At 60.8% G+C, this 57,193-nt stretch carries 53 protein-coding genes (2 of these 53 running past the window's edge); 12 read left to right on the forward strand and 41 right to left on the reverse strand.

Annotation, left to right across the window (positions count from 1 at the left end; genetic code table 11):
• Positions 1-354, reverse strand: the 5' portion of a protein-coding gene (locus ACZ0AI_RS09150; RefSeq protein WP_463565467.1) for a hypothetical protein. The gene continues 150 nt to the left of window position 1, outside the view; 354 of the gene's 504 nt are visible here — the first part of the coding sequence; the start codon lies at positions 352-354; the stop codon falls past the left edge of the window.
• A 126-nt stretch (positions 355-480) separates the two neighbouring features.
• On the opposite strand from ACZ0AI_RS09150, the gene fnr reads away from it, so the two are divergent.
• Positions 481-1,215, forward strand: a complete 735-nt coding sequence (fnr, locus tag ACZ0AI_RS09155; RefSeq protein ID WP_463565468.1) for a fumarate/nitrate reduction transcriptional regulator Fnr — start codon at positions 481-483, stop codon at positions 1,213-1,215.
• A 39-nt stretch (positions 1,216-1,254) separates the two neighbouring features.
• Positions 1,255-1,803, forward strand: coding sequence for an adenine phosphoribosyltransferase (locus tag ACZ0AI_RS09160; protein WP_463565469.1), 549 nt, complete (start codon positions 1,255-1,257; stop codon positions 1,801-1,803).
• A gap of 70 nt (positions 1,804-1,873) precedes the next feature.
• On the opposite strand, the gene sppA is transcribed toward ACZ0AI_RS09160, so the two are convergent.
• From sppA to rluC, 3 genes are read right to left on the reverse strand one after another with little or no spacing between them, the layout of a single operon-like run.
• Complete coding sequence (gene sppA / locus ACZ0AI_RS09165) at positions 1,874-2,851, reverse strand: signal peptide peptidase SppA (RefSeq protein ID WP_463565470.1); 978 nt, start codon at positions 2,849-2,851, stop codon at positions 1,874-1,876.
• Positions 2,841-3,536 carry an HAD-IA family hydrolase gene (locus ACZ0AI_RS09170; RefSeq protein ID WP_463565471.1) on the reverse strand — a complete coding sequence of 232 codons (696 nt, stop codon included), beginning with the start codon at positions 3,534-3,536 and terminating at the stop codon, positions 2,841-2,843. The genes sppA and ACZ0AI_RS09170 overlap by 11 nt, the downstream gene beginning before the upstream one ends.
• Entirely contained in the window at positions 3,529-4,482 is a 954-nt protein-coding gene (rluC, locus tag ACZ0AI_RS09175; RefSeq protein ID WP_463565472.1) for a 23S rRNA pseudouridine(955/2504/2580) synthase RluC, read from the reverse strand. Before rluC ends, ACZ0AI_RS09170 begins: the two co-directional genes overlap by 8 nt.
• Positions 4,483-5,203: 721 nt before the next feature.
• Here rluC and rne point away from each other — a divergent pair.
• Positions 5,204-8,416: a ribonuclease E gene (rne, locus tag ACZ0AI_RS09180; protein ID WP_463565473.1), complete on the forward strand. Its 3,213-nt coding sequence runs from the start codon at positions 5,204-5,206 to the stop codon at positions 8,414-8,416.
• A 146-nt stretch (positions 8,417-8,562) separates the two neighbouring features.
• On the opposite strand, the gene murB is transcribed toward rne, so the two are convergent.
• The 11 genes from murB to ACZ0AI_RS09235 form a co-directional block, all read right to left on the reverse strand.
• On the reverse strand, positions 8,563-9,582 hold the full coding sequence (gene murB, locus ACZ0AI_RS09185; RefSeq protein ID WP_463565474.1) for a UDP-N-acetylmuramate dehydrogenase: 1,020 nt from the start codon (positions 9,580-9,582) through the stop codon (positions 8,563-8,565).
• Positions 9,579-10,043, reverse strand: coding sequence for a low molecular weight protein-tyrosine-phosphatase (locus tag ACZ0AI_RS09190; RefSeq protein WP_463565475.1), 465 nt, complete (start codon positions 10,041-10,043; stop codon positions 9,579-9,581). Before ACZ0AI_RS09190 ends, murB begins: the two co-directional genes overlap by 4 nt.
• Positions 10,043-10,807: a 3-deoxy-manno-octulosonate cytidylyltransferase gene (gene kdsB / locus ACZ0AI_RS09195; protein ID WP_463565476.1), complete on the reverse strand. Its 765-nt coding sequence runs from the start codon at positions 10,805-10,807 to the stop codon at positions 10,043-10,045. The genes ACZ0AI_RS09190 and kdsB overlap by 1 nt, the downstream gene beginning before the upstream one ends.
• Position 10,808: 1 nt before the next feature.
• On the reverse strand, positions 10,809-10,994 hold the full coding sequence (locus ACZ0AI_RS09200; RefSeq protein ID WP_131178347.1) for a Trm112 family protein: 186 nt from the start codon (positions 10,992-10,994) through the stop codon (positions 10,809-10,811).
• A 41-nt stretch (positions 10,995-11,035) separates the two neighbouring features.
• Positions 11,036-12,043, reverse strand: a complete 1,008-nt coding sequence (lpxK, locus tag ACZ0AI_RS09205) for a tetraacyldisaccharide 4'-kinase (RefSeq protein WP_463565477.1) — start codon at positions 12,041-12,043, stop codon at positions 11,036-11,038.
• Complete coding sequence (locus ACZ0AI_RS09210) at positions 12,043-12,471, reverse strand: ExbD/TolR family protein (protein ID WP_463565478.1); 429 nt, start codon at positions 12,469-12,471, stop codon at positions 12,043-12,045. Before ACZ0AI_RS09210 ends, lpxK begins: the two co-directional genes overlap by 1 nt.
• Positions 12,468-13,124, reverse strand: a complete 657-nt coding sequence (locus ACZ0AI_RS09215; protein WP_463565479.1) for a MotA/TolQ/ExbB proton channel family protein — start codon at positions 13,122-13,124, stop codon at positions 12,468-12,470. Before ACZ0AI_RS09215 ends, ACZ0AI_RS09210 begins: the two co-directional genes overlap by 4 nt.
• 72 nt (positions 13,125-13,196) lie before the next feature.
• Complete coding sequence (locus tag ACZ0AI_RS09220) at positions 13,197-15,419, reverse strand: DNA internalization-related competence protein ComEC/Rec2 (protein WP_463566084.1); 2,223 nt, start codon at positions 15,417-15,419, stop codon at positions 13,197-13,199.
• Positions 15,420-15,509: 90 nt separating this feature from the next.
• The gene (locus tag ACZ0AI_RS09225) at positions 15,510-16,754 is read right to left on the reverse strand and encodes a lipoprotein-releasing ABC transporter permease subunit (protein WP_463565480.1); all 1,245 of its coding nucleotides are present in this window, start codon (positions 16,752-16,754) and stop codon (positions 15,510-15,512) included.
• Positions 16,754-17,458 (reverse strand): lipoprotein-releasing ABC transporter ATP-binding protein LolD, encoded by a 705-nt coding sequence (gene lolD / locus ACZ0AI_RS09230; protein ID WP_463565481.1) that lies wholly within the window; start codon positions 17,456-17,458, stop codon positions 16,754-16,756. Before lolD ends, ACZ0AI_RS09225 begins: the two co-directional genes overlap by 1 nt.
• On the reverse strand, positions 17,451-18,701 hold the full coding sequence (locus tag ACZ0AI_RS09235) for a lipoprotein-releasing ABC transporter permease subunit (RefSeq protein ID WP_463565482.1): 1,251 nt from the start codon (positions 18,699-18,701) through the stop codon (positions 17,451-17,453). Before ACZ0AI_RS09235 ends, lolD begins: the two co-directional genes overlap by 8 nt.
• Positions 18,702-18,796: 95 nt before the next feature.
• Here ACZ0AI_RS09235 and ACZ0AI_RS09240 point away from each other — a divergent pair, with 95 nt between their 5' ends.
• The 3 genes from ACZ0AI_RS09240 to ACZ0AI_RS09250 are packed head-to-tail and all read left to right on the forward strand — an operon-like array spanning position 18,797 to position 20,391.
• Entirely contained in the window at positions 18,797-19,369 is a 573-nt protein-coding gene (locus tag ACZ0AI_RS09240; RefSeq protein WP_463565483.1) for a PilZ domain-containing protein, read from the forward strand.
• The gene (locus tag ACZ0AI_RS09245; RefSeq protein WP_463565484.1) at positions 19,366-19,662 is read left to right on the forward strand and encodes a phosphodiesterase; all 297 of its coding nucleotides are present in this window, start codon (positions 19,366-19,368) and stop codon (positions 19,660-19,662) included. The genes ACZ0AI_RS09240 and ACZ0AI_RS09245 overlap by 4 nt, the downstream gene beginning before the upstream one ends.
• Positions 19,663-19,671: 9 nt before the next feature.
• Positions 19,672-20,391, forward strand: coding sequence for a glycerophosphodiester phosphodiesterase (locus ACZ0AI_RS09250; RefSeq protein WP_463565485.1), 720 nt, complete (start codon positions 19,672-19,674; stop codon positions 20,389-20,391).
• A gap of 428 nt (positions 20,392-20,819) precedes the next feature.
• Here the strand turns inward: ACZ0AI_RS09250 and sthA are convergent, their stop codons facing one another.
• The 10 genes from sthA to ACZ0AI_RS09300 all read right to left on the reverse strand — a co-directional run bounded on the left by sthA (position 20,820) and on the right by ACZ0AI_RS09300 (position 31,294).
• A complete protein-coding gene (sthA, locus tag ACZ0AI_RS09255; protein WP_463565486.1) occupies positions 20,820-22,214 on the reverse strand; it encodes a Si-specific NAD(P)(+) transhydrogenase in 1,395 nt (464 codons plus the stop codon).
• 122 nt (positions 22,215-22,336) lie between these two features.
• Positions 22,337-22,570 (reverse strand): (Na+)-NQR maturation NqrM, encoded by a 234-nt coding sequence (nqrM, locus tag ACZ0AI_RS09260; protein ID WP_463565487.1) that lies wholly within the window; start codon positions 22,568-22,570, stop codon positions 22,337-22,339.
• Complete coding sequence (locus ACZ0AI_RS09265; RefSeq protein WP_463565488.1) at positions 22,567-23,490, reverse strand: FAD:protein FMN transferase; 924 nt, start codon at positions 23,488-23,490, stop codon at positions 22,567-22,569. Before ACZ0AI_RS09265 ends, nqrM begins: the two co-directional genes overlap by 4 nt.
• 103 nt (positions 23,491-23,593) lie before the next feature.
• Positions 23,594-24,817 (reverse strand): NADH:ubiquinone reductase (Na(+)-transporting) subunit F, encoded by a 1,224-nt coding sequence (gene nqrF / locus ACZ0AI_RS09270; protein ID WP_463569987.1) that lies wholly within the window; start codon positions 24,815-24,817, stop codon positions 23,594-23,596.
• A 15-nt stretch (positions 24,818-24,832) separates the two neighbouring features.
• Positions 24,833-25,441, reverse strand: coding sequence for an NADH:ubiquinone reductase (Na(+)-transporting) subunit E (nqrE, locus tag ACZ0AI_RS09275; protein ID WP_463565490.1), 609 nt, complete (start codon positions 25,439-25,441; stop codon positions 24,833-24,835).
• Positions 25,441-26,109 (reverse strand): NADH:ubiquinone reductase (Na(+)-transporting) subunit D, encoded by a 669-nt coding sequence (locus ACZ0AI_RS09280; RefSeq protein ID WP_463565491.1) that lies wholly within the window; start codon positions 26,107-26,109, stop codon positions 25,441-25,443. Before ACZ0AI_RS09280 ends, nqrE begins: the two co-directional genes overlap by 1 nt.
• 2 nt (positions 26,110-26,111) lie before the next feature.
• On the reverse strand, positions 26,112-26,900 hold the full coding sequence (locus tag ACZ0AI_RS09285) for a Na(+)-translocating NADH-quinone reductase subunit C (protein WP_463565492.1): 789 nt from the start codon (positions 26,898-26,900) through the stop codon (positions 26,112-26,114).
• Positions 26,893-28,104: an NADH:ubiquinone reductase (Na(+)-transporting) subunit B gene (locus tag ACZ0AI_RS09290; RefSeq protein ID WP_463565493.1), complete on the reverse strand. Its 1,212-nt coding sequence runs from the start codon at positions 28,102-28,104 to the stop codon at positions 26,893-26,895. Before ACZ0AI_RS09290 ends, ACZ0AI_RS09285 begins: the two co-directional genes overlap by 8 nt.
• A gap of 3 nt (positions 28,105-28,107) precedes the next feature.
• Positions 28,108-29,445 carry a Na(+)-translocating NADH-quinone reductase subunit A gene (locus ACZ0AI_RS09295; protein ID WP_463565494.1) on the reverse strand — a complete coding sequence of 446 codons (1,338 nt, stop codon included), beginning with the start codon at positions 29,443-29,445 and terminating at the stop codon, positions 28,108-28,110.
• A 400-nt stretch (positions 29,446-29,845) separates the two neighbouring features.
• A complete protein-coding gene (locus tag ACZ0AI_RS09300; protein ID WP_463565495.1) occupies positions 29,846-31,294 on the reverse strand; it encodes a glyceraldehyde-3-phosphate dehydrogenase in 1,449 nt (482 codons plus the stop codon).
• 151 nt (positions 31,295-31,445) lie between these two features.
• Between ACZ0AI_RS09300 and mfd the strand changes: the two genes are divergently transcribed.
• Entirely contained in the window at positions 31,446-34,889 is a 3,444-nt protein-coding gene (mfd, locus tag ACZ0AI_RS09305) for a transcription-repair coupling factor (RefSeq protein ID WP_463565496.1), read from the forward strand.
• 74 nt (positions 34,890-34,963) lie between these two features.
• On the opposite strand, the gene nagZ is transcribed toward mfd, so the two are convergent.
• Positions 34,964-35,962: a beta-N-acetylhexosaminidase gene (gene nagZ / locus ACZ0AI_RS09310; protein ID WP_463566267.1), complete on the reverse strand. Its 999-nt coding sequence runs from the start codon at positions 35,960-35,962 to the stop codon at positions 34,964-34,966.
• Between the two features lie 343 nt (positions 35,963-36,305).
• Complete coding sequence (locus ACZ0AI_RS09315) at positions 36,306-37,010, reverse strand: TetR/AcrR family transcriptional regulator (protein WP_225833612.1); 705 nt, start codon at positions 37,008-37,010, stop codon at positions 36,306-36,308.
• A gap of 264 nt (positions 37,011-37,274) precedes the next feature.
• Here ACZ0AI_RS09315 and lexA point away from each other — a divergent pair, with 264 nt between their 5' ends.
• Complete coding sequence (lexA, locus tag ACZ0AI_RS09320) at positions 37,275-37,886, forward strand: transcriptional repressor LexA (RefSeq protein ID WP_463565497.1); 612 nt, start codon at positions 37,275-37,277, stop codon at positions 37,884-37,886.
• 11 nt (positions 37,887-37,897) lie between these two features.
• Complete coding sequence (sulA, locus tag ACZ0AI_RS09325) at positions 37,898-38,356, forward strand: SOS-induced cell division inhibitor SulA (protein WP_463565498.1); 459 nt, start codon at positions 37,898-37,900, stop codon at positions 38,354-38,356.
• A gap of 84 nt (positions 38,357-38,440) precedes the next feature.
• Here the strand turns inward: sulA and ACZ0AI_RS09330 are convergent, their stop codons facing one another.
• From ACZ0AI_RS09330 to ACZ0AI_RS09360, 7 genes are all read right to left on the reverse strand, one after another.
• On the reverse strand, positions 38,441-38,674 hold the full coding sequence (locus tag ACZ0AI_RS09330) for a hypothetical protein (protein ID WP_463565499.1): 234 nt from the start codon (positions 38,672-38,674) through the stop codon (positions 38,441-38,443).
• 112 nt (positions 38,675-38,786) lie between these two features.
• Entirely contained in the window at positions 38,787-39,308 is a 522-nt protein-coding gene (locus ACZ0AI_RS09335; RefSeq protein WP_463566085.1) for a DUF6586 family protein, read from the reverse strand.
• A 54-nt stretch (positions 39,309-39,362) separates the two neighbouring features.
• A complete protein-coding gene (gene topA / locus ACZ0AI_RS09340) occupies positions 39,363-41,969 on the reverse strand; it encodes a type I DNA topoisomerase (RefSeq protein WP_463565500.1) in 2,607 nt (868 codons plus the stop codon).
• A 265-nt stretch (positions 41,970-42,234) separates the two neighbouring features.
• Entirely contained in the window at positions 42,235-42,471 is a 237-nt protein-coding gene (locus tag ACZ0AI_RS09345; protein WP_463566086.1) for a DUF1653 domain-containing protein, read from the reverse strand.
• A 149-nt stretch (positions 42,472-42,620) separates the two neighbouring features.
• The gene (gene fadA / locus ACZ0AI_RS09350; protein WP_463569989.1) at positions 42,621-43,796 is read right to left on the reverse strand and encodes an acetyl-CoA C-acyltransferase FadA; all 1,176 of its coding nucleotides are present in this window, start codon (positions 43,794-43,796) and stop codon (positions 42,621-42,623) included.
• 30 nt (positions 43,797-43,826) lie between these two features.
• On the reverse strand, positions 43,827-45,974 hold the full coding sequence (gene fadB / locus ACZ0AI_RS09355; RefSeq protein ID WP_463565501.1) for a fatty acid oxidation complex subunit alpha FadB: 2,148 nt from the start codon (positions 45,972-45,974) through the stop codon (positions 43,827-43,829).
• On the reverse strand, positions 45,974-46,291 hold the full coding sequence (locus ACZ0AI_RS09360) for a hypothetical protein (RefSeq protein WP_463565502.1): 318 nt from the start codon (positions 46,289-46,291) through the stop codon (positions 45,974-45,976). Before ACZ0AI_RS09360 ends, fadB begins: the two co-directional genes overlap by 1 nt.
• Positions 46,292-46,408: 117 nt before the next feature.
• Between ACZ0AI_RS09360 and ACZ0AI_RS09365 the strand changes: the two genes are divergently transcribed.
• Positions 46,409-47,236 carry a hypothetical protein gene (locus ACZ0AI_RS09365; RefSeq protein ID WP_463565503.1) on the forward strand — a complete coding sequence of 276 codons (828 nt, stop codon included), beginning with the start codon at positions 46,409-46,411 and terminating at the stop codon, positions 47,234-47,236.
• A gap of 35 nt (positions 47,237-47,271) precedes the next feature.
• On the opposite strand, the gene ACZ0AI_RS09370 is transcribed toward ACZ0AI_RS09365, so the two are convergent.
• On the reverse strand, positions 47,272-47,709 hold the full coding sequence (locus tag ACZ0AI_RS09370; protein ID WP_463565504.1) for a hypothetical protein: 438 nt from the start codon (positions 47,707-47,709) through the stop codon (positions 47,272-47,274).
• An 87-nt stretch (positions 47,710-47,796) separates the two neighbouring features.
• Between ACZ0AI_RS09370 and ACZ0AI_RS09375 the strand changes: the two genes are divergently transcribed.
• Positions 47,797-48,240, forward strand: a complete 444-nt coding sequence (locus ACZ0AI_RS09375; protein ID WP_463565505.1) for a universal stress protein — start codon at positions 47,797-47,799, stop codon at positions 48,238-48,240.
• 74 nt (positions 48,241-48,314) lie between these two features.
• Here the strand turns inward: ACZ0AI_RS09375 and ACZ0AI_RS09380 are convergent, their stop codons facing one another.
• Positions 48,315-50,240: an ATP-binding cassette domain-containing protein gene (locus ACZ0AI_RS09380; RefSeq protein ID WP_463565506.1), complete on the reverse strand. Its 1,926-nt coding sequence runs from the start codon at positions 50,238-50,240 to the stop codon at positions 48,315-48,317.
• Between the two features lie 378 nt (positions 50,241-50,618).
• Here ACZ0AI_RS09380 and ACZ0AI_RS09385 point away from each other — a divergent pair, with 378 nt between their 5' ends.
• Complete coding sequence (locus ACZ0AI_RS09385) at positions 50,619-52,544, forward strand: transglycosylase SLT domain-containing protein (RefSeq protein ID WP_463565507.1); 1,926 nt, start codon at positions 50,619-50,621, stop codon at positions 52,542-52,544.
• Positions 52,545-52,685: 141 nt separating this feature from the next.
• Here the strand turns inward: ACZ0AI_RS09385 and ACZ0AI_RS09390 are convergent, their stop codons facing one another.
• The 5 genes from ACZ0AI_RS09390 to moaB all read right to left on the reverse strand — a co-directional run.
• Positions 52,686-53,486 (reverse strand): MOSC domain-containing protein, encoded by an 801-nt coding sequence (locus ACZ0AI_RS09390; RefSeq protein WP_463565508.1) that lies wholly within the window; start codon positions 53,484-53,486, stop codon positions 52,686-52,688.
• 83 nt (positions 53,487-53,569) lie between these two features.
• Positions 53,570-54,499: a chemotaxis protein CheV gene (locus ACZ0AI_RS09395; RefSeq protein WP_463565509.1), complete on the reverse strand. Its 930-nt coding sequence runs from the start codon at positions 54,497-54,499 to the stop codon at positions 53,570-53,572.
• A 119-nt stretch (positions 54,500-54,618) separates the two neighbouring features.
• Positions 54,619-55,515 carry a lipid kinase YegS gene (gene yegS, locus ACZ0AI_RS09400; protein ID WP_463565510.1) on the reverse strand — a complete coding sequence of 299 codons (897 nt, stop codon included), beginning with the start codon at positions 55,513-55,515 and terminating at the stop codon, positions 54,619-54,621.
• Positions 55,516-55,618: 103 nt separating this feature from the next.
• Positions 55,619-56,830 (reverse strand): molybdopterin molybdotransferase MoeA, encoded by a 1,212-nt coding sequence (locus tag ACZ0AI_RS09405; RefSeq protein ID WP_463565511.1) that lies wholly within the window; start codon positions 56,828-56,830, stop codon positions 55,619-55,621.
• On the reverse strand, positions 56,827-57,193 hold the 3' portion of the coding sequence (gene moaB, locus ACZ0AI_RS09410; protein ID WP_225833648.1) for a molybdenum cofactor biosynthesis protein B. Its footprint extends 173 nt past the window's final position; only the last 367 of its 540 coding nucleotides appear in the window; its start codon lies beyond the right edge, outside the window; its stop codon occupies positions 56,827-56,829. Before moaB ends, ACZ0AI_RS09405 begins: the two co-directional genes overlap by 4 nt.

Here is a 57,193-nt window from a genome sequence, read left to right on the forward strand (position 1 = left end):
GGTTTCGTCGTCCATATCGCTCTGGGCCATGATCGCCTGCAACTCGGCCATCTTCTGGGCAAGCTGCGCCTTCAGCTCGCGGATCATCTTGAGCAACTGCTTGACGTTGTCGGGCAGGCCGCTCTCGTCGATATCGCTGTTCTTGTCGCTGGACTTCGACTTCATCAGGCCTTCGGCCGACAGAGTGACCTTTACGCCCGGCTCAGCACTGGCTCCGGCAGTTGGCGCAGCAGTCGAGGCGTCCTCGCTCGTTTCGGCAGGCGCCGCTGTGGCAGTTGCAGCCGAACTGGTCGGCACGAAACTGCGCTCGACCGAAACGGGACTATCCACACGCATCACAAAGCTCCAGTTCATCAAATCATTCGTTCAAGGCTATCGGCACGGGGGAGCGACACTTGAGCGCGCCTCATTGTCTGGCCGCGCACTCCTCTGGTGCGGTACCCTTACGACTTCTGTGTCTATACCTCAGGGATAAGGGCGATGTCCGAAAGCATCAAGCTGCGTACAACTCATCAGGCACACTGCAAGGATTGCAGCCTATCCAGCCTCTGCCTGCCCCTCTCGCTGGATCTCGAGGACATGGATGCGCTCGACGACATCGTCAAGCGCGGCCGCCCCATGAAAAAGGGTGAATTTCTGTTCCGCCAGGGCGACACCTTCAATTCGGTTTTTGCGGTGCGTTCCGGCGCACTGAAAACCTTCAGCATCAGCGATGCGGGCGAAGAGCAGATCACCGGCTTCCACTTGCCGAGCGAACTGGTCGGCCTGTCCGGCATGGATACCGAGGCATACCCGGTATCTGCCCAGGCACTGGAAACCACCTCGGTCTGCGAGATTCCCTTCGAGCGCCTCGATGAACTGTCGGTGAACCTGCCACAGTTGCGCCGCCAACTGATGCGCATCATGAGCCGCGAGATTCGCGACGATCAGCAGATGATGCTACTGCTCTCGAAGAAAACCGCCGACGAGCGCATCGCCACCTTCCTGGTCAACCTGTCCGCGCGCTTCCGTGCCCGCGGCTTCTCTGCCAACCAGTTCCGCCTGGCAATGTCGCGCAACGAAATCGGCAATCACCTGGGCCTGGCGGTGGAAACCGTGTCACGGGTGTTCACCCGTTTCCAGCAGAGCAAACTGCTCGAGGCCGAAGGCAAGGAAGTGCATATTCTTGACCCGATCGAGCTGTGCGCCCTGGCCGGTGGTAACCTTAATGGCTGATGGGGCCGAAGGCCCAATTGACCGTTACAAGGATTACCGATGATTTTCGACGAATTCAGTATCAAGACCCTCATCCGCCCGGTTAACGATTTCCCGAAACCGGGCGTGGTGTTTCGCGACATTACGCCGCTGTTCCAATCGCCGCGCGCCCTGCGCATGGTGATCGATAGCCTGATCCAGCGTTATGTCGAGGCTGACTTCAGCCACGTTGGTGCCATGGATGCCCGTGGTTTTCTGATTGGTTCGATCATCGCCTATGAGCTGAACAAGCCGCTGGTGCTGTTCCGCAAGCAGGGCAAACTGCCGGCCGACGTTCTCAGCCAGGGCTACCAGACCGAGTACGGCGAGGCCTTCCTGGAAGTGCACGCCGACAGCCTGTGTGAAGGCGACAATATATTGATCGTCGACGACCTGATCGCCACGGGCGGCACCTTGCTCGCTGCCGTACAGCTGGTGAAGCGCATGGGGGCCAGCCTGCATGAAGCGGCCGCGATCATCGACCTGCCGGAGCTCGGTGGTTCGCGCAAACTGCAGGACATGGGCATCCCCACGTTTACGCTGACAGCCTTCGCCCTCGACGAGCGTTGATACCTGCGAAGTGATCGCCCAATAAAAAGCCCCGGCACTTGGCCGGGGCTTTTTATTGCGTCTCAGGCAATCAGCGCAGTGCCGGGCCCTGGAAGCCCATCCACATCGCCAGTTGCTCGGCGACGCTGGCACCCAGTTTCTTGGTAAAGCGATCCAGCGGGCTTTCCTGCACGGTGAAGTCCACCAGCTCTTGCTGACCAATCACTTCGCGCGCCACGTAGCTGGTATTACCCAGGGCATCAATCAGGCCCAGGCTCAGCGCCTGCTCACCGGACCAGATCAGGCCAGAGAACAACTCTGGATGCTCGGCATCCTTGAGGCGATCGCCACGGCCTTTTTTCACGCTGTCGATAAACTGCTTATGGGTGGTTTCCAGCACGGTCTTCCAGAACGCAGCCTCTTCAGGCTTCTGCGGCTGGAACGGGTCAAGAAACGCCTTGTGCTCGCCCGAGGTATAAACGCGGCGGTCGACACCCAGCTTGTCCATCAAACCGGTGAAACCGAAGCTGGCCGCAGTGACGCCGATAGAGCCCACCAGACTGGCCTTGTCAGCGTAGATCTGGTCGGCGGCACTGGCGATGTAATAAGCGCCCGAAGCCCCCAGATCAGAAATCACCGCATACACCTTGGTGGCCGGATACTCGCCACGCAAACGACGGATCTCATCATAGATATAACCCGACTGTACCGGGCTGCCGCCTGGGCTATTGATGCGCAGGATCACACCCTTGGTATAGGGATCTTTGAACGCTGCACGCAGGCTGCCAACGATGTTGTCGGCGCTGGCCGCCTCCTTATCCGCAATTATGCCGCGAACTTCAATCACCGCTGTATGCGGTGTGCTACTGGAGCCGCCCTGCAAGTTGAGCAGCGGCGAGAACAGCGCCAGTGCACCGAACAGATAAATGAAGGTCAGCAACTTGAAGAAAATCCCCCAGCGCCGCGAACGTCGCTGTTCATGCACGCTGGCCAGCAGCGTCTTCTCGAGAAGCTTCCAGCTCTTCGGATCGCTCTCGGAGACCACCGGCGTCTTTCTATCACCCCACATGCTCAATCTCCTCGGTTAGGGGCTCGGCTACCGTCTGGTTCAGCCAGGCACTCAATTCCATGAAATGGTTGATCGACAACTTCGGCTCGTAGGCACTCAACGCCGTCAGCGTCTGCGCTCCGTAACCGACCGCCACCGAATCCATAGCCGCGCGTTGCGCCATCAACAGATCGAACGAGGCATCACCGACCATCAGCGCCTGGCTGGCAGGAACCCCACAATACTCGAGGATCTCGTGGAGCATTTTGGGGTCGGGCTTGCTTGCCGTTTCATCGGCGCACCGCGTGATATCGAAATAGTCCTGCCAACCCAACGCATCGAGAATCCGTTGCAGGCCGCGGCGGCTCTTGCCAGTGGCAACGGCCAACTGATAGCCCTGCTCACGAAAGCTCGCCAGGCTCTGCTCGACGCCCGGGAAAAACCCCGACGGTATCCGATCTATGGCCAGGTAACAGTCGCTGTACGCAGCATGGAAGCGTTCGACGTGCTCGGCTGTGGTGAGTTCCGGATAAAGCGTCCTGATCGCCTCAGGCATCGCCAGGCCAATAATGCCCTTGACCGCCTCGTCGCTGCGTCGCGGCATGGCGCGTTGGTCGGCAGCCTGGTGCATGGCTGCGACGATGCGGCCAATGGAGTCGACCAGCGTGCCGTCCCAGTCGAAAATCAGCAGTTTGTAGTCACGCACTGAGTCGCTCCACGGTACGCGCCCAGATATCGTCAACCGGCGCTTCGAGCTTCAGCACACCACCCTCGGGCAACGGAATGTTCAGCTCGTAGGCATGCAGGAACAGGCGCTTGCCGCCCAGTTCGCGAATCTCGCGGGTGAAGTCATCATCGCCGTACTTGCTGTCACCGGCGATGCAATGCCCGCCGTACTGGGCATGCACGCGAATCTGGTGGGTACGGCCCGTCACCGGTTTGGCTTCGACCAGGGTGGCGAACTCGCCGAAACGGCGCAGCACACGGAAGATCGTCAGCGCTTCCTTACCCTCCTGATTGACCTCGACCATGCGCTCGCCGGAACGCAGATTGCTCTTGAGTAGCGGCGCGTTGATCTGTTTCTTGGCCGTCGCCCAATGGCCACGCACCAACGCCATGTAGCGTTTGTCGACGCCGTCACCACGCAGTTGCTCGTGCAGGTGACGAAGCATGCTGCGCTTCTTGGCGATCATCAACAGCCCGGAGGTATCACGGTCTAGGCGGTGTACCAGCTCCAGATCCTTGGTATCCGGACGCAACTGGCGAAACGCCTCGATCACCCCGTAGTTGAGGCCGCTGCCGCCATGCACGGCGATGCCGGCCGGCTTGTTCAGCACGATCAGCGCCTTGTCCTCATAAACGATGGCCGCTTCCAGGCGCTGCAGTAGCCCCTGAGCCAGCGGCTCGGGCTCGTCGCGCTCGGCCAGGCGCAGCGGCGGAACACGCACGATATCGCCAGGCTGCAGCTTGTATTCGGGCTTGATCCGCCCTTTGTTAACCCGCACCTCACCCTTGCGCAGGATGCGGTAGATCAAGGTCTTGGGCACGCCCTTGAGTTGGGTACGTAGGAAGTTGTCGATGCGCTGACCCGCGAGTTCAGGCGCGACCTCAATCAGCTGAACGCCGGAGGTTGGAGTAGTGGGTGTCGTCATGGCCGCGATCATACAATTTTTATGCAATTGAAGCACTTAATCATTGCTGCTATAGTCGCGAATGCCGCCAAAAGCGGCCTGATTCGCGGAAGTTGCCAAATCGCCATCGTGAATCAAGCAACCCTTTCAGGACGTAAGGCCGTCCGACGGGATTCTCAGAGAGCAATAGGCCACCAAGGCTGCTCGAGAAACTCGGAAATAAGGCCTGACACACAGATGCGCGACCTGCCCACTATGGACGGTTGCGGTAATGCCAACCCGCTGCGGATTTTTCGCGAGCGGCACCCGATTTTCAGCGATACGTGTAGGGTGGAGATGCACAACGGTCGGCCTGCGTAGCAAACAGCTTTATCCAAGACGCTTTATCTCGTCCGCTACCGACCCTTGATTCCTCCTCCTGACTGAGAACGTGTATACGGTCTCGCGAGCTAGCGCCATGCAAGGCAATAAAAGGCTAGGAAGCAGAATTTACTGGTGTAAATGAACCTTCCAAGTCAGCTTTTAATGCAGCAAGGCGCGATGCGCAGCAGATCGTTAGCAGGTTCTGAGTGCTTTCTGTCAAAACAGCAAGCAGGAGACGTCCGTCGCGGCCCAGCACAACTGGCTGCTGCCGCTCGACAATGAAACGATTTACGCCCGTTTCTGACGCGCCTGACACCGACCCTGATCGTCGTGTGTGCCTAACGCGGCTTCCAGCAGCACCGGAAACCATTGGTACCACATGAAAAGAATGCTGATTAACGCAACTCAACCCGAAGAGTTGCGTGTAGCGCTGGTAGATGGCCAGCGCCTGTACGACCTGGACATCGAGTCCGGCGCCCGCGTACAGAAGAAATCCAACATCTACAAAGGGCGTATTACCCGTGTAGAACCCAGCCTCGAAGCCGCCTTCGTCGACTTCGGCTCCGACCGCCACGGTTTTCTCCCGCTTAAAGAAATCTCCCGCGAATACTTCAGCAAGGCCCCCGAAGGCCGCGTCAACATCAAGGACGTGCTCAAGGAAGGCCAGGAAGTCATCGTTCAGGTCGAGAAAGAAGAACGTGGCAACAAGGGCGCAGCCCTGACCACTTTCATCAGCCTCGCCGGCCGCTACCTGGTGCTGATGCCCAATAACCCGCGTGCCGGTGGTATCAGCCGCCGCATCGAAGGTGAAGAGCGCAACGAACTGCGTGAAGCCCTCAACGGCCTCGACATTCCCAACGACATGGGTCTGATCGTGCGCACCGCCGGCATGGGTCGTTCCAGCGAAGAAATGCAGTGGGATCTCGACTATCTGCTGCAGCTGTGGACCGCCATCAAAGAAGCGTCCCTGGATCGCCCTGCCCCATTCCTGATCTATCAGGAAAGCAACGTCATCATCCGCGCCATCCGCGACTACCTGCGCCAGGACATTGGCGAAGTACTGGTCGACAGCGTCGAAGCCCAGGAAGAAGCCCTGACCTTCATTCGCCAGGTGATGCCGCAGTACGCCAGCAAGATCAAGCTGTACGAAGACAGCGTGCCGCTGTTCAACCGTTTCCAGATCGAAAGCCAGATCGAAACCGCCTTCCAGCGTGAAGTGAAGCTGCCGTCCGGTGGTTCGATCTACATCGACCCGACCGAAGCCCTGGTGTCCATCGACATCAACTCGGCGCGCGCCACCAAAGGCAGCGACATCGAAGAAACGGCCCTGCAGACCAACCTGGAAGCCGCCGAAGAAATCGCCCGTCAGTTGCGCCTGCGCGACATCGGCGGCCTGATCGTCATCGACTTCATCGACATGACGCCGGCCAAGAACCAGCGCGCAGTCGAAGAAAAAGTGCGTGAAGCTCTGGAAGCCGACCGCGCGCGCATTCAGGTCGGGCGCATCTCGCGCTTCGGCCTGCTGGAAATGTCCCGTCAGCGTCTGCGCCCATCGCTGGGCGAAAGCAGCGGCATCGTCTGCCCGCGCTGCAACGGTCAAGGCATCATCCGTGACGTCGAATCCTTGTCGCTGGCGATTCTGCGCCTGATCGAAGAAGAAGCCCTGAAAGACCGTACCGCCGAGGTTCGTGCCCAGGTACCAATCCCGGTCGCCGCTTTCCTGCTCAACGAGAAGCGCAACTCGATCACCAAGATCGAACTGCGTACCCGTGCGCGCATCGTCATTCTGCCGAACGATCACCTGGAAACGCCGCACTTCGAAGTGCAGCGCATCCGTGACGACAGCCCGGAAGCCCAGAGCACCCAGACCAGCTACGAAATGGCCACGGTCGAAGTCGAGGAAGAAAAGCCGGCAGCCGCGACCCGCACTCTGGTTCGCCAGGAAGCCGCGCTCAAGGCCGCCCCACAACGCAGCGCGCCTGCGCCAGAAGTTGCCGCAGCTGCACCTGCAGCGCCTGTTGCCGCCACCGCGCAAACCGGTTTGTTCAAAGGCTTGGTGAAGTCCCTGGTGGGCCTGTTCGCCGGTGCCGAAGAGCAGAAACCAACCGTGGTCGAAAAGAAGCCAGGCGAGCGTCAGCCGCGTGGCGACGAGCGTCGCAACGGTCGCCAGCAGAATCGTAGCCGTGGCAACCGCCGCGACGAAGAGCGCAAGCCGCGTGAAGAACGTGCCCCACGTGAAGATCGCGCAGCGCGCGAGGAACGTGCGCCTCGTGAAGAGCGTGCACCGCGTGAAGAACGTCAGCCTCGCGCCCCACGTGAAGATCGCCAGCCGCGTGAGAACGTGGAAGTTCGCGAGCCTCAGGAAGTGCGTCAGTCCCGTCCGCCGCGCGAACCGCGTGAAGGTCAGGAAAACCGCCGTGAGCGTCGTCCGCGCGAAGAGCGTCAGCCGCGCGAACTGCGCGCCCCGCTGGATGCCGAGCCGCAGAACGAAACCGCAGCCGTAGCCGGTGAAGAAGCTCGCGCCGAGCGCCCGCAACGTGAGCCGCGTCAGCCACGTCAACCTCGCGAGGAGCGTCAACCACGCGCCGAGCAGGCTCAGGCAGACACCGCTGAAGACGAAGTGCTGAACAACGACGAGCAGCAAGACGACGATCAGGAAGGTAATGAAAGCGGTGACCGCCCACGTCGCCGCTCCCGTGGCCAGCGTCGCCGCAGCAATCGTCGTGAGCGTCAGCGTGATGCCGATGGCAACCCGATCGAAGGCAGTGACGACAACTCGGAAGAGCCGGTAGATGGTGCCAGCATCGCTGCCGCCGCCACCGTGGCCGCGGTTATCGCTGAAACCGAGCAGCCAGCTGCACAACAGCCGGTCGCTCAGGAAGCAGCCACCCCTGCCGCTACCGAAACCGCAGCACCTGCCGCCATACAGGACGTACAGCCAGCGGTCGAGATCGAGCAGCGCGTACAAGTTGCTGCCGTTGTGGTCGAAGACGCTCCAGCGCCAGTCGAAGTACCGGCAGAAACAGTTGCCGAGCGCGCCGATGCAGTGATCGAGCCCCTGGCTGAAATCGAACGCCCACGCGCTTCGGCACCGAAGTTCGAAGCAGTGCAGCAGGAAGCTCCGGTCGCGGCCGAGCCAGTTAGCGAGGCGGTCGTCGTCGAAGCACCTGTTGCCGAAACGCCAGTGATCGAAGCACCGGCCATCGAAGCGCCAGTCGCCGAGACCACTTTCACTGCCACACCTGAGGCTGCTCCCGCAGTCGAGGAAGCTGTAGTTGAAGCGCCAGTGGTCGAAGAGCAGGCCGCACCGGTTGCAAGCAATGGCCGCGCGCCGAACGACCCGCGTGAAGTGCGTCGCCGCAAGCGTGAAGAAGAGCGCTTGGCTCGCGAAGCTGAAGAGGCCGCCAAGGCCGCTCCAGTCGTAGCGGTCGTTGAAGCCGAAGCCGCTGCTCCGGCAGCCGAGAGCGAAGCCGTCGTCGACACTCAACTGGCCAACGAGCCGGTCGAGCCGGTCGAGCAAACCGACGTGATCGTCACTCCGGTCGACGAGAGCGCTCAGCACGATCAGGACGCGCCCAAGCCGCAAGCCTGATAGGTAACGCGCAACAAAAAAAGGGATGCTTCGGCATCCCTTTTTATTGCCTGCGATTCTTGGAGACCCGTCGCGAGCGACTGCACAGCGCGCGCCCAACATTTTTGCATGCACTATCAGCTAACCCGGCGAGGCTACGCAGAGGATCAGAGCACGTTCGGCTCGATTTCCAGGCTCACGCCAAAACGCTCGGCGATATCCGCCTGGATGCGCTGCGCCAGCGCGAGCAGTTGCTGCCCACTGGCTTGACCGTAGTTGACCAGCACCAGCGCCTGCAGACGATGCACGCCGGCATCGCCATCGCGAAAGCCCTTCCAGCCAGCCTTTTCGATCAGCCAGCCTGCTGCCAACTTCACCTGGCCGTCGGCCTGAGGATAGGCCACCAGATCCGCATGACTCAGCTGCAGACGCTGCACCAACTCAGCCGGCACCAGCGGGTTCTTGAAGAAGCTGCCGGCGTTGCCGAGCACTGCTGGATCCGGCAGTTTCTCGCTGCGAATGGCGCAAATGGCGCGACCGACATCGCTGGCGCTCGGCGCCTCGATGCCCTGCTCTGCCAGGCGCTGACGCACCGGGCCGTAATCGAGATGTAGCGGCGAATTGCGGCTAAGGACAAAACGCACTCGCAGGATGATCCAGCGCCCACTTTCACGCTTGAACAGACTGTCACGATAAGCGAAGCCGCAAGCGTGCAGATCAAACTCGTGGATCTCGCCACTCTGGCGATCCAGAGCCGTCAGACCAAGAAAGCAATCCTTCAACTCGACGCCATAGGCACCGATGTTCTGTACTGGTGAGGCGCCGACCGTACCGGGAATCAGGCTGAGATTTTCCAGACCGGTAAAACCTTGCAGCAGGGTCCATTGCACGAAGCCATGCCAGGGTTCGCCCGCCTCCACCTCAATCTCCACCCGCTGACCATCATCGGCCAGTAGACGAATACCGCGGCTAGCCATGCGCAGCACCAGCGCATCGACGTCGGCGGTCAGCAGCAAGTTGCTACCGCCTCCCAGCACCAGCAACGGCACATGCCGCTCGCGCGCAGCGTCGAGCGCCTGGCGCACCTGATCATCATCTTCCGCCTCGGCAAAGTAGTGTGCAGCCACATCCACGCCGAAGGTGTTGTAGGCCTTGAGTGACACACCAGAGCGTACCAGCAGGCTCATAGCCGCCCCTTGAGTTCGGTCAGCAATGCATCGCTGGCCTGCTCGAGCAGATCAAGCACCTGCTCGAAGCCTTCGCTACCGCCGTAATAAGGATCAGGCACTTCATCCACAGCCAGCTCGTAGCGTCGCAGGTACAAGTCCAGTTCTCCCCGCGCCTGAGCAGGACGCATACGCTGCAGATCGCGCAGGTTGGCAGCATCCATGGCCAGCACCAGATCGAAGCGCGAGAAGTCGTCAGCAGAAACCTGACGACCGCGCAGGCCGGACAGATCGTAGCCTCGCCGACTGGCCGCCTCTTGGGTGCGCGGATCCGGGGCCTTGCCCACATGCCAATCGCCAGTCCCGGCGGAGTCGACTTCGATGCGCTCAGCCAGCCCCGCCTGCAGCAGACGCTGGCGTAGCACCGCTTCGGCAGTAGGTGAACGGCAGATATTGCCCAGGCAAACAAACAGAACGCGCATCAGGCACCCAGCAGCCGGCGCACACGGTCGAGGTCTTCCTGGGTGTCGACGCCAGCAGGCGGCGCCTCCAGCGCATCAGCGACATGGATACGCACGCCGTGCCAGAGCGCACGCAACTGCTCCAGACACTCGGTGTTTTCCAGCCAGCAAGGGCCCCAGGCGACGAAGTCCTGCAGGAAGCCGGCTCGGTAGGCGTAGATGCCTATATGCCGGCGATAGGGAACGTTGGCAGGCAAGGTATCGCGATCGGCCGCGAACGTATCACGTGCCCACGGCAGCGGCGCGCGGCTGAAGGTCAGCGCCAGGCCATTGAGATCGCTGGCGACCTTGACCACATTGGGGTTGAAGAGCGCGGCAACATCATTGATCGGCTCCGCCAGAGTAGCGATGGCGGCTTGAGGGTTGGTGGCCAGATTGGCTGCCACCTGATCGATGATCGCAGGTGGCACCAGTGGCTCGTCACCCTGTACGTTGACCACGATGGCATCAGCAGCCAGCCCCAACGCAGCCGCCACTTCGGCAAGCCGGTCGGTGCCGGAGTTGTGATCGACGCGAGTGAGCAGCACCTGGGCACCGAACCTCTGGCAAGCCTCGACGATGCGCACATCATCGGTGGCCACCACGACCTGGGTTGCGCTGCTTTTGCAGGCCTGTTCCCAGACATGCTGGATCATCGGTTTGCCGGCGATATCCTGCAGCGGTTTGCCTGGTAGGCGTGTGGACGCGTAACGCGCCGGGATCACCACGGTAAAGGCGTTGCTCATCTTACTTGTCCAGGCGTTCGTCGTCGTTGAGGGTGCGGGCTTCGCTTTCCAGCATGACCGGAATGCCATCGCGGATAGGATAGGCCAGACCGGCACCTTTACTGATCAGTTCGGTCTTGTCCTGGCTGAGCTTGAGCGGGCCCTTGGTGATCGGGCAGGCCAGGATATCGAGCAGTTTCGGGTCCATGGGAAATCCTTGAGAACAAGAGGAGTGAGCGCGTGACGCGGTTACTGCCGCTCGCCGAGCAGACGATCCAACCGGGCATAGAACCACGTGCGGAAAGCTGGCGAAGGCTGAGCATCGACAGCCAGGTACCACCAATCGTCAGCCGCGAAGGCACGGCATTTCACCGCGTCTTTCTCCGTCATCACCAACGGCAGCGCCGGCGAGAAATTCAGCAGCTCGGCGCTGTAGGCAGCATGGTCGGCGAAAGCATGCGCGACAGGCCGCCAGTGTAGCGCCTCGAGGGTTGTGAAGAAACGCTGCGGATTACCGATACCAGCCACCGCATGTACGGTCTGACCGGGCGGGAAGTGATCGAGCGGACGGCGCTCGCCGCTGCGCAGGTTGATCACGGCGCTGGGCACCAGGGTAAAGGCATAACCACCCTGAGGATCGCTCGGCGCACCGTTGTAGAGACAGGCATCCACGCTTTGCAGTCGCTCAGCGGGCTCGCGTAGCGGCCCGGCAGGCAGGCAGCGACCATTGCCCAGGCCGCGCACGGCGTCGATCAACACCAGTTCCAGATCACGGGCCAGACGGTAGTGCTGCAAGCCATCATCACTGAGTAGCAGATCCAGCGACTCCTCGGCCAGCAAGGCGCGAGCGGCGCGAGCGCGATCCGGGTCGATCATCAGCGGCACGCCACTGCGCTGCACGATCAGCAGCGGCTCGTCACCAGCCTGCTCGGCAGTGTGCTCGGCACTGACCCGCCAGGGCAGGCTCGGTGGCTTGGCGCCATACCCACGACTGATCACGCCAACGCGCAGGCCGCGAGCCTGGCACTGCTCGACCAGCCAGAGAATCAGCGGTGTCTTGCCGGTACCGCCGACGGTGATGTTGCCCACCACGATCAACGGCACGGGTGGGCGATAAATCTCGCCCACGCCAGCGAGAAAGCGCGCGCGCTTGCGCTGCACCACACCACGGTACAAAGCCTCCAGCGGACGCAACAGCGCCAACGCTGGATGCCCTTCATACCAGGCCTGCACCAGACGGTCGGAAAAGCTCGCCATCAGGGCGCTGCCTGAGTCTCGACCGTGGTGATGCGCAGGTGCGCGAAGCCCAGCTTGCCGGCGGCATCCATGGCGGTGACCACGGACTGGTGGCTGGTCTTGGCGTCGGCGCTGATGGTCAGCGGCAGGCTGTTGTCGCCGCCGGACTCCTTCTGCAGGGCCGCCATCAGGTTATCCAGATCATTCTTGATCAGGGCCTGACCGTTGAGCGAGAAGCCGCCCTCTGCCGATATCACCACTTCCAGCTGCTTCAGTTCGCTCTGCTCGGGCGGCGTGCCGCTGGCAGCCTCGGGCAGATCGACCTGCATACGGGTTTCACGCGTGAAAGTAGTGGTCACCACGAAGAACAGCAGCAGGATGAACACCACGTCGATCAGCGAGGCGAGATTGATCTCGACCTGCTCACGCCGTCTACGTCTGAACTTCACGCCTTCTTGCTCCCCTTGGCCTGCTTGGGCTCCTCGACCAGGTCGACATCGCGCTCGCCCTGCACCATCTCCACCAGCTTGATTGCTTCCTGCTCCATGCCGACGACCAGTTCATCGACGCGGCGCTGCAGAAAACGGTGGAAGAACAGTGCCGGAATCGCCACGATCAGCCCCGACGCGGTGGTGATTAGCGCTTTGGATATACCGCCTGCAAGCAAAGCTGGATTGGCTGTGCTGCCGCCCATGAAGGAGCCGAATATGTCGATCATGGCAATCACCGTACCGAGCAAACCGAGCAATGGGGTAATGCCAGCAATCGTGCCCAGGGCATTCAGGTAGCGCTCCATCTCGTGCACCACGCGGGCTGCGGCTTCTTCAATGCACTCTTTCATCACCTCACGGCCGTGCTTGGAGTTGGCCAGGCCAGCGGCAAGGATTTCGCCCAGTGGCGAATGCGTGCGCAGCTCCTTGAGCTTCTGATTATTAAGCTGCTTGTCCTTGATCCAGCGCCATACCTGCCCCAGCAGGTTAGGCGGTGTAACGCGACTGACGCGCAGCGTCCACAGCCGCTCGGCGATAATGCCAAGGGCAGCGATTGAACACAGAATGATTGGCAGCATCACCCAGCCGCCAGCTATAACCAGTTCCCACACGGTGGCAAATCCCCTTCGCAAAAGTGGCGCCACTCTAGCATAGGGGCGTGATGTCGCCGACGGCTGCGGTTCTCATTTTTCCCGCCAGAAACGCGGTATTTCACGTAACGCATGCGGTTCGCCAAATGAACCGAGATCGATCCGCAGTGCGCCGCTCTCGACGCTGTCGTGCGCCTTGGCATCAAACGTCACATAACGCGAGACGACCGTTGGATGAGGATGGCCATAAGCATTGTGCCGGCCACGGGAATACAGCACCGCCTCAGGCCTGACCGCCTTGAGCAATGCCCAGGATGACGAGCTGCGACTGCCATGGTGCGGCGCCAGCAACCACTGGGCCTGGAGATCGCGCCCTGTATCGATAAGCGCTCGCTCGGCACGCCCATCAATATCGCCGGTCAGCAATATGCGTTCCCCCGCGGCCTCGATCATCAGCACACAGGATGACTGGTTGCTGTCAGTGGCATCCGCCCAGCGCCAGGTGCTGAAGTGCACGCCGTCCCATGTCCAGCTTTCCTCCCGGCAAGACTCCGCCTGCAGTACAGCCGGCAACACCGACGCCTCGCCACTGACAATCCGACTGACAGGTATGCCTCGGGCCACTGCTTCAGCGCCGCCAGAGTGATCGTTATCGGAGTGGCTGAGCAGCAGCATGTCCAGTGCACGCACATCCAGCGCCCTGAGCGACGGCAGCACCACGCGCTCGCCCATATCGAAATCACCAAAACTGGGGCCGGCGTCGTAGAGCAAAGCGTGCTCGCGGGTCAGTATCAGCATCGACAAGCCCTGCCCAACATCCAGCATCCATACCTCAGCACGCTGTTCAGCTGGCCGTTGCACCGGCGTGAACAGCAGGGGCAACAGCAGCACCAAACCCAGCCCGCGCAGCGGTACCCCGCCGGGCAGGAGGAGCAGCAAGGCACCCAACGCCACCAACAGCCAGGCCCAGAACGGCAAGGCGCTGGGTAACCAGGCCGGCAGCCAATCGGCCATCAGTGCCAACAGCCGAAACAGCCATTCCAGGGCAAAGCTCGCCCACCACAGCAGGGCCTCACCCAGCCAGGGCACGGGGAGCAGCAAGGTGCCGAGCAATGCGGGCGGCACCACCGCGAAACCGACCCAGGGCACGGCGATCAGATTGGCCAACGGGCTGCTGGCGCTGATGGGTAGCCCGAGGGCCAGCAGCATCGGCAGCAACCCCACGGTCATCGCCCATTGCGCGCGCCCCAGGGTACGCCACCAAGCCCAGGCCCCGAGGCGCGCAGCAAAGATCAGGATAAGTAGCCCCACGGCGCCAAACGAAAGCCAGAAGCCCGGCTGCAACACCGCCAGCGGCTCGAACAACAGCACCGCGACCAACGCTACCAGCAATGGAAAGGTGATGCCCAAGTGGCGAAAACGCCAACGCCACAACAGCACCAGACCAATCATGGCGCAAGCACGCTGCACCGGCACGTCGAAACCGGCCAGCAGGCTGTACCCCAGCGCCGAAGAAAAAGCCAATAAGCAGGCCGCCGGCAGCCAGGGCAAGAACCGCGGCCACCAGCCCAACCGCGCCAGCCAGAACACCAGGCCGTAGAACATGCCGGCCACCAACGTCACGTGCTGGCCGGATATCACCAGCAGGTGCACGGTGCCGGTACTTTGCAGAACGCGCCAATCGTCCACCGACAAGCCAGAACTATCGCCAAGAACCAGGGCCGCCAACCCACCTGCACGACCATGAGGATCCTCGGCGAGCATCCGCTGACGCACACGATCTCGCCAAGCGCTGCTACCGCCCGCCTCGCTCAAGCGCTGTCCGGATTTTATGGTGCCGACAGCACCGATGCGCTGCGCCAGCAACCAGGCCTCGTAATCGAAGGACTGCGGATTGACCAGGCCGTGCGGACGTTTGAGGTTGACCGCCAGCCGCCAGGTTTCGCCCGCGCGAATCTGCGGCCCGCCATACCAGGACAGGCGCAACAGCTGCGGTAGCTCGGCGCGACGCGATTTCGGTTGCTGTAGATGAAAGCGCACCACATCCTCGCGCACATCCGGCAAATCCACCACCCTGCCCTCCAGCCACAAGGTGCGGCCATCGAGTGCGGGGTCGAGGCGATCATCCAGCGTCCACTGCGCAGAGGTGCATGCCCAACTGAAGCCCAACAGAAACAGCCCGATGGGGTAGGTGCGAAAAGGCAACAGCGCCAGACCTGTCAGGCCCGACATCAGCAATATGGAGCTTGACGGTAATTGCGGTACGAAGCGCAGCAGCAACAACCCCGCCACCAATGCCAGCAACCCAGTACGCAGGTTGCCTGATCGAGTCCCTTCCATGGACACCCTTCTGATCCAGAAATGAAAAAGCCGCTAATCAATAGCGGCCTTTTCGAGACTAGCACCTCATTCGTAACGCAGCGCCTCGGCCGGCTGCGTACGCGACGCACGCCAGGACGGATATAGCGTGGCGAGGAAGCTGAGGATAAGCGCCGCACTGCAGATCAGCACCACGTCACCGACCTGCAACTCGGACGGCAGAGTGCTGATGAAGTAAACATCAGAGCTGAACACATGCTGGCCACTGATACGCTCCAGCCAACCCACCAGTTCACTGACATTGAGCGCCGCCAGCACACCAAGCACACCGCCGATCAGCGTACCGATCACCCCGATCACAGTGCCCTGCACCATGAAGATACCCATGATCTGCCGTGGCGTAGCGCCCAAGGTTCGCAGGATAGCGATATCCGCGCCTTTGTCGGCAACCACCATGATCAGTGTGGCGATAATGTTGAACGCGGCCACCGCAACGATCAGCAGCAGTAACAGGCCGATCATGGTTTTCTCCATCTTCATGGCGCTGAACAGGCTGCCCTGAGTCTGTGTCCAGTCACTGGCGTGGTAACCCTCGCCCAGTTGTGCGGCAATCGCACTGGCGACCTGTGGTGACTGATAGAGATCCTTCAACTTGAGGCGGATACTCTGTACCGAGCCCGGTTCCAGACGCTGGATCTGCGCAGCATCGGCGACGTTGATCAGAGCCAGAGAGCTGTCCAGATCGGCGCCCACCTTGAACACCCCAACCACGTTCAAGCGCTGCATGCGGGGTGTGATGCCACCGGGCACCGAGCTGATTTCCGGCACGATCAGCGCCAGGCGATCACCGACCTGAAGCTGGAAGCGGCGGGCGGTGATCTCACCGATGATCACCCCGTACTCGCCTTCGCGCAGATCGCTCAAGCGACCCTGCACCATGTGATCGCCGATGATCGAGACCTTCGGCTCCAACTCGGGGTCAATGCCGTGCAGTTGAATCGGCTGCATCACGCCACGGTAGGAAAGCATGCCTTCCAGCTCGGCGAACGGCACGGCCGCTTCCACCTGGGGATTTTCCAGGGCGGCCTTGGCCGGCGCCTGCCAGTCGGCCAGAGCCGGCGAACCGACGATGGTCGCGTGGGGCACCATACCAAGAATGCGCGAGCTCATTTCACGGTGAAAACCATTCATCACCGAGAGCACCACGATCATCGCCAGCACGCCCAGGGCGAGGCCGATCATCGAGGTCAGGGAAATGAACGAAATGAAGTGGTTGCGGCGCTTGGCACGGGTGTAACGCAGGCCGATGAAGACACTCAGCGGGCGAAACATCAGGCGTGCACCAGCTTGCCGTCTTCCAGGCTCAGCACCCGATCCATCTGCCGCGCCAGTTGCAGGTCGTGAGTCACCACCAGAAAGGCGGTCTGCGACTGCGTGCTGAGTTCGCGCATCAGATCCTGAATGCCTTGAGCGGTGTGGTTATCCAGGTTGCCGGTTGGCTCATCGAGCAGCACCAGGCCGGGTCGATTGACCAGCGCCCGGGCAATCGCCACGCGCTGACGCTCACCGCCAGACAGCTCGGCAGGCTTGTGGCTCAGGCGATGGCCCAAACCGACGCGTTCGAGCAACTCGGTGGCCCGCTGACGCGACTCGCTGATCGAGGTCTTGCCGATCAGCAGCGGCATACACACGTTCTCCAGCGCGGTGAACTCGGCGAGCAGGTGATGGAACTGGTAGACGAAACCCAACGCGCGGTTACGCAACAGGCCACGCTGTTTCTCGTTGAGTGCCGAGAGTTCTTCACCAGCCAGCCAGACGCTGCCACTGCTGGGCGTATCCAAGCCGCCGAGCATATTGAGCAGCGTGCTCTTGCCCGAGCCGGAACTACCGACGATGGCCACCCGCTCACCTGGCAAAAGCTCCAGCTGCAGGTCGTCGAGAACCACCACCGCCTGCGGGCCTTCTTCGTAGCGCTTGCCTAGGTTGCGACAGCTGAGCACGGCGTTCGCCTGCGCCTGCACGACCGGATCACTCATAACGTAATGCCTCCGCGGGCTGGGTGCGCGCCGCGCGCCAGGCCGGATAAAGAGTAGCGAGGAAACTCAGAACCAATGCCGCACCACAGACCTGCACCACGTCGGCGAGCATCAGCTGCGACGGCAGGTAGTCGATGAAGTACACATCGGCATTGAGAAACTTGAAACCGAGCAGGCGCTCGACGCCTGCGATGATCGAGCTGATGTTGAGTGCGGCAAGAATGCCCAGCACTGCGCCGATCAAGGTGCCGATCACGCCAATCACCGTACCCTGCACCATGAACGTTGCCATGATTTGCATGGGCGTGGCGCCAAGGGTACGCAGGATGGCGATATCGCCTTTCTTGTCGGTCACCACCATCACCAGGGTGGAGATGATGTTGAAGGCCGCCACGGCGACAATCAGCAGCAGCAACAGGCCGATCATGGCTTTTTCCATGCGGATGGCCTGATACAGATTGCCGTGGGTGCGTGTCCAGTCGCGAGCCAGGTAATCCTGCTCACCGAAGCTTTGCGCCAGTTGCCAGGCAGTGCGCGGTGCCTGAAACAGGTCAGCGAACTTGAGGCGGATGCCCTGTACCTGATCGACCTGATGACGCTGCAGACGGGCCAGGTCCTGGATATGGGTCATGGCCACGAAACCGTCGATTTCACCCGCACCGACATGAAAGATGCCGACCACGGTGAAGCGCTTGAGGCGCGGGAACATGCCGCCTGGGGTCACGGTAACTTCCGGCGCCACGAAGGTCACCTTGTCGCCCAGCCCGACACCGAGTTTCTCGGCAGCCTTGTCGCCGATGACGATGCCGAAGGTGCCTGGTTGCAGATCCTCCAGCCGACCCTCGCGGAAGAAGTCACCGATAATCGACACCTTGGGCTCCTCGACGGGATCCACGGCGTTGATCAGCACCTTCTGTACCTTGCCATCGTTGGTCAGCAGGCCTTGCATCTGGCTGAACGGCGCCACGGCAAGAACTTGAGGGTTCTGCAACGCCCGGTCGGCGAGGCGGCGCCAATCACTGATCGGCTTGGAGCTCTCGACCGTGGCGTGGGGCACCATCCCCAAGACGCGGGTGCGCATTTCATGGTCGAAGCCGTTCATTACCGACAGCACCAGGATCATCACCAGCACACCGAGTGCCAGCCCGATCATCGAGGTCAGGGAAATGAACGAAACGAAGTGGTTGCGACGCTTGGCCCGCGTGTAGCGCGTACCGAGAAAAACGGACAGGGGTCTGAACATGTGGGGCGCTTGTTCGAGGGAAAGAGAAACGTCCTTGTGGCGGGGCCTGGCGAGCGGCCTTACACTCTGACCACCACCGCTGCCATGGGTTCGCCATGTCGACTCAAGACGAAAATGATCGCCGCGAATACTACCGTATCGAGGACACGATCGCACTGGATTTCACCCCACTGGCGGGTGCCGAAGCCCTCGCCAGTGACGAACTTCACGACGCCTCTCCGCTGTTCAACCTGCTCAGCGAACTGCATCTGATGGACTTCGAGTCCCAGCACTTGCTGCGTAACATCAGCGAACGCGACCGTACCCTGGCCAACTACCTCAAGGTGGTCAACAAACGCATCGACCTGCTCGGGCAGGCCATGGCCCAAAGTCTGCTGCGCGACATCGGCCCACCGAAGCGGGTCACCCTGTCGGAGGGCGGCATCAGTTTCTTCAATGCCCAGCCGGTGTCGGTCGATAGCCATCTGGCAATGAAGATGGTGCTGATGCCCCAGGCACTGGGCCTGCTGCTGCGCGCCAAGGTGCTGCATTGCCAGGAGCACGAAGGGCAGTTCGAAATCGGCGCCGAATTCGAAGCGCTGACTGACGCACAGCGCCAACTGCTCGCCCGACATATCCTGCAACGCCAGGCGCAGGAGCGCCGCCAGGCTCGTGAGGATTCCGTATGACTGCACGTCGATTTATTTTGTCACTGGCTTTGTTGCTGCCGCTGACAACCCATGCCGACACCCTGACCATCCCCATCGGGCAACAGGGCGCCGACCTTACCGATCTGCCACAGCTCGGCCAGTCCAAACGCTCGGTACTGGAGCGTTTCGGCCTGGCTGACGAAGAACATCCCGCCGTCGGCAAGCCGCCGATCACCCGCTGGGACTATCGTGAATTCAGCGTCTATTTCGAATACGACCATGTGATCAACAGCGTGCGCCACCAACAGCCGCGCGCCACACGAACCGAGTAAGGAGCAACTGTGACCCTGATCTACGGCCACCGCGGCGCCAAGGGCGAAGCCCCGGAAAATACCCTGACCAGCTTTCAGCAGTGCCTAGAACACGGCGTACGCCGCTGCGAGCTGGATCTGCACCTGTCGCGCGACGGCGAACTGATGGTCATCCATGACCCGACGCTCAAGCGCACCACCGGCCAGCGCGGCAAGGTGGTCGAGCACGAAGCCGCCGACCTGGTTCACTACGACGCCCGTCACGGTGGCCCGGGCTGGCGCCATCCCTGCCCTATTCCGCGCCTGAGCGAACTGTTCGAGCAGTGCGATTTCGAGCACTGGCAACTGGAGGTCAAGAGCGCCTCCAAGGTACGCGCCGCACGCACGGTGGAAGCCATCGCACTGCTCAGCCGACGTTTTGGCCTGGACGACAAGATCACCATCACCTCCAGTTCTCGTGAGGTACTGAGCGCCGCCCAGCGCCTGACACCCCACCTGGCCCGTGGCCTGGTCGCCGAATACGCCTGGCTCGACCCGATCAAGGTAGCCCGCAATTACGGCTGCGACCTGCTGGCCCTGAACTGGACACTGTGCACCCCGGAACGCCTGCTCAAGGCCCAGAAGGCTGGTTTGCACGTGTCGGTCTGGACCGTCAACGAACCCGCCCTGATGCGCCGCCTCGCCGACTTCGGCGCCGACAGCATCATCACCGATTTTCCCGGTATCGCTGTGAGTACACTGCGCGGCTGAGTCTTCCACAGCTGCCGCCATGTAGGAGCCAGCTTGCTGGCGATTGGAGGCCATAACGCCATGTCGCAAGACGGCCACCGGCGCATCGCCCGCAAGCGGGCTCCTACGGATCTGCGTCAACGTCGTGTAGGAGCCGGTTTGCCGGCGATTGGCGGCCGCACCCCTGTTTTTTGCCTCGCGAGCCAGGCGCGGCCTGACGCTGTGGGAGCGGGTCGAGGGCAGCGATCATCGTGAATCAGGCAATCCCGGGTATCGCCGCGCTCAGACCAGGCAGTCCTGTATGTTTTCGACAGGTGCCGCCCATAAAAAACCGATCCACAAGGGATCGGCTTTCTGGCCTGCTTAGAAGCTCTCGCGGTTTGGCCAGCGCCAGTCGCGGGAGTCGGCGAAAGGATCCCCGACCGGCTCAGGCCACCGGCCGGAGCCGCTCAAAAAAGCCGGTTGAGACCATCGAACGCCGCTACGCGATAGGCTTCGGCCATGGTCGGATAGTTGAAGGTGGTATTGACGAAATACTTCAGCGTATTCGCCTCGCCCTTCTGGTTCATGATCGCCTGACCGATGTGCACGATCTCCGAAGCCTGGTAGCCGAAGCAGTGCACACCAAGCACTTCCAGGGTTTCGCGGTGGAAGAGGATCTTCAGCATGCCCACCGGCTCGTGGGAAATCTGCGCACGCGCCATGCTCTTGAAGAACGCCTTGCCAACTTCGTACGGAACCTTCGCCTTGGTCAGCTCGTGCTCGTTCTTGCCGATCGAGCTGATCTCGGGAATGGTGTAGATGCCGGTAGGAATGTCATCGACGACCCGCCAGCTACCGTTATCGACGATGCTGCCAGCCGCCGAGCGCCCCTGGTCTGCAGCGGCACTGGCCAGGCTCGGCCAGCCAATCACGTCACCGGCAGCATAGATATTGTCGACTTCGGTACGGTAGTGCTCGTCGACCTGAACCTGACCACGGCTATTGACGTTGATGCCTATATTTTCCAGGCCCAGCTTGTCGGTGTTGCCGGTACGCCCATTACACCACAGCAACGCATCGGCCTTGAGCTTCTTGCCGGATTTGAGGTGCAGGATCACCCCGTTATCCAGCCCTTCGATGCGCTCGTACTCTTCGTTATGACGAATCAGCACGTTGTTGGTACGCAGGTGGTAGCTCAACGCATCGGAGATTTCCGAATCGAGGAAACTCAGCAGTTGATCACGGTTATCGATCAAATCGACCAACACGCCCAGACCGCTGAAGATCGAAGCGTACTCACAACCGATCACACCGGCCCCATAGATGATCAAGCGGCGCGGGGTATGGCTGAGGGTGAGGATGGTGTCGCTGTCGTAGACGCGCGGGTGATTGAAATCAACATCCACCGGGCGATAGGGACGCGAACCGGTGGCGATGATCACCTGTTTGGCCGACAGGGTTTCCACTACACCGTTGGGGCAGACCACTTCAATGGTCTGATCGTCGGCAAAGCTGCCAGTACCAAAAAACACATCGATCCGGTTGCGGGCGTAATAGCTGGTACGCGAAGTAACCTGCTTGCCGATTACACCCTCGGCGCTCTTCAATACATCAGGAAAGGAGAACCAGCGTGGCTCGCCGATCTGACGGAACATGGGATTGGTATTGAACTGCATGATCTGCCGCACCGAATGGCGCAGCGCTTTGGACGGGATAGTACCGAGGTGGGTGCAGTTACCGCCGACTTCGCGACGGTCATCGACCACCGCCACCTTGCGCCCAGCCTTAGCCGCATTCATCGCGGCTCCCTCTCCTGCCGGGCCGGAACCCAATACCACTACATCGTAGTTGTAGACCGCCATGTTCACTCCTCAAATCGCACCGGAACGCTTATCGAACGTTCTCGGCAGAACCAGGCCTAACAGCCTGGTACGTAACATCTCGCAACGCCGCCTAGCCTAACGCTCAACGCGGTGATTGGCGATCAGGGCTTGCTCGCATCGTACGTCTGTACCGTTGCGCCCGCTCCGTTGCCTGCTTCGCTGGTGACCTCGTCACACTTCTGTCGGTCACCGCCACAGATCGAACATTCCTTCTCGATCCCCAGGTTGGCAATGCCACCGCAGGAACCGGCAATGGGCTTGCGGCCCATTATCACGCCTACGGCCATCATGCCGACGACCAGTACCATGACTAAAAATACAACCACAAAGGTCATTGCTCTTCTCCCGCAGCGAATAGCTGCTCGAATGCGCTGGTTCCGTGAGAGACGAAACCGTCGCCCTCACGTACGACGAAAAATGCCGCAATTGCGTTGCGCTCAGCGAAAGCCTCACCGGCTTCCGGCCCGAGCACCATGAGTAGAGTAGACAAGCCATCAGCGCGTAAGGTCGATGGATCTGCCACGGTCACCGCTGCCAACCGGTGGTTCACCGGCTTGCCTGTCACAGGATCGAGGGTGTGCGAGTAACGCTGACCATCCTCTTCGAAATAGTTGCGATAGTCTCCCGAGGTCGAGATGCCATAGCCATCGAGCAACAGGATGCGCTGGGCAACACGCTGATCGTCTCGTGGCGCCTCGAGCCCGATACGCCAGTGGCTACCATCGGGCTTTCGCCCTGCAGCCTTGAGCTCCCCTGTCGCCTCCACCAGATAGCTACTTACGCCCATCTCACCAAGCCTGGCAATGATCCGGTCAACTGCGTACCCGGCGGCGATGCTGTTGAAGTCAACCTCGACATCGACATCCTTGCACAACAGGCTGCCATCGATACGCAGATGCTGCTGGCCGACACGCTGGCGCGCCGCATCCAACTTCTGCGCATCCGGCACGGCTTCGCCCTGTCCCTTCGGGCCGAATCCCCACAGATCAAGCAACGGTTCCAACGTCAGATCGAAGGCGCCGCCACTTTCTTCATGCAGGCGATTACCGGCCGCAATCAACGTCAGAACGCCCTCGGGCATCTCCTGGCAGCTGCCACCCGGTGCGCGGTTGAATTGCTCGATCAGAGAATCGGTACGGTAGGTGGACATCTGCAGATCAATCTCGGCAAGAATCGCCTCGGTGGCGGCCTTGATCTCGCTCTGCGGAGCGACACCCTCGCTGCGCACGTATTTGACCGAGTAGGTGCTGCCCATGGTCGGGCCACCAAACTCTTCAACCCGATCAGAAGGAAGACAGCCCGTTAAGGCTGCCGCCAGAGCGACAGCGATAACGGGCCGAAATACCGCTAATCCCACCTCAACCGCCAAAGTCGTCGAGGAGAATATTTTCCTGCTCTACGCCAAGCTCGGTCAGCATCTTGATAACCGCAGCGTTCATCATGGGCGGACCGCACATGTAGAACTCACAATCTTCCGGCGCCGGGTGATCCTTCAGGTAGTTCTCGTAGAGCACGTTGTGAATGAAGCCCTTGAGGCCTGTCCAGTTGTCTTCAGGCTGTGGATCAGACAGCGCCAAGTGCCACTGGAAGTTGGGATTCTCCGCCTGCAACTGGTCGTACTCTTCGTTGTAGAAGGCCTCACGCATGGAGCGTGCGCCATACCAGAAGCTGATCTTGCGCGTGGACTTCAAGCGCTTGAGCTGATCGAAGATATGCGAGCGCATCGGCGCCATACCGGCACCACCACCGACGAAGATCATCTCGGCATCGGTATCTTTGGCGAAAAACTCTCCGAATGGCCCATAAACCGTCACCTTGTCACCCGGTTTGAGGCCAAACACCCAGGACGACATCTGGCCTGGTGGCAAATCGTCCTTGCCTGGAGGTGGCGAAGCGATACGGATATTGAACTTAACGAGGCCGACTTCTTCGGGATAGTTGGCCATGGAGTAGGCGCGAATCACGGTCTCGCCGACCTTGGACACGTACTTCCACTGGTTGAACTTGTCCCAGTCGCCGCGATACTCCTCCTGAATGTCGAAGTCCTTGTAGCTGACCACGTGCGGCGGGCATTCCAGCTGCACGTAACCCCCGGCGCGGAAGTCGACGTTCTCGCCCTCGGGCAACTTGAGGGTGAGCTCCTTGATGAAAGTAGCCACGTTGGGATTGGACTCGACCGTACATTCCCATTTCTTCACGCCGAAGACTTCTTCCGGCACTTCGATCTTCATGTCCTGCTTGACCGCGGTCTGGCAGGACAGACGCCAACCCTCACGGGCCTCACGCTTGTTGAAGTGCGACTCCTCGGTGGAGAGCATCTCGCCACCACCGCTTTCGACGATGCACTTGCACTGAGCGCAGGTGCCGCCGCCGCCACAGGCCGAAGACAGGAAAATATTGTTCGAGGCCAGCGTCTGCAGCAATTTGCCGCCAGCCGGTACCACGATGGTTTTTTCACCATTGATCTCGATGCTCACATCGCCGCTGGAAACCAGCTTGGCGCGCGCCACGAGAATGATCAGCACCAGCGCCAGGACAATAGCGGTGAACATGCCGATCGCGAGGAAAATTTCGTAATTCATCTGTTCATCCTTTCCTTACAACTGCACGCCGGAGAAGGACATGAAGCCAAGCGACATCAGACCGATGGTGATGAAGGTGATACCCAGCCCTTGCAGGCCGGCAGGTACATCGCTGTACTTGAGCTTCTCGCGGATACCCGCCAAAGCAGCAATCGCCAACGCCCAGGAAAGACCGGAGCCAAAGCCGTAGACCGTACTTTCCGCCAGGTTGTAATCACGCTCCACCATGAACAGGGTGCCACCCATGATGGCGCAGTTCACCGTGATCAGCGGCAGGAACACGCCCAACGCGTTGTAAAGCGCAGGTACGTACTTATCCAGCAGCATTTCCAGGATTTGTACGATTGCCGCAATAACACCGATGTAGCTGAGCAGCCCCAGAAAGCTCAGATCGACATCCGGAAGGCCAGCCCAGGCCAGCGCGCCGTCCTTGAGCAGGTAGGTATAAATCAGGTTGTTCGCCGGTACGGTGATGACCTGCACCACGATCACGGCAATGCCAAGACCGATCGCGGTCTCAACTTTCTTCGAAATGGCAATGAAGGTACACATGCCGAGGAAGAAGGCCAACGCCATGTTCTCGACGAATATGGCCTTCGCCAGCAGGCTGAGATAGTGCTCCATCAGTAGGCCTCCTTATTCGAAACCTGAGGCGCCATTTTGAAGCTGTTCTTCTCGACCTGATCGGTTTTCCACGAACGAATAGCCCAGATGAACAGGCCAATCAGGAAGAACGCCGAGGGCGGCAGCAAGAGCATGCCGTTGGGCAGGTACCAGCCGCCGTCGTTGACCACTGGAATGATGGTGTAACCCATCAGTTTGCCCGCGCCGAACAGCTCACGGATGATCCCCAGTGCCACCAGCATGGCGCTGTAGCCAAGGCCATTGCCGATGCCATCGAAAAACGACAGCACGGGCGGGTTCTGCATGGCGAAGGCTTCAGCACGCCCCATCACGATGCAGTTAGTGATGATCAGGCCAACGAATACCGACAACTGCTTGGAGAGGCTGTAGGCGTATGCCTTGAGTACCTGATCCACGACGATCACCAGCGAGGCGATGATCACCATCTGCACGATCATACGGATCGAGCTGGGGATCTGGCTGCGGATCATCGAGATGAACAGGTTGGAGAACGCCGTCACCAAGGTCAGCGCGATCGACATGACGAGCGCGGTTTTCAGGTTCGAGGTAACCGCCAGGGCCGAACAGATACCGAGAATCTGCAAGCCGATAGGGTTGTTGTTGAAGACCGGATTGAGCAGGACTTCCTTAATGCTTGGCTGGGACATGATCAAACCTCCCCTTTCTGCAGGTTAGCGAGGAATTGGGCAAAGCCCTTCTCGCCAAGCCAGAAGTGCAACAGATTATTCACGCCGTTACTGGTCAACGTCGCACCCGCCAGGCCATCGACCTGGTGATCGGCACGCGGACTCTGTGCATCGACATTACCCTTGATGATCTGAATGGCCAGCTCGCCCTTATCGTTGTACAGGGTCTTGCCCAGCCACAGACTCTTCCAGCGAGGGTTATCCACTTCACCACCAAGCCCTGGGGTCTCGGCGTGCTGGTAAAAGCCGAAGCCGGCAATGGTGTTCAGATCGGCCTTGAGCGCCAGAAAACCGTGCAGGGTAGACCACAGGCCATAACCACGCACAGGCAGGATGACGGTCTCCATCTTGCCATCCTGCTCCACCAGATACACCGTGGTGAAGCGCTCACGACGCTTGATGGAGGCGATATCCTCGGCACCGCTAAGCTGCTCGGACAGTTTAGGATCCTTGGACGCAGCAAGCGGATCAAAGGTCAGCGGATCCTGAGCGTCGCTGAATGTTCCGCTATCCAGGTCAACCACACGGGCACTGATACGGCCGTCGAACAGTTCTTTCACCTCGGCGGCGCTCATGCTCGCATCGCCCAGCCCGGCGATCGCCAGAATGCTGCGCTGCTTGTCGAGCAGGCGGTTCTCGATTTGCGTGGGTTTGAGGGCAATAGCCGCACCCGCGACGAAAATCGAACACACCAGACACACCGCCAGGGCGACGATCAGCGTCCGGCTAGTGGATTCTTTTTGACTAGACATTGCGCGCCAGCCTCCGCTTGATATTGGCCTGAACGACATAGTGGTCAATCAGGGGGGCGAACAGGTTGGCGAACAGAATCGCCAGCATCATGCCTTCCGGGAAGGCCGGGTTGACCACACGGATCAACACCACCATCACCCCGATCAAGGCACCGAAAATCCACTTGCCGGTATTGGTCATGGACGCCGAAACCGGGTCGGTCGCCATGAAAATCATGCCAAAGGCAAAACCACCTACCACCAAGTGCCAGTACCACGGCATGGCGAACATCGGATTGGTATCAGAGCCAATGGTGTTGAACAGCAAGCTCAGGCCAATCATGCCGATCATCACCCCGGCAACAATGCGCCAGGAGGCGATCTTGGTCAGCAGCAGCACCGCACCGCCGATGAAGATGGCCAGCGTGCTGGTTTCACCCAGCGAGCCTTGCATGGTACCGATGAAGGCGTCCATCCAGGTCACGCCGCCATTGATGATGTGCTCCACGCCACCCGTGGCCGCCATGCTCAGCGAGGTCGCGCCAGCAAAGCCGTCGACGGCAGTCCACACTGCATCGCCAGACATCTGCGCCGGGTAGGCGAAGAACAGGAAGGCACGCCCCGTCAACGCCGGGTTGAGGAAGTTCTTGCCCGTGCCGCCAAATACTTCCTTGCCAATCACCACGCCGAAGCTGATCCCCAACGCTACCTGCCAGAGCGGGATGCTCGGCGGAAGAATCAGGGCAAACAGGATCGAGGTGACGAAGAAGCCTTCGTTGACCTCATGACGACGGATTGAAGCGAACAACACTTCCCAGAAACCGCCGACGATGAAGGTCACCGCATAAACCGGCAGAAAGTAGGCAGCGCCCTGAATGAAGTTGTCCCACAGGCTGTTCGGGTCAAAGCCCGCCAATGAGCCAATCAACGCAAATCGCCAGCTTTCCTGACTGGCCAGCAGATCGGGGTTTTGCGCGAAGATCAGGTTGGCCTGATAGCCAGTGTTCCACATGCCAAAGAACATCGCCGGGAAGGTACAGACCCATACGGTGATCATCATGCGCTTGAGGTCGATGCCATCACGCACGTGGGCGGTGGTTTTGGTCACACTGCCCGGGCGATAGAAAAATGTATCGGCCGCTTCGTAAAGCGCGTACCACTTCTCGTACTTGCCGCCCTTCTCGAAGTTGTGCTCGATCTTGTCGAGGAATGCACGAATACCCACGGGTTAACCCTCCTTTTCTATACGGCTGAGGTTGTCCCGCAGGATCGGACCATATTCATATTTACCAGCGCACACATAGGTGCACAGCGCCAGGTCTTCTTCGTCAAGTTCGAGGCAGCCCAGTTGCTGAGCCAGCTCGGTATCGCCGACGATCAGGTAACGCAACAGCTGGGTAGGCAGGATATCCAGCGGCATCACCGCCTCGTAGTTGCCCACCGGTACCATGGCCCTGGGGCTGCCGTTGGTGGTGGTGGAAAACGCAAAACGTTTGGCGCTCTGCAGCTTGGAAACGAAAATATTCAGCACCGAGTGCTTGTTAACGCCGGCACGCAGGTAATGCATGACTTCACGGTCATTGCCTTCCTTGAGGCAAGACACCTGCAGGTGATAGCGTCCCAGGTAAGCGCAGGCACCACGCGATGTACGCCCGCCAAGTAGCGACCCGGAAACCACACGGTTATCGCCAGGGACAAGTTCACCAGCGGTCAATTCGTTGAGGTTGGCACCCAGGCGCGTACGCAGCAGACGCGGCCGCTCGACCACCGGCCCGGCCAGCGAGACGACACGCTCGACCCACAACTGGCCGGTAGTAAACAGTTTGCCAACCGCAATCACGTCCTGATAATTGATCGTCCAAACGCTTTTCTTGACGCTGACCGGATCGAGGAAGTGGATGTGCGTACCAGGCAAACCAGCAGGATGGGGGCCGGAGAATGACTCCGTCTGTACGTTCTGCAACTGCTCGCCGGGCAGGCTCACGCCTTCGGCCTTACAGAGAAACACTCGACTCAAGCAGCTCAGCACCTTGAGACCGTTGGCGAAGTCAGCAGCATGCTCAGCAATAATAAGTGTGGGGTCGGCAGCCAGCGGATGAGTATCGATAGCGCTGACGAAGATCGAGCTGGCGATCGCATCGACAGCTGGCACCTTGCTGAAGGGACGAGTACGCAATGCTGTCCACAGGCCGGACTGCAGCAAGTTCTCGCGCACCAGGGCAGCATCCAGGCTATCCAGCTGACCCTCGGCGTACTGAGCAAAGGTTTCATGCTCATCGCCCTCGAGGTCGATGACCACCGATTGCAGCACGCGCCGCTCCCCACGATGGATGGCGCTGATCACACCGGCGCCTGGCGCCGTGTAGTGCACACCCTCAGACTTTTTGTCTGAAAAGAGAATCTGGCCCAGCTTGACCCGATCACCCACCTGAACCGCCATGGTGGGCTTCATATCATGGTAATCGAAGCCTATGACTGCGACGCTGCGCACGGGTCTAGAAGCCTCGATCTGCTGAGCCGGCGCGCCTGTGATGGGCAAGTCGAGCCCATGTTTTATTTTGATCATAGGTTTGCCTAACCACTGTTTTTAAGCTTTTTTTAGAATGCGCCCGAGACCTGAAAACCAAATGGTCAGCACACCCCCATAGCGTTTATGGGTGTGCGCTGATGTCGAACGCGGGTAAGAAATCGCCGTGATTATAAAGTTGTGCGACAACTAGACGCTAGCCAAGCGCTTGCTTTTTTAGCGCTCAGTTACAGGACGCAACAGAATGACCGCGAATATAGATGCCTGCGCAAGCGATGTCGTCAGGTGCTAGCACGTGCATTGGCCTCCCGAATGGAGGGAGCTAATGCCCTCCAGCGACTGCGCTCTTGTGCATGCTAATAAGAAACGCGCCCTAGAAGAGAAATCGAGGGCAAAAAAACGGGAGCCGAAGCTCCCGTTTATCACGCCATGATCCTACTCAGCGCGGGAATGCCGGCGGGTTGACCCCAGCCATGTCTTCCATCACGCGTACAACCTGGCAGCTGTAGCCAAACTCGTTGTCGTACCAGACATACAGGACAACACGGTTGTCGTTGGCGATAGTGGCTTCGGCGTCGACCACACCTGCATGGCGCGAGCCAACGAAGTCGGTGGACACCACTTCCTGAGAGCTGACGAAATCGATCTGCTTCTGCAGATCCGAGTGCATGGCCATCTGGCGCAAGTACTCGTTGATTTCTTCGCGGCTGCAGGCCTTCTCCAGGTTCAGGTTGAGGATGGCCATGGACACGTTCGGCGTCGGAACGCGAATCGCGTTACCGGTCAGCTTGCCCTTGAGAACCGGCAGCGCCTTGGCAGCAGCAGTGGCCGCACCGGTTTCGGTGATGACCATGTTCAGCGCGGCACTACGACCACGACGGCTACCTTTATGGAAGTTGTCGATCAGGTTCTGGTCGTTGGTATACGAGTGAACGGTTTCGACGTGGCCATTGACGATGCCGTACTTGTCGTTGACTGCCTTGAGCACCGGCACGATGGCGTTGGTGGTGCAGGAGGCGGCCGAGACGATCTTGTCCTCGGCGGTGATCTCGCTGTGGTTAATGCCATGCACGATGTTCTTCAGGGCACCCTTGCCCGGGGCGGTCAGCACGACGCGGTCGACACCGGGGCACTTGAGGTGCTGGCCGAGGCCCTCGGCATCACGCCATACGCCGGTGTTGTCGACCAGCAGCGCATCCTTGATGCCGTACTGGGTGTAGTCGATGGCCGACGGATCCTTGGCGTAGATCACCTGAATCAGGTTGCCGTTGGCGGTCAGGGTGCTGTTTTCTTCGTCGATGGTGATAGTGCCATCGAACTTGCCATGCACCGAGTCGCGACGCAGCAGGCTGGCGCGCTTGACCAGGTCATTCTCGGCACCTTTGCGCACGACGATGGCGCGCAGACGCAGGCCGTCGCCCCCACCGGTGTGCTCGATCAGGATGCGTGCCAGCAGACGGCCGATACGACCGAAGCCGTAAAGGACAACATCGGTGCCTTTGCGCGGCGAAGCGTTCTGTTGGTTTGCCACGTCGGCGAGTTCGTCTTTGACGAACTGCTCGATGCTGCGGCCTTGGCCTTCGGCCTTGAACTTGCCGACCATCTTGCCAAGATCAACGGAGGCGGCGCCCAGTTTGAGCTCGCTCATCACTTTGAGCACGGCGTAGGAATCGTGAACGGCCAAGCCGTTTTCGTCAGCCTGACGGTGACGGGCGAAGCGATGCGCCTTGAGGATCTCGATGACCGAGCGGTTGATCAGGCTGCGGCCGTGGATCGACAGCACCACATTGTTGTTGCGGTACAGCTGACCAATCAGCGGAATCATCGCCTCGGCGAGGGCTTCACGGTCAATCCATTCACCAAGACACTGGTCGGGCTTCTGAGTCACGGCAATACCTTCCACATGTAGGGGCTGAAAAAGGGGCTACATTATGACGACACACACATGGGTCGGCAATCTGCAGCGGTCGAAACACTGACAGCCATCCTCGCGGATAGTTACAATCGGGGGCCAAATCGTTACCAATCGCGAGCCACCTGTGCCTGTACTGCGTCTGCCGTCCTTGCCGGCCACCGCCGGTAAACAACACTGGGGCAACCTGCCCGGTGCCGCGCTGAGCCTGGCCATTGCCGAAGCGGCCAGCGCTGCGAAGCGCTTCACCCTGCTGCTCACTGCCGATAGCCAGAGCGCCGAGCGCCTGGAGCAGGAACTGAGCTTCTTCGCGCCAGAATTGCCGGTGCTGCATTTCCCCGACTGGGAAACCCTGCCCTACGACCTGTTCTCGCCGCATCAGGACATCATTTCCCAGCGCATTTCGGCGCTGTATCGCCTGCCCGAGCTCAAGCACGGCGTACTGGTCGTGCCCGTCACCACGGCGCTGCATCGCCTGGCACCGACCCGCTTTCTGCTGGGTAGCAGCCTGGTGCTGGATGTTGGTCAACGCATCGACGTCAACGACATGCGTACGCGTCTGGAGGCCTCTGGATATCGCTGCGTCGACACCGTTTATGAGCATGGCGAATTCGCCGTACGCGGCGCGCTGATCGATCTGTTTCCGATGGGTAGCAAGCAGCCGTTTCGCATCGACCTGTTCGATGACGAGATCGAGACTCTGCGCACCTTTGATCCAGAGACCCAGCGCTCGATAGACAAGGTCGAGTCGATCAAGCTGCTGCCGGCACGCGAATTCCCCCTCGAGAAGAAGGCCGTCACCGATTTTCGCGGGCGCTTCCGCGAGCGCTTCGACGTCGACTTCCGTCGCTGCCCGATCTATCAGGATCTCTCCACCGGCATCACTCCGGCCGGTATCGAGTACTACCTGCCGCTGTTCTTCGAGGAAACCGCCACCCTCTTCGACTACCTGCCCCAGGACACCCAGGTATTCTCGCTGCCCGGCATCGAAAAGGCCGCCGAACAGTTCTGGACGGACGCGCGCAACCGCTACGACGAACGCCGCGTCGACCCCGAGCGTCCGCTGCTGCCGCCGGCCGATATCTTCTTGCCGGTCGAAGACTGCTTCGCGCGCCTGAAGGACTGGCCGCGCGTCGTAGTCAGCGCCGACGACATCGAGCCGGGCGTAGGCCGCACGCGCTTCGACGCCAGCGCCCTGCCCGACCTGGCGATCCAGGCGAAAAGCAGCGAGCCACTGGCAGCACTGCGTCGTTTCATCGAGGAATACCCGGGCCGCGTGCTGTTCTGCGCCGAATCCGCCGGGCGCCGCGAAGTGCTGCTGGAGCTGCTTGCACGCCTCAAGCTCAAGCCCAAGGAAGTCGATGGCTGGCCGCAGTTCTGTGCGAGCAAGGAACGCCTGGGCATCACCATTGCGCCGCTGGATGAAGGCCTGCAGCTCGAAAACCTGGCACTGATAGCGGAAAGCCCGCTGTTTGGCCAACGCGTCATGCAGCGTCGGCGTCGTGAAAAGACCCGCGATGGCGGCGACAACGTCATCAAGAACCTCACCGAGCTGCGCGAAGGTGCGCCGGTAGTGCATATCGATCACGGCGTCGGTCGTTACCTGGGCTTGGTGACCATGGAGTTCGACGGCCAAGCCGCCGAGTTCCTTACCCTGATGTATGCCGAGGAAGCCAAGCTCTACGTACCGGTCGCCAGCCTGCACCTGATTGCCCGCTACACCGGCAGTGACGATGCACTCGCCCCGCTGCATCGCCTCGGCTCGGAAGTCTGGCAGAAGGCCAAGCGCAAGGCGGCCGAGCAGGTGCGCGACGTCGCCGCCGAGTTGCTCGACATCTACGCCCGCCGCGCCGCCCGTGAAGGCTACGCGTTCAATGACCCCAAGGCCGACTACGACACCTTCAGCGCCGGTTTCCCGTTCGAGGAAACCCCGGATCAGCAGAGCGCCATCGAGGCGGTGCGCGAAGACATGCTCGCACCCAAGCCGATGGATCGCCTGGTCTGCGGCGACGTCGGCTTTGGCAAGACCGAGGTGGCCATGCGCGCCGCCTTTATCGCCGTACATGGCGGTCGCCAGGTCGCCATTCTGGTGCCCACTACCCTGCTTGCCCAGCAGCACTACAACAGCTTCCGTGACCGTTTCGCCGATTGGCCGGTAACGGTCGAGGTGATGAGCCGCTTCAAGAGTGCCAAAGAAATCAGCGCCGCCGTACAGCAACTGGCCGAAGGCAAGATCGACATCGTTATCGGCACCCACAAGCTGCTGCAGGATGACGTCAAGATCAAGAACCTGGGCCTGGTGATCATCGACGAAGAGCACCGCTTCGGCGTGCGCCAGAAGGAAGTGCTCAAGGCGCTACGCAGTGAGGTAGATATCCTCACCCTCACTGCCACCCCCATTCCGCGCACCCTGAATATGGCCGTGTCGGGCATGCGTGACTTGTCGATCATCGCGACACCGCCAGCTCGCCGCCTCTCGGTGCGTACCTTCGTCATGGAACAGAACAACCCGACGATCAAGGAAGCGCTGCTGCGTGAGCTACTGCGTGGCGGCCAGGTGTACTACCTGCACAACGACGTGAAGAGCATCGAAAAGTGCGCAGCCGAGCTGGCCGCACTGGTGCCCGAGGCACGCATCGGCATCGGCCACGGGCAGATGCACGAGCGCGAGCTGGAACAGGTGATGGGCGACTTCTACCACAAGCGCTTCAACGTACTGATCGCCTCGACCATCATCGAGACCGGCATCGACGTGCCCAGCGCCAACACCATCATCATCGAGCGTGCCGACAAGTTCGGCCTGGCCCAGTTGCACCAGTTACGCGGTCGCGTCGGGCGCAGCCACCACCAGGCCTACGCCTACCTGCTGACGCCGCCGCGCAAGCAGATGACCGACGACGCGCAGAAACGCCTGGAAGCCATCGCCAATGCCCAGGATCTCGGTGCTGGCTTCGTCCTCGCCACCCACGACCTGGAAATCCGTGGTGCGGGCGAACTGCTCGGCGACGGCCAGAGCGGGCAGATCCAGGCAGTTGGCTTCACCCTGTACATGGAAATGCTCGAACGAGCAGTGAAATCGATCCGCAAGGGCGAGCAGCCGAACCTCGACCAACCGCTGGGCGGTGGGCCGGAAATCAACCTGCGTGTACCGGCGCTGATTCCCGAGGATTACCTACCGGACGTCCATGCCCGCCTGATCCTCTATAAGCGCATCGCCAACGCCATCGACGAAGACGGCCTGAAAGAGCTGCAGGTGGAAATGATCGACCGCTTCGGGCTGCTGCCAGAGCCAGCCAAACACCTGGTACGCCTGACCCTGCTCAAGCTGCAGGCCGAGCGGCTGGGTATCAAGAAGATCGATGCAGGGCCGCAAGGTGGGCGCATCGAGTTCGCGGCGGAAACACCGGTCGATCCACTGACGCTGATCAAGTTGATCCAGAGCGCGCCGAACCGCTACAAGTTCGAAGGCGCCACGCTGTTCCGCTTCTCCATACCGATGGAGCGTGCGGAAGAGCGTTTCAACACGCTAGAGGCGTTACTGGAACGCCTGCTGGCTACGGTGAAAAGCTGAAAAAATCAGGGACGCTTATGCGGCCCTGACTTTTTGTAGCCTGGGTCTACCCAGGACGCTTTCGATACAGCGGCTTACTCGACCAATTGCGCTGCCCGCAGGGCAGATAACGCCTGGGCCCAACGCGGGTTCTGACGATAATCGATTCCGGGAAACGCTCGGCGGCGCATGCCTGCCAACCCTTTGGGCGCGATAACACCGAGGCGCTGCACTGCCGAAAGCGCCAACTCTGCCGCGGCTCGGTCGTTACACACTAGGCCCATGTCGCAACCTGCCGTCAGAGCAGCCTCAATGCGATTGGCGGCGTCACCCACCACATGGGCGCCGGCCATCGACAGGTCATCGCTGAAAATGACGCCCTCGAAACCCAGCTCCCCCCGCAGGATGTCCTGCAACCAGCGGCGCGAGAAGCCAGCCGGCTGACTGTCCACCTGAGGGTAGATGACATGGGCCGGCATTACCGCCGCAAGATCACGACTCAAGGCCGCGAACGGCCGTAGGTCGTTCTGACGGATTTCTTCCAGGCTGCGCTCATCGGTTGGAATGGCCACATGGGAATCAGCCTCGGCCCAGCCATGCCCGGGGAAATGCTTGCCGGTCGCCGCCATGCCCGCCTCTGCCATGCCGCGAATAAACGCGCCAGCCAACTGGGTGGCACGCTCGGGGTCACCCTCGAAGGCACGGTGGCCGACCACCGCACTGCGCTGGTGATCGAGATCCAGCACCGGCGCGAAACTCAGATCCAGGCCCACCGCCAGGACTTCGGTCGCCATCAACCAGCCGCACTGCCGCGCCAGGCTCTCGGCATCGGCGCAGCCTGCAATGGCGCGCATCGCCGGCAGACGCACAAAGCCTTCACGCAGCCGTTGTACGCGGCCGCCCTCCTGATCCACAGCAAGCAGCAGATCCGGGCGCACGGCACGAATGGCCTGTGACAGCTCACGCACCTGACGTGGATTCTCGATATTACGGGCGAAGATAATCAGGCCGCCGACTTCGGGCTGGCGCAGCAACTGCCGGTCTTCGGCAGCCAGCCAGGTGCCGGCGATATCCACCATCAGGGAGCCATACAAGGGGGTACTCACAACAGGTAATCCTTAATTGAGTGGCCGCACCGCTCAGCTGGAGCGAGGCGCTTCATCGATCAGCGCCACGCATCGAGCGAGCACTGGGGAAAAGATTTTGCAGCAGATATGAAACTCGGCCTGCGCACAGCCATGGGACAGTGCCCCACGAACAGGTTCCGCATTCGGCACGCAGACAGGCGCAGCAAAGCGAATGCTCGCGCCCAAGCGCAATGAATATCTGGCGATTCGGTGAGGAGATCACCCAAGCTCTGGCTATGCCGAAACCAGCTGCTGATATAGGCGGTAGCTTAGGGGCAGCGACGAGCAGCCCGCAAGCCGGACAAGACGGTCAGGCCTTGATGATGGCTGGGCCTTTACTGCGAGGAATAAGCTGAGCAGTCGCCAGCCGCTGGTCGGTCACTCCGCTTTCAGAGCGCATACCGGCGGCCAGGAACGGCACCATCAGGCGCATGACCTGCTCGATCGAGGTATCCACGCCGAAGTCGCTCTCGGCCATGGCCCGCAGGGCCTTGATGCCAGACATGCTGAACGCCGCGGCGCCGAGCATGAAATGCACGCGCCAGAACAGCTCCAGCGGAGGAATGCCAGGCGCCGCTTCATGCACCAGATGCATGTAGCGCCGGAACACCTTGCCGTAGACCTCTTCGAGGTATTTGCGCAGATGTCCCTGACTCTGACTGAAGGCCAGGCCGAGCAAGCGCATGAAGATGGACAGGTCATTACCACTGCGCGGTTTCACCGCCAGGGTCTGCTCGACCAACAGTTCGAGCAACTCCTCGAGGCTGAAGGTCACCCCTGGCTTGCTCTGGCGCTTGTCGAGCTCACGCTCGAGGCTCGCGCAGAACGGCCCGAGAAAACGCGAGAAGACCGCCTGAATCAGGGCCTTCTTGGAACCGAAGTGATAGTTGACGGCGGCCAGGTTGACCCCAGCCTTGCTGGTAATCAGGCGCAACGACGTTTCGGCGAACCCCTTCTCCGCGAACAACTGCTCCGCAGCATCCAGAATGCGTTCAACGGTTTCCGATTGCGCCATGACATCCATCCGACAAACAAGTGTTTGAAACATACGTTTCAGCGCGCACGCCTGTCAAGTCGCGCAGACCGTATTCTGGATGCTCAGTCATCATTTGGCGATAGCGTCGCGGGCAATCCCGGCCGGGTTTCGAAAATGGCCTGTTGAGCATAGCCCGTTACGCCGCCTGGCGGATAACACAGGCGCGACGCACATCAATGGATTGCCAAGCGACGCTTACTGTATATAATCCCAGTCACTGTATAAAAAGACAGAGCCGCCCACATGATCAAGCTGACGCCCCGCCAAGCCGAAATCCTCGCCTTCATCAAGCAGTGCCTGGAAGACAACGGCTACCCGCCGACTCGTGCAGAGATCGCCCAGGCGCTCGGCTTCAAGTCACCGAATGCCGCCGAGGAACACCTCAAGGCCCTGGCCCGCAAAGGTGCGATCGAGATGACCCCGGGCGCTTCCCGCGGCATCCGCATCCCGGGTTTCGAGCCCAATCAGGCCGAGGAAGAAGGCCTGCCGGTGATCGGCCGAGTGGCTGCAGGCGCACCCATTCTGGCTCAACAACATATAGAGGAAGCCTGCCGGATCAACCCGGACTTCTTCCGCCCGAGGGCCGACTACCTGCTGCGGGTACGCGGCATGAGCATGAAGGACATCGGCATCGTCGACGGCGATCTGCTTGCCGTCCACACCACCAGCGAAGCACGCAACGGCCAGATAGTGGTCGCGCGTATCGATGATGAAGTGACGGTCAAGCGATTCAAACGTGAAGGCAATACCGTCTGGTTGCTGGCTGAAAACACAGAATTCGCCCCGATCGAAGTGAACCTGGAAGAACAGGAGCTGATCATCGAAGGCTTGAGTGTCGGCGTCATACGCCGCTAATTGGAGGCTTTATGCAGTTCCCTCAGTCGCTGAGCCGTACCCAACTTCCGCTGTTCGATGCCTTTCTGGCCTCGACCATTGCGGTGGCCGAACCCGAACCAGTAGCACTGGAAACCACGTTCAGCGAAGTATCGCTGAGAGGTGCTGCGGGTAACTGCCTGACGCTGTTGGCGCCCATGCTGCGGGAACTGAGCGAGAAGGATGACGAACGCTGGTTGACCCTGATCGCCCCACCGGCCAGCCTGACCCAGAGCTGGCTGCGCGATGCGGGCCTGAACCGTGAGCGGATTCTGCTACTGCACCCTCGCAACAGCCAGAGCGCCCTGCAGCTGGCTCAGGAAGCCTTGAAACTTGGCCGTAGCCATACGGTGGTCAGCTGGCTGCATCCCCTGCCCCAGCATGCGCGCCAGCAACTGGAAGCAGCAGCGCACCTCGGCCAGGCGCAAAGCCTGAACATCAGCCTGGGCTGACCCACGATTTACAGAGAAATGCTCGAAGTTGGAGTGTCACTTTTCTGCCTGACCGCCCGTGGAGGGCGCGGGTAGAAAGCCGGATCAGTGCAGGACGCGGGGCTGGTCTTCATGCTCAAAATCGCCTTCGGCCATTCTGCCGGCCATTTGCACGCCGACATTGAGCATCGCTTTGGCGACTTCCACATGCTGGCCCTGGAGAAAGGCCTTGGCATCTTCGGAGAAGTCCAACACCACCAGTGCTTCCTCATCATCGGCTCGACGCAGGGCAATACGCCCATCGGGCAGTTCGACGATTTCAAGGAAGGAAGTAGGCATAACTCGGATTCTCCACGAAAGGCCGCGCATTGTAGCAGCCGCTCCATTCAATCGCTTGGCGAAAAACCGCTAAGCGCTGAACGGACTTTTCAATAGTCGGTGCCCAGCACGGTCACCACTCGCTGAGGCCGACGCGAAAACGCTGTGCCAGTGCTTTCAGCTCCTGACGCCAGCCCTCCAATGTTTCCCGGTCAAGTGGAGGCTGTGCCTCATCGACACTTACCACCTTGATCAGCGAGGTAGCGCCAGGATCGGCCTTAGCCTCGCGCGGGGCGCGCGGAGGCCGGAATAGCTCGGCATGAGCAGCCAATAATTGCCCAAGCCAGGTGTGCCCATTTTCGGCCAACTCAACCAGTTCGGCCAACTCGGGGCTGGGTGAAGAAGCCAGGCTCTGTCGATCCAGCAATACCTCGGCACGCGCGGCACTGCTGTTCGGCAAGCGATAGAAACCTGCGATTTCATGGCACAGCCCAAGTAACGCACCGTACAAATGAAACAGGGTCGCTTCACGTTCGGCCTGCACCAACGCCTGGGCATTCATCGCCCGGCCTTCTTCGGCCTTGCGCCAGGAGTCCAGAGAAAGCCCGGCGTAGAAAATCTTTTGGTTCGTGCGGGTATACAGTTCGCCAGCCATATCCACTCTCCCGATCGCCATGGGCACACTCCAGCGAAGCATGCCCAAGGCAGATCAACGCTTGTCTTCAACCTTCCATTTGCCACCGTCGTAGAACGCTTTCCAACCGGTGGGTTTACCGTCCACTTCGGTCTGCACGTACTGCTCCTTGGTCTTGCGGCTGTAACGGATGACTGCCGCGCGACCTTCTGGATCTTTCGCTGGAGCGCTCATCAGGAAGTGATACTTCGGATCGATCTCGTCTTTATGCGGGACGATCTCAAGTACCAGTGGCGCACGGGTTTCGCGGTTTTTCGGAAACTGGCTGGCAGCCAGGAACAGCCCTGAGGCGCCATCACGCAGCACGTAGGTGTCATCGACCTTCTCACACTTGAGCTCCGGCATCTTCACCGCATCCATCTTGGGTGGCGCGGGCTCGCCACTACGCAGCAGCTTGCGGGTGTTCTTGCACTCGCTGTTGGTGCAACCAAAGAACTTGCCGAAGCGCCCGGTCTTGAGCTGCATCTGACTGCCGCACTTGTCGCACTCCAGGCTCGGCCCTTCGTAGCCTTTGATGCGGAACTGGCCCTGCTCGATCTCATAACCGGCGCAGTCCGGGTTGTTGCCGCAAATATGCAGTTTGCGCGTTTCGTCCAGCAGGTAGGCATCCATGGCCGTCGCACAGATCGGGCAGCGGTGCTTGCCGAGCAATACGCGGGATTCGGACTCACCCTCGTCATCCGCAGCGATCTCGTCACCGGGCACCAGGTTGACCGTGGCCTTGCAGCGTTCCTTCGGCGGCAGGGCATAGCCCGAGCAGCCAAGGAAAACGCCGGTGGAGGCGGTACGAATCATCATGTGCCGGCCGCAATCGCGGCAGGGAATATCGGTCGGCGTTGGCGTGTTGGCGCGCATGCCATTGTCGCCGTCGGCGGCCACCTCGAGCTTCTTCTTGAAGTCGCCGTAGAACTCGTCGAGCAGGTGTTTCCACTCGCGCTCGCCCTGGGCCACGTCATCGAGGTTCTCTTCCATGCCGGCGGTGAAGCCGTAGTCCATCAGATCGGAGAAGCTCTCGGAAAGACGCTCGGTGACGATGTCGCCCATTTTTTCCGAATAGAAGCGGCGGTTATGCAGCGCCACGTAGCCACGATCCTGAATGGTGGAAATGATCGCTGCGTAGGTGGATGGACGACCAATCCCCCGCTTTTCCATTTCCTTGACCAGGCTGGCTTCCGAATAGCGCGCCGTGGGCTTGGTGAAGTGCTGGCTAGGGTCAAGCTTGATCAGTTTGAGCACTTCACCCTGTTTCATTTCCGGCAGCACGGCGTCATCACCAGGCTTGCTCAGTTGTGGCAATGCACGGGTGTAACCGTCGAACTTGAGAATACGCCCCTTGGCACGCAGTTCGAACTGCGCAGCCGTAACGGTCACGGTAGTCGACAGGTATTCGGCCGGCGGCATCTGGCAGGCGACGAATTGGCGCCAGATCAGCTCGTAGAGGCGTTCGGCGTCACGCTCCATCCCGGACAGCTGGGTCGGGCGCACGTTGACGTCAGAAGGACGAATCGCTTCGTGCGCCTCCTGAGCGCCTTCCTTGCTGGAGTAGATGTTGGCCTTCTCCGGCAGGTATTGCTTACCGTACTCGGTGTCGATGAAACCACGCACCATCTCGACGGCATCAGCCGAGAGATTGGTGGAGTCGGTACGCATATAGGTGATGTAACCAGCCTCGTAGAGACGCTGGGCCATCATCATGGTCTTCTTCACACCGAAGCCCAGCCGGGTGCTGCCCGCCTGCTGCAGTGTCGAGGTAATGAACGGCGCCGAGGGTTTGCTGCTGGTCGGCTTGTCCTCGCGCTTGGCGATGCTGTAGCTCGACGCCTTGAGGGTCGCCAGCGCGGCCATGGCCTGCGCTTCGTTCAGCGGCTTGAAGGCAGCGCCATTCTCGCGGGCTACTTCAAAGCGCACGTTGGCGTCTTTGGCGGTGCCCAGATCGGCGTGCACCTCCCAGTACTCTTCAGGTACGAACGCTCGGATTTCCTTTTCGCGCTCGACCACCAGCTTCACCGCAACGGACTGCACACGTCCGGCAGACAGCCCGCGAGCGATCTTCGACCACAGCAGCGGCGAGACCATGTAGCCCACCACGCGATCAAGAAAACGCCGCGCCTGCTGGGCATTGACCCGGTTGATATCCAGTTCACCCGGAGCAGAAAACGCCTCTTGAATGGCCTTTTTGGTAATTTCGTTGAACACCACGCGCTTGTAGCGGCTGTCGTCACCACCGATAGACTCGCGCAGATGCCAGGCGATGGCCTCCCCCTCTCTATCCAAGTCGGTCGCGAGATAGATGGTGTCAGCATCTTTGGCTAGGCGGCGCAGTTCCTCGACCACCTTCTCCTTGCCCGGCAGGATTTCGTACTTGGCTTTCCAACCCTGCTCGGGATCGACGCCCATGCGGTTGAATAGCTGACGCTTGGCCTTTTCCTTGGGTGACAGGGCCGGCACCTCACCCGCGGCAGCCTTGCCGCGTTTGACAGGCTCCTTGGCTGCCGCCCCGCCACTGGTGGGGAGGTCGCGGATGTGGCCGATGCTCGACTTCACCACGTACTGGCTGCCCAGGTACTTGTTGATGGTCTTGGCCTTGGCCGGGGATTCCACGATGACCAGCGATTTACCCATGGATTGGAAAATTCCTGAAATTCGATAATTGAAAGGCGAGTAAGCGCCTGAAAAACTGTTGGGCGTATCGGCTCGACGCATGCTGCATCGACGATGAAAGCGCCCGCTCGACAGAGCGAACGCCGAAAAACGTGGTGCTGCCGCTCGTATCACATCAGCCGGATCGTTATCCAACCGACTAAAAGTGCCCTGCGACCTGCTTTGGCCCCGCTATATATAGTGGCGGTCAAGCCAAGGTCAAGGGCAAGTGTTCCCTGAAGCCGTCTCAGGGACGCCTCAGAACACTTGCTTCCGCCTCGACAAAAGCAAAGCGCGGAACCCGCTTACCGTCGTATTCCACGTCGCTGCAAAACATCGCCAGCGGTCGCACCCAGAGACCGTATTCGCCGTACAACGCCTGGTACACGACGACTTCTTCTTCCGTCTCAGAATGCTTGGCCACACCCAGCACGCGGTACTCGGGACCCTTGTAGTGACGGTAGAGACCGGGCTGCAGCGACATCATTCAACTTCCTGGAAATATTTTTCGTTCGATAAAAACGCTCGGGCGGCATTTCGTGCCTCGCGCCGAACCGGAACGGCCTGCATCAACGACACAGTGCCAAAAACAAAAACCGGGGCAGAAGCCCCGGTTGTGCAACCACCTAAACGTCAGATGCGTTCGAACACCGTGGTGATGCCCTGGCCCAGGCCAACACACATGGTCGCCACGCCGAAGGTACCGTTGTTCTGCTTCATCACGTTCAGCAGGGTACCGGAGATACGCGCTCCGGAACAACCGAACGGGTGACCCAGAGCAATGGCGCCGCCGTGCAGGTTGACCTTCTCTTCCATCTTGTCGAGCAGTTTGAGGTCTTTCAACACAGGCAGGGCCTGGGCTGCGAAGGCTTCGTTAAGCTCGACGAAATCGATGTCGTCGATGGTCAGGCCGGCACGCTTGAGCGCTTTCTGAGTCGACGGCACCTGACCGTAGCCCATGATCGCCGGATCCACACCGGCCACGGCCATGGCGCGAACCACTGCCATTGGCTGGATACCCAGATCCTGAGCACGCTGGGCGGACATCACGATCATGCAGGAAGCGCCATCGGTGATCTGCGAGGAAGTACCCGCAGTCACGGTACCGCCCTTGGGATTGAACGCCGGCTTGAGGCTGGCCAGGCTTTCCAGGGTAGTCTCGGGACGAATGGTTTCATCGTAGTCGAAGACCTTGAGGAAGCCGTTCTCGTCGTAGCCCTGCAGCGGGATGATCTCGTCCTTGAACTTGCCTTCGACGGTGGCCTTGTGGGCCAGCTGGTGCGAACGCACGCCGAACTTGTCCTGGGCTTCACGGGTGATGCCGTGCATTTTGCCCAGCATCTCGGCGGTCAGGCCCATCATGCCGGAGGCCTTGGCCGCGTACAGCGACAGGTGCGGGTTCGGGTCGACGCCGTGCATCATGCCGACGTGGCCCATGTGCTCAACGCCGCCGACCACGAATACATCGCCGTTACCGGTCTGGATCGCCTGCACGGCAGTGTGCAGCGCGCTCATCGACGAGCCGCACAGGCGGCTGACGGTCTGCCCGGCACTGGTGTGCGGGATCTGGGTCATCAGCGACGCCATACGCGCGATGTTCCAGCCCTGCTCCAGGGTCTGGTTGACGCAACCCCAGATGACGTCTTCGACTTCCTTGGGATCGACCTTGTCGTTGCGTTCCAGCAGTTTGCTGATCAGCTGCGCAGACAGGGTCTCGGCACGGGTATTACGGTGCATGCCGCCCTTGGAACGCCCCATCGGGGTACGGCCGAAGTCGACGATGACTGCATCTCTTGGATTCAGGCTCATAAATTCACTCTCGCTCCAATCGTTGCGCGATTAACCAAAGAAGGTCTGGCCGTTTTTGGCCATTTCACGCAGTTTCTCGGTCGGCTGATACAGCGCGCCCAGATCGGCGTACTTGTCGGCCAGGGCCACGAACTCGGCTACCCCGACACTGTCGATGTAGCGCAGCGCGCCACCGCGGAACGGTGGGAAACCGATGCCGTAGATCAGGCCCATATCGGCCTCGGCAGCCGTTTCGACGATACCGTCTTCCAGGCAGCGCACGGTTTCCAAGCACAGCGGGATCATCATGGTGTTGATGATGTCCTCGTCGCTCAGCTCACGCTGTTCGACCACGATCGACTTGAGCAGCTCGTAAGCCTCAGGGTCGGTGACCTTCTTCGGCTTGCCGCGCTTGTCGGTCTCGTAGGCGTAGAAGCCCTTGCCATTCTTCTGGCCCAGGCGGTTGGCCTCGTACATCACGTCGACCGCGGTGCGGCCTTCTACCGCCATGCGATCCGGGAAGCCTTCGGCCATCACGTCACGGCCATGGTGGCCGGTGTCGATGCCAACCACGTCGGACAGGTAGGCCGGGCCCATGGGCCAGCCGAACTTCTCCATGACCTTGTCGATGCGCGCGAAGTCGATGCCGAAGCTGAGCAGCTTGGAAAAGCCGCCGAAGTATGGGAACAGCACGCGGTTGACCAGGAAGCCCGGGCAGTCGTTGACCACGATCGGGTTCTTGCCCATCTTCTTGGCGTACGCCACGGTGGTGGCAACCGCCTTCTCGCTGGACTTCTCACCGCGGATGACTTCGACCAGAGGCATCATGTGCACCGGGTTGAAGAAGTGCATGCCGACGAAGTTTTCCGGGCGCTTGAGGGCCTTGGCCAGCAGGCTGATGGAAATGGTCGAGGTGTTGGACGCCAGAATGGTGTCTTCCTTGACCGCAGCCTCGACCTCGGCCAATACGGCCTGCTTGACCTTGGGATTCTCAACCACGGCTTCGACGACGATGTCGACATGGCCGAAGTCGCCATAGGACATGGTCGGGCGAATGGCGCTCAGCGATTCGGCCATCTGTGCGGTGGTCATGCGACCTTTCTCGACGCGCTTGCCGAGCAGCTTGGAGGCCTCGCCCAAGCCCATCTTGATACCCTCTTCGCGGATATCCTTCATCAGGATCGGCGTGCCCTTGGACGCCGACTGGTAGGCGATACCGCCACCCATGATGCCGGCACCCAGCACAGCGGCCAGTTTCACGTCCTGAGCGATGGCATCGAAGCCCTTGGCTTTCTTCTTCAGCTCCTGATCGTTGAGGAACAGCCCGATCAGGCTTTCCGCGACCGAGGTTTTGGCCAGCTTGGCGAAACCGGCGGCTTCGACTTCCAGCGCCTTGTCACGGCCGAAGTTGGCGGCTTTCTGAATGGTCTTGATGGCTTCGACCGGCGCCGGGTAGTTCGGGCCGGCCTGGCCTGCGACGAAACCCTTGGCGGTTTCGAAGGCCATCATCTGCTCGATGGCGTTGAGCTTAAGCTTTTCCAGCTTGGGCTGACGCTTGGCCTTGTAATCCAGTTCGCCGGAAATGGCGCGCTTGATCAGGTCCAGGGCACCGGCCTGCAGCTTGTCAGCGCTGACCACGGCGTCCACCGCACCGACCTTGAGGGCTTCATCGGCACGATTTTCCTTGCCGGAGGCGATCCACTCGACGGCGTTGTCGGTACCGATCAGGCGCGGCAGGCGCACCGTGCCACCGAAGCCTGGGTAGATACCCAGCTTGACCTCGGGCAGACCGATCTTGGCGCCTTCGGCCATGATCCGGTAATCGGCGGCCAAACACATTTCCAGGCCGCCGCCTAGGGCGATGCCGTTGATGGCGACGACAGTGGGCACTTCCAGGTCTTCGAAATCACTGAAGATCCTGTTGGCTTCCAGGTTACCGGAGATCAGTTGCTCTTCCGGCAGCTTGAAGTTGTCGACGAACTCGGTGATGTCGGCACCGACGATGAACACGTCCTTGCCGCTGCTGACGATCACGCCTTTGATCGAGGCATCAGCCTTGATCGCGTCGACGGACTGACGGAGCTCGCTCAGGGTCAGACGATTGAACTTGTTGACGGACTCACCCTTGAGATCGAACTTGAGTTCGACGATGCCGCTTTCAAGAGCCTTAACCGTGATGGCTTTACCTTCGTAAATCATCAACTGATCTCCACGCTTAGGGAATCTGAACAGTACACACCGGAGTCAATCCACAGACTCACGCCACAAAACACCGTAGACGAAATTCCGCTACCCACCGATGCGATATTCGGACTGGATTGGGCACTGCCGAAGCGGCAAACGCTCAATTCATACGCCCGTTTGATTTGGGTGAGCACACATTCACGGAAAAGCCGGGAATTGTCAATTGGCGTTCTGTAGCCACTTGCAGCGCGCACTACCGGCCCACAGTGATTGATAAAGCCTGCAGCGAAAAGCAGATCAATGGCGTCGATAACGCGCCATTCGGCAGGCATGCCTCCACCTGGACTTAGCGCTAGCCAAAATTCGACACCAGGGGTAGAGTCGCGCGATTCGGCTGCCACCGAATGACTAAAACAACAATAACGATGTGTCTTCACCGAGGTTCCAGCATGCCTGCACGCCTGCGCGCCATCCTTCTACACGCCCTGCTCTTCACCCTGCTGCTGCCTGGTTTCAGCGCTGCCGCGGAAACCTCGCCCTACCTGCAACATCTTCTGCGCCTGCACCTAGCTGCGCAGAAAAGTCTGGGCGACTTCTACATGTACAACAGTATGGAAGGCGACCAGCGCTACGCAGGGATGATCGATGAGTCTCGCCAGGAAGCCAACAGACAGATTTTGAAACTGTCAGGCATGCCTGACATCGGCGCGGCTCGCCTGCAAACTCGCCTGCAGGAGGAGTGGCAAGCCTATGATCGAGATCTGACGACACTGATGAGCGCGCTGGGGAAGCAGGGCTACACAGATCTGCAGCCGGTCGCCGACATGGCCGCACGCAACCGCCAGGTATTGGCGACCAGTGAGGCCCTGTACGACGCATTGCAGCGCGCGGACGCACGCGCGATATCCGAGCAGACCGCCAGCACCCGGCAGCTCAGCCTGCTGATGCAAAGCATCGCCGTGAGCTACGCCGCACGCAGTGCATCGGTAGGTGCCAGCTTTTCCGGGGATAGCAGCGAGCGCCCCATTGAGGATCAGGTAGCAGACTTTTCCAACCGTTTGGATGCGCTGCGCAGCCTGCCGGGCAACAGCGCGCAGATCAATACGGCACTGGACGCAGTAGCGACCAAATGGCGCTACATCGAGAAATCGCTGCTCAATTACAACGAGAAAAGCGTGCCGTTCCTGGTCAACAAGTACTCGGACAGCATCATTCGCGGACTGATGGAAGTCACTGATCTTTACGTGCAGCCAGCTCAGACGAGCAGCCAGTCATGACAGCTGATAACGCCCCGCCCATGGCGCGAGATTGCTCAGGCACGTGACTTGAGAAAAGCCGCAATAGCCTGCAACGATTCCGGCTGGGCCCGCTCCCCCCAAAACAGGGCGATCATCTGGAGAGTGGCTTCAGCCTTGTAGACGTCTGCGGGCAAACTGCAGAGCTGCTCGACGAGGGGCAGATCAGCACAAGGCTCCTGCCATTTGTTCAGCCATATGCCTGGCTCTCGCTGCCAGTAGCACCAACTGTCCTGCCGCCCACGAGGCCGAGGATGGTGGTATTGCGGGCAGGGGCTCGGCGCCGTATTGGCCATCCAATACGGCCACTCTTCGCGGGCCAGCTGCATCGCCAAGCCCATGCGTCGCGCCTCCATGCGAACGTCCATCTGGCCACGCTGACGCCGCGATGGCACCAGCCAGACCAGGGGACTAAGTGCGACTACCAGTAGTGCGACAACGATCCATCCCGTCATAATTTCTATCTCCACTGCGCAACCTGTGGTAAATGCTCAAACCAGCCATACTTGAAATCATTGGTCACCCTGAAAGGAGACAATCTCATGCCCTACCAGCACATTCTGGTCGCCGTCGATCTGACCGAGGAGTGCGACCCGGTAATGAAGCGCGCCCAGGCTCTAGCCAGCAGCACCCAGGCAAAACTGTCCGTGGTGCATATCGTCGAACCCATGGCCATGGCTTTTGGCGGCGACGTACCGATGGATCTGTCGATGCTGCAACAACAGCAGTTCGAGCAGGCCAAGGAGCGCCTCGACGCCTTCGCCCTCAAGCACCCTCAGCTCACCGCGGAAAACCGCCACCTGGCTTACGGCCAGCCACGCCAGGAAATTCATCGCCTCGCTTCTGAGCAACACTGCGATCTGATCATCGTCGGCAGCCACGGCCGTCATGGCCTGGCTCTTCTGCTCGGCTCGACCGCCAATGACGTGCTGCACGGCGCGCCCTGCGACGTGCTGGCCGTCAGCCTGAAGAAACCATCGGCCTGATCGCTCCGCAATGAACAGCGCCGGGCAAAGCCCGGCGCTGTAGCATTAACCAGCAGATAGTGGCCGAAGGCTGATCAGCCTTCCAGTTCAGCCCAGCGCTCGACCAGACGCTCCAGCTCTTCCTGCTGTGCCTGCAACTGCGCCAGCACCGCCGCGGTGTGCTCACCGGACTGCTGGTAGAACGCAGGAGCGGCGATCTGCGCTTCCAGCTCGGCGATCTTCTGCTCTGCGGCATCGATCTGCTCGGGCATGGCGTCCAGCTCACGCTGATGCTTGTAGCTGAGTTTCTTCTTCGCCGCCGGTGCGCTTTCTACCGGCTCGGCAACGGGCGCAGCGACGGGGGCTTCGACGACCGCGGAGCCCAGCTCGGCCTTACCCGACTTGGTCTCTCCAACGCCCAGCAGGCGTGGCGAACCACCCTGACGCAGCCAGTCCTGATAACCACCAACGTACTCGCGCACCTTGCCCTCGCCTTCGAAGACCAGGGTGCTGGTGACCACGTTGTCGAGGAATGCCCGGTCGTGGCTGACCATCAGTACCGTGCCCTTGAACGTCAGCAGCACTTCCTCGAGCAACTCGAGGGTTTCCACATCAAGGTCGTTGGTTGGCTCATCGAGCACCAGCAGGTTGGCCGGTTTGCTGAACAGCTTGGCCAGCAGCAGACGCGCACGCTCGCCTCCCGACAGCGCCTTGACCGGGGTACGGGCACGCTGCGGACTGAACAGGAAATCGCCGAGGTAGCTGAGCACGTGTCGGTTCTGCCCGTCGATCTCGATGAAATCACGACCTTCGGCGACGTTGTCGATGACGGTCTTTTCCAGATCCAGCTGATGGCGCAATTGATCGAAGTAGGCGACATCGATCTTGGTGCCCTCTTCCACCTTGCCGCTGGTCGGTTGCAGACCGCTGAGCATCAGCTTCAACAGAGTGGTCTTGCCGGTGCCGTTGGCGCCCAGCAGGCCGATACGGTCGCCGCGCTGCAGCACCATGGAGAAATCGCGAATCAGGAACGGGCCGCCCGGGTGGGCGAAGCTGACGTTCTCGAGCACCATCACCTGCTTGCCGGACTTCTCCGCGGTGTCGAGCTGAATATTGGCCTTACCGGTACGCTCACGACGCTCGCTGCGCTCTACACGCAGCGCCTTGAGGGCGCGCACGCGGCCTTCGTTACGGGTACGTCGGGCCTTGATGCCCTGACGAATCCACACCTCTTCCTGAGCCAGACGCTTGTCGAACAGCGCGTTGGCGGTTTCCTCGGCGGCCAGCGTAGCCTCTTTGTGCACCAGGAAGCTGGCGTAATCGCCATTCCAGTCAATCAGGCCGCCACGATCCAGCTCGAGAATGCGCGTGGCCAGGTTCTGCAGGAAGGAACGGTCGTGGGTGATGAACAGCACGGCGCCCTGGAAATCCTTGAGGGCTTCTTCCAGCCAGGCGATCGCGCCGATGTCCAGGTGGTTGGTTGGCTCGTCGAGCAGCAGCAGATCCGGTTCGCTGACCAACGCCTGGGCCAGCAGCACACGGCGGCGCCAGCCACCGGACAACTGGGCCAGGGTCTTGTCGGCCGGCAGTTGCAGACGGCTCAGGGTGCTGTCGACCAGTTGCTGCAGGCGCCAGCCATCACGGGCCTCAAGATCCTGCTGAACGTGCATCAATTTGTTCAGATCTTCTTCGGTGACACAGTTCTGTGCCAAGTGATGGTACTGGGCGAGTAACTCGCCAACGCCATCCAGGCCTTGGGCAACCACATCGAACACGGTGCGCTCATCGGCGACCGGCAGCTCTTGTGGCAGCTCGCCGATTTTCAGCCCCGGCGCGCGCCAGACGGCACCGTCATCGGGCTTCTGATCGCCCTTGACCAGCTTGAGCATGCTGGACTTGCCGGTACCATTGCGGCCAATGATGCACACCCGCTCGCCGCGGGCGATCTGCCAAGACACCTTGTCCAACAGCGGCATGGCGCCATAGGCCAGGGAAACATCGGTGAACTTGAGCAGGGTCATGGGTTGCCTCGACAATACGCTGGGGTGGTGGCGAAAAGAGTGTGCGAACGCAGCCAATGGGTTCACCACGTGGCCGACCACCACGAAACTGATCTGACCGGCGCATGCGCCAGCCAAAAACCGGGCGCGTATTCTAACCGAGAAGGCCCTCGGCGTCTGTCAGGCCTTACGCACCGGCTGTCGATGTGACATAAACAGACATGCGCCAGACTGCTGCGGCCCTTTCGCGCCAAGCGGGCAAAAGGCTAAGCTAACGCCCATTGCCTTTAACTGCGCCCGCAACTGCCAATACGGCCTGCTGCCGCCCAAAAGGGCGCATCGAGCGACCGGCATCAGCCAGATCGCATCCGCTCACGAGATGATCCCCCCGGAAGTACCATGCGCTGTCGTTTGCCCAGTCTGTTGAGCTGCCTGATTCTTTGCGCCACCACGGCAACCCTGAGCCAGGCAGCGAGCCTGACCCAGCAACGCCAGTATTACGATGAGGCCAAGGCCGCTCTTGCCAAGGGCGACAAGGGGCCTTATCAGCGCTACGCCAGCGCCCTGAGCGACTACCCGCTGACGCCTTATCTGGCGTATGACGAACTCACCGCACGCCTGAAATCAGCTAGCAATAACGAAATCGAAGCCTTCCTCGCAGCCCATGGTGATCTGCCTCAGGCCAGCTGGATGAAACTGCGCTGGCTGCGCTGGCTGGCCGAGCGTGGCGAATGGCAAACCTTCGCCAAGTACTATGATCCGGGCCTCAACTTTACCGAGCTCGACTGCCTCAATGGCCAGCGCCAGCTCAACCAAGGCCAGACCGCCGAAGGCTATGCCAGCGCCGAGAAGCTGTGGCTGGTTGGCAAGTCGCAGCCCGAAGCCTGTGATCGTCTATTCGACCGCTGGGCAGCCGAAGGGCAACTGACCGAACAGCGTCGTTGGCAACGTACCAAGCTGGCAGCCGAGGCGCGCAACTACAGCCTGGCCACCTTCCTGAGCAAGGATCTGCCAACGCTCAGTAACCACGGCAAGCTGCTCGTGGAAGTGGGCCAGAAACCGCAGATTCTCAGCCAAACCGCGCGCTTCACGCCAGCCGACGACGCCATGGGCGACGTGGTCAGCCTCGGCCTGCGCCGCCTTGCCCGCCAGGATCCGGAGCAAGCGCTAAGCCTGCTTGAGGGCTATTCCCAGCGTATGCACTTCTCCGAGCAGGAGAAGATTGCCATCGCCAACGAGATCGGCCTGACCCTGGCGCGCCGCTTCGATCCGCGCGCCCTCGACGTGATGGCCAAGTACGATCCCAACCTGCGTGACGACACCGTCAGCGAATGGCGCGCACGCCTGCTGCTGCGGCTGGGCCGCTGGGACGAAGCCTACAAGCTGATCAACCGCATGCCCGAATCCCTGGCCAGCACCAACCGCTGGCGTTACTGGCAGGCGCGTAGCCTGCAGTTGGCACAACCCAACGGCAAGGGCGCTCAACCTCTTTTCCACAACCTGGCCAAGGAGCGTGACTTCTACGGCTTCATGGCTGCCGATCAGGTCAAGGAACCTTACTACTTGAAAAACGCGCCGCTACCGCTCAGCGCTGCGGTGGTGAAAAAAGTGCGCAACGCCCCCGGCATCCGTCGCGCCATGGAGTTCCATGATCGTGGCCAGATCGTCGACGGCCGCCGCGAGTGGTACCACGCCAGCCGGCACTTCGACCGCGACGAACTGGTGGCCCAGGCAAGACTGGCCTACGACATGGAATGGTATTTCCCGGCCATCCGTACCATCAGCCAGGCCAAGTACTGGGACGACCTCGACGTTCGCTTCCCGATGGCCTATCGCGAATCGCTGACAACTGAAGCGAAAAAGCGCGGCCTGCACTCCAGCTGGGTGTTCGCCATCACCCGCCAGGAAAGCGGCTTCATGGCCGACGCCAAGTCTCACGCCGGCGCCATGGGCCTGATGCAGGTCATGCCCGCCACCGCCAAGGAGACCGCACGCAAGTTCGGTATTCCACTGAGCAATCCAAACAACACATTACTGCCCAGCATCAACATTCAACTGGGCGCCGCTTACATGAGCCAGATCTATGGCCAGTTCAATGGTAATCGGGTGCTCGCCTCGGCCGCTTACAACGCTGGCCCCGGCCGCGTTCGCCAGTGGCTGCGCGGTGCCAACCATCTGTCGTATGACGTTTGGGTCGAGAACATTCCGTTCAATGAGACCCGCCAATACGTGCAGAACGTGCTGTCCTACGCGGTGATCTACGGCGACAAGCTCAACGCCCCACAGCCGCTGGTGGGCTGGCACGAGCGCTATTTCGACCAATAGGGCAGCGGCAAGCGGCAAGAAAGAGCGCGCATCGCTCCCGCCCCCGTAGCCTGGGTTGAGCAGAGCGATACCCAGGGCAACCTTCCCGGGTGTCGCTGCGCTCGACCCGAGCTACATCAGGATGATTGGCTAACCATCAACCTACTCCAGCACCTCGACCGGCATGCCAACCTGCAATTCACCACTACCGTGGTTGATCAGGTTCTGCCCGAAGAGAATTTCGCTTTCGCGCTGGCGGTAGCTGCGCAAGGTGGTCAGCGGTTCGCGATCGGCGCTGCGCTCGCCGGTCTGCGGATCGATGGTGGTGATGATGCAGCGTGAGCAAGCCTTGGCAACCGTGAACTCGACATCGCCGATGCGAATGCGCTTCCAGCTATCCTCGGCATAGGGCTCACTGCCCTGCACCACCAGATTGGGACGAAAACGCAGCATTTGCAGAGGGCGACCAACCCGAGCCACCAGGTCGTCGAGTGAAGCCTGGCCGATCAGCAACAGTGGAAAGCCGTCGGCGAACCCGACCTTCTCATCCCCTGTCACGTTGCCTTCGATATAGCGCGCACGCTCCGCGGGTACATGTACCAACCGACAGGGCTTGCCGATGAATTCGCTGACCCAGGCCGCCGCCTCGTCGCCAGCGTCCGGCACGCGCATACTGTCGCGCCAGATGATCACTCCACGCAATGCCTCGTCGGGATCCGGCAGCGCCACGTCGAGAGAAGGCCTGTCCGGTGCCTCGAGGGTCAGGCCGCCGGCCTGATTCCAGCGCGCCGTCAGGCGGCTCATCTGTGGGAAGGTACGCTGGGTCAGGAAGCGGCCGTTCTCCTCGCTCGCCAGCATCCAGCGGCGATCACCGGCCACGCCCAGACCGTCGAGCTGCAGACTGGGCAACGACTCGCCGATAGCGGACTTGAGAGGAAAACGGTAGAGCGAGGAAAGGTGCATGGCCCGGCGTCCTGACTAGAGCTAAACGGCGGTTATACGCAAACCGCCGCCGCGGCTCAAGCCAGGCGCGTAGCGCTGAGCGCTTACTGCTCGTCGAGCGCCAGCCGCTCGCGAATCACGTCGACCAACTTGTCGGGCTGGAATTTGGAAAGGAAGTTGTCGCAACCCACCTTCTTCACCATCGCATCGTTGAAGCTGCCGGATAGCGAAGTGTGCAGCACCACGTACAGATCACGCAGACGCGCGTCCTGTCGAATTTCGGTGGTCAGACGGTAGCCATCCATTTCCGGCATTTCGGCATCGGTGAAGATCATCAGCAGCTTGTCGGTCATCACCTGGCCAGTGTCCGCCCAGGCCTTGAGCATGTTCAACGCCTTCAGGCCATCGGTGGCCACATGCATCTTGATCCCCAACTGCGACAGGGTATCGCGTAGCTGCGACAAGGCCACGCTGGAATCGTCGACCAGTAGCACTTCGCGACCCCGGGCTTTCTCCAGCAGCGGATCGGCCAGACGGTCACTGGAAATACGGGTGTCGTAAGGCACGATCTCGGCCAGTACCTTCTCGACGTCGATGATTTCCACAAGCTGGTCGTCGACCTTGGTGATCGCCGTCAGGTAGTGGTGGCGCCCTGCTCCACCAGGCGGTGGCAGGATGGATTCCCAGTTGAGGTTGAGAATGCGGTCGACGCCGCCGACCAGGAACGCCTGAATCGAGCGATTGTATTCGGTGACGATGATAGTGCTGCGCTCATCCGGCACGATTGGCCGCATGCCGATGGCCTGGGACAGGTCGATCACCGGCAGGGTTTGCCCACGCAGGTGAATGACCCCACAGACGAAACGATGCCGATGCGGCATCAGCGTCAGCTTGGGCATCTGCAGGACTTCCTGCACCTTGAACACGTTAATCGCGAACAACTGCCGGCCAGCCAGGCGGAACATCAGAATTTCCAGGCGGTTCTCACCTACCAACTGTGTCCGCTGATCAACGGTGTCGAGAATACCGGCCATTATTCGCTCCTGTGCGGCGTGATGTTCTTGTCAAGCTATCGGCCAGTCGTTGCATTACTGAAGGCATGGCGTAACGCCATCTTGCACCAGTGGCCGATGGGAAACCAGCGCCGCCATGCTTAGTCATGCAGCAACGGGGATTGTTGTGGAAGATGCACACGTAGCGCCTGTGGCCGCGCGGCAAAACGCATGCTGTGCCCCTCACGTGGCTCGCCGTCGAGGTTCAGATCCAACCCCTCCGGCGCGTCGATTTCCAGCCAGGGCAACCGAGCGCTAACCGATACACCCTCGATCCCTTTCAAGCCGCCAGAGAACAGCGTCCCCAGCGTGCCAACTACATCGGACGCCGCCGGAACGATGCACACATCCAGCAGGCCATCGTTGACTCGCGCGTGGGGGCACAGCACATGGCCACCACCGGCTTGCCGACCATTACCAATGCCCAGGGCGAGAAACTCGCCTTCCCACTCGAAATCAGGCCCCTTGAAGCGACCAAAGGCCGAGCGCACTTCGGCAAAACGGGTCAGGCCGGTAAGCATGTAGGCGGCACCGCCCAGCACGCGCTTGAGATCTTCGGAGGTATTGGCAGTGACGTTGGAGCCAAAACCACCCGTCGCCATATTGAGGAACAGCTGGCCGTCGACCTCACCCAGGTCGATCGGCTGCGCCGGTGTATCGAGCAGCGCCAAAGCATCGGTAGGCACGACCGGAATACCGGCAGCGACAGCGAAGTCATTGGCGGTACCCAGGGGCAGCAGCACCAAACTTGCATTCGTATTGGCCTTGGCCATCGCTTCGGCAATATCTCGCAGTGTGCCGTCACCGCCGCCGGCGATCAGCGTCTGATAACCCGCCTGCAAGGCTTCTGTGACCAGACGCTGGGCGTCACCCGCTTCCCACGTCAGGCGCACGGCCAGATCCCAGCCGCGCTCGCGTTGGGTCTTGACCGCCGTGCGCACCTCTTCGTTGAGGGACTGCTTACCATGAAGGATCAACAGCGCTTTACGCTCTTGCATAACGGCTCCGAAACGGGATTGAAAACGACTGCCTATGCAGACAACGCGCAGGAGAAATAATCACACCGTCCATCTCCTGCTCGCCGACTATCGACTCTACACCTCAGCCGAGTAATTCACTCATTGGAATGAAGTGCAGGCTGTCGCCTTCCTTGAGGGTGGTGCCTTCCAGCACTTGCGCCAGCCCTTCGGCCCAGGCGGCACTGCGCAGCACGCCGGAACTCTGATTGGAGTAAGGCACCACGCTGCCGTTTTCCAGGCGTGCACGCAGAAACTCACGGCGCTTGCCGGGTTTTGCCCAGACGAAGCCCGCCGGCACCGCGAACCCCAGCGGCTCGACCTTCTGTACGCCCAGGCGGCGCAGCAGATAAGGCCGTGCCAGCAGGCCGAAGGTTACCAAGGTGGACGCCGGATTACCGGGCAAGCCAATCACCGGGCGCCCCCGGAACTCGCCGATGGTGAGCGGCTTGCCGGGCTTGATCGCCAGCTTCCACAGGGCCAGCTCGCCGGCCTCGCGCAAGGCGATGCCGAGAAAGTCCGCCTCGCCCACCGACACGCCGCCAGTGGAAAGAATCAGGTCGACATCCTGCAGGGCGCCGAGGGCCTCGCGGGTACGTTCGAGATCGTCGACCAGAATGCCGGCATCGATGACCTCGCAACCCAAGCGCTGCAGCCAGGCGACCAGCAGGTAGCGGTTGCTGTTGTAGATCTGCCCGCCGCCCAATGGCTGCCCCGGCTCGACCAGCTCATCGCCAGTGGACAACACCGCCACCCGGGGTTTGCGACGTACCGGCAACTGCGCCAGGCCAATCGAAGCCGCCAGCCCCAGCTCTACCGGCCCCAGCCGCGTACCAGCGCTGAGCAAGGTTTCACCCTTGCGGTTCTCCTGCCCTTGGGGGCGGATGTTCTGGGCGACTTTCATGGCCTGATCGAAATGCACGCGACCGTCATCGCCGAGGCTGACGTTTTCCTGCATCTCCACCGTATCGGCGCCAAGCGGAACCGGTGCGCCGGTGAAGATCCGTGCACAGGTGCCAGGCTCCAGCGCCTCGGGCGCGGTGCCGGCAAAGATGCGCTGGCTGACCGGCAGCGGCTCGCCCTGCCAGTCGACCAGGCGCAGCGCGTAGCCGTCCATGGCACTGTTCGGCCATGGCGGCAGATCCAGGCCGGCGATCATCGGCTCGGCCAGCACGCGGCCATCGGCGTCGGCCAGATCAACCAGTTCCTGACCTTCGATAGGCGTCGCGTCAGCCAATGCCAGCAGACGCTCCAGCGCCTGCTCCACCGGCATCAGCGGCGAATGCTGCTCGCTCATCCGCGGCTCTCGCAGGGAGCGGCGAGCTTGAGGTGCGGCACGAAATTGCAGGGACGATGACGGGCATCGAGCTGCTCGGCCAGAATGCCGTCCCAGCCGGTACGACAGGCATTGGTCGAACCAGGCAGGCAGCAGACCAGCGTGCCGTTGGCGAGGCCGGCCAGCGCCCGGGACTGAATGGTCGAAGTGCCGATATCGGTGGTCGATATCTGCCGGAACAGCTCGCCAAAACCATCGACCTGCTTGTCCAGCAGGCAGGCCACTGCTTCCGGTGTACTGTCACGTCCGGTGAAGCCGGTGCCGCCGGTGATCAGCACCACCTGCACCACGTCTTCGGCGATCCAGGTGGCGACCTGAGCGCGG

The sequence above is a fragment of the Pseudomonas sp. AC355 genome (assembly GCF_979258205.1).

Bases quoted from the DNA above. Each gene is read 5' to 3' on its own strand.
- fnr (WP_463565468.1), top strand. From the start codon at position 481: ATGTCCGAAAGCATCAAGCTGCGTACAACTCATCAGGCACACTGCAAG.
- ACZ0AI_RS09160 (WP_463565469.1), top strand. From the start codon at position 1,255: ATGATTTTCGACGAATTCAGTATCAAGACCCTCATCCGCCCGGTTAAC.
- sppA (WP_463565470.1), bottom strand. From the start codon at position 2,851: ATGTGGGGTGATAGAAAGACGCCGGTGGTCTCCGAGAGCGATCCGAAG.
- rluC (WP_463565472.1), bottom strand. From the start codon at position 4,482: ATGACGACACCCACTACTCCAACCTCCGGCGTTCAGCTGATTGAGGTC.
- rne (WP_463565473.1), top strand. From the start codon at position 5,204: ATGAAAAGAATGCTGATTAACGCAACTCAACCCGAAGAGTTGCGTGTA.
- murB (WP_463565474.1), bottom strand. From the start codon at position 9,582: ATGAGCCTGCTGGTACGCTCTGGTGTGTCACTCAAGGCCTACAACACC.
- ACZ0AI_RS09190 (WP_463565475.1), bottom strand. From the start codon at position 10,043: ATGCGCGTTCTGTTTGTTTGCCTGGGCAATATCTGCCGTTCACCTACT.
- kdsB (WP_463565476.1), bottom strand. From the start codon at position 10,807: ATGAGCAACGCCTTTACCGTGGTGATCCCGGCGCGTTACGCGTCCACA.
- ACZ0AI_RS09200 (WP_131178347.1), bottom strand. From the start codon at position 10,994: ATGGACCCGAAACTGCTCGATATCCTGGCCTGCCCGATCACCAAGGGC.
- lpxK (WP_463565477.1), bottom strand. From the start codon at position 12,043: ATGGCGAGCTTTTCCGACCGTCTGGTGCAGGCCTGGTATGAAGGGCAT.
- ACZ0AI_RS09225 (WP_463565480.1), bottom strand. From the start codon at position 16,754: ATGTTTCGCCCGCTGAGTGTCTTCATCGGCCTGCGTTACACCCGTGCC.
- lolD (WP_463565481.1), bottom strand. From the start codon at position 17,458: ATGAGTGATCCGGTCGTGCAGGCGCAGGCGAACGCCGTGCTCAGCTGT.
- ACZ0AI_RS09235 (WP_463565482.1), bottom strand. From the start codon at position 18,701: ATGTTCAGACCCCTGTCCGTTTTTCTCGGTACGCGCTACACGCGGGCC.
- ACZ0AI_RS09240 (WP_463565483.1), top strand. From the start codon at position 18,797: ATGTCGACTCAAGACGAAAATGATCGCCGCGAATACTACCGTATCGAG.
- ACZ0AI_RS09245 (WP_463565484.1), top strand. From the start codon at position 19,366: ATGACTGCACGTCGATTTATTTTGTCACTGGCTTTGTTGCTGCCGCTG.
- sthA (WP_463565486.1), bottom strand. From the start codon at position 22,214: ATGGCGGTCTACAACTACGATGTAGTGGTATTGGGTTCCGGCCCGGCA.
- nqrM (WP_463565487.1), bottom strand. From the start codon at position 22,570: ATGACCTTTGTGGTTGTATTTTTAGTCATGGTACTGGTCGTCGGCATG.
- ACZ0AI_RS09265 (WP_463565488.1), bottom strand. From the start codon at position 23,490: ATGGGCAGCACCTACTCGGTCAAATACGTGCGCAGCGAGGGTGTCGCT.
- nqrF (WP_463569987.1), bottom strand. From the start codon at position 24,817: ATGAATTACGAAATTTTCCTCGCGATCGGCATGTTCACCGCTATTGTC.
- nqrE (WP_463565490.1), bottom strand. From the start codon at position 25,441: ATGGAGCACTATCTCAGCCTGCTGGCGAAGGCCATATTCGTCGAGAAC.
- ACZ0AI_RS09280 (WP_463565491.1), bottom strand. From the start codon at position 26,109: ATGTCCCAGCCAAGCATTAAGGAAGTCCTGCTCAATCCGGTCTTCAAC.
- ACZ0AI_RS09285 (WP_463565492.1), bottom strand. From the start codon at position 26,900: ATGTCTAGTCAAAAAGAATCCACTAGCCGGACGCTGATCGTCGCCCTG.
- ACZ0AI_RS09295 (WP_463565494.1), bottom strand. From the start codon at position 29,445: ATGATCAAAATAAAACATGGGCTCGACTTGCCCATCACAGGCGCGCCG.
- ACZ0AI_RS09315 (WP_225833612.1), bottom strand. From the start codon at position 37,010: ATGGCGCAATCGGAAACCGTTGAACGCATTCTGGATGCTGCGGAGCAG.
- lexA (WP_463565497.1), top strand. From the start codon at position 37,275: ATGATCAAGCTGACGCCCCGCCAAGCCGAAATCCTCGCCTTCATCAAG.
- sulA (WP_463565498.1), top strand. From the start codon at position 37,898: ATGCAGTTCCCTCAGTCGCTGAGCCGTACCCAACTTCCGCTGTTCGAT.
- ACZ0AI_RS09330 (WP_463565499.1), bottom strand. From the start codon at position 38,674: ATGCCTACTTCCTTCCTTGAAATCGTCGAACTGCCCGATGGGCGTATT.
- ACZ0AI_RS09335 (WP_463566085.1), bottom strand. From the start codon at position 39,308: ATGGCTGGCGAACTGTATACCCGCACGAACCAAAAGATTTTCTACGCC.
- topA (WP_463565500.1), bottom strand. From the start codon at position 41,969: ATGGGTAAATCGCTGGTCATCGTGGAATCCCCGGCCAAGGCCAAGACC.
- ACZ0AI_RS09345 (WP_463566086.1), bottom strand. From the start codon at position 42,471: ATGTCGCTGCAGCCCGGTCTCTACCGTCACTACAAGGGTCCCGAGTAC.
- fadA (WP_463569989.1), bottom strand. From the start codon at position 43,796: ATGAGCCTGAATCCAAGAGATGCAGTCATCGTCGACTTCGGCCGTACC.
- fadB (WP_463565501.1), bottom strand. From the start codon at position 45,974: ATGATTTACGAAGGTAAAGCCATCACGGTTAAGGCTCTTGAAAGCGGC.
- ACZ0AI_RS09360 (WP_463565502.1), bottom strand. From the start codon at position 46,291: ATGCCTGCCGAATGGCGCGTTATCGACGCCATTGATCTGCTTTTCGCT.
- ACZ0AI_RS09365 (WP_463565503.1), top strand. From the start codon at position 46,409: ATGCCTGCACGCCTGCGCGCCATCCTTCTACACGCCCTGCTCTTCACC.
- ACZ0AI_RS09370 (WP_463565504.1), bottom strand. From the start codon at position 47,709: ATGACGGGATGGATCGTTGTCGCACTACTGGTAGTCGCACTTAGTCCC.
- ACZ0AI_RS09375 (WP_463565505.1), top strand. From the start codon at position 47,797: ATGCCCTACCAGCACATTCTGGTCGCCGTCGATCTGACCGAGGAGTGC.
- ACZ0AI_RS09380 (WP_463565506.1), bottom strand. From the start codon at position 50,240: ATGACCCTGCTCAAGTTCACCGATGTTTCCCTGGCCTATGGCGCCATG.
- ACZ0AI_RS09385 (WP_463565507.1), top strand. From the start codon at position 50,619: ATGCGCTGTCGTTTGCCCAGTCTGTTGAGCTGCCTGATTCTTTGCGCC.
- ACZ0AI_RS09390 (WP_463565508.1), bottom strand. From the start codon at position 53,486: ATGCACCTTTCCTCGCTCTACCGTTTTCCTCTCAAGTCCGCTATCGGC.
- ACZ0AI_RS09395 (WP_463565509.1), bottom strand. From the start codon at position 54,499: ATGGCCGGTATTCTCGACACCGTTGATCAGCGGACACAGTTGGTAGGT.
- yegS (WP_463565510.1), bottom strand. From the start codon at position 55,515: ATGCAAGAGCGTAAAGCGCTGTTGATCCTTCATGGTAAGCAGTCCCTC.
- ACZ0AI_RS09405 (WP_463565511.1), bottom strand. From the start codon at position 56,830: ATGAGCGAGCAGCATTCGCCGCTGATGCCGGTGGAGCAGGCGCTGGAG.